Raw genomic sequence first — 49,361 nt, 5'->3', positions numbered from 1 at the left:
GCCCGGCCGCAGGGCCGCTCGGACGGCTGTGCCAGGATCGGGCAGCAGGCCGCGCCGGCAGGGTCGCCGGCGGCCGGATCGGAGAGGGACCGTGGGAACCGTCGTCGCCCCCAAGCCGCTGCTGCTCCAGGACGGACGGCCGGCCGCCGCCGGCTGGTCGCTGGACCCGTCGCTGCGGCATCTCAACCACGGCTCGTTCGGGGCGGTTCCGCTGGCCGCGCAGCGCGCCCAGCAGGACCTGCGGGAGGAGATGGAGCGCGCCCCGGTGGTGTGGTTCCCCGCGCTCCCCCGCCGGGTCGCCCGGGCGCGCGCCGCGATCGCCGAATTCCTGCGCGTCCCGGCCGAGTTCACCGCGCTGGTGCCGAACGCCAGTGCGGGCGCGAGCGCCGTCTACAACAGCCTGCCGCACCGGACCGGCGGGGAGGTGCTGGTCACCGACCACGGGTACGGGGCGGTCACCATGGGCGCGGCCCGGCTGGCCCGGCGCTGGGGCGGTTCGGTCCGCACCGTGCACGTGCCGCTGGCGGCGGGCCCCGAGGAGGCCGCGGCGGCCGTGCTGGCGGGGCTCGGCGACCGGACGGCGCTGATCGTGCTGGACCAGATCACCTCCGCCACCGCGCGCCGCCTCCCGATCGACCTGATCGGCCCGGCGGCCCGCGAGCGCGGCGTCCCGCTGCTGGTGGACGCCGCGCACGTCCCCGGCCTGACCGAGGACCCGCGGGCGGGCGTGGACTGCGACGCCTGGGTCGGCAACCTGCACAAGTTCGGCTGCGCGCCGCGCGGCACCGCGGCGCTCGTCGCCCGCGGCGAACTCCGGCACGCCCTCTACCCGTTGATCGACTCCTGGGGCGCGGAGGAGCCGTTCCCGGAGCGCTTCGACACCCAGGGCACGGTGGACGCGACCGGCTACCTGGCCGCGCCGACCGCGCTCGACTTCGTCGAGCGGCAGTGGGGTTGGCCGCAGGCTCGCCAGTACATGAGGGAACTCGCCGACTATGCTCAGGAGTTGATCGGCGAGGCGTTCACCGCGGCCACCGGCGAACCGGCCGCGGCCGAGGTCGGCATGCCGGTCGACGCGCTGCGCCTGGTCAAGCTGCCGGCCGGCCTGGGGCGCACCCGCCTGGAGGCGGACGCCCTGCGGGACCGGATGGCAACGGAGTTCGGCGTCGAGACGGCGTTCACCAGCTTCGGCGGAACGGGCTACTTCCGACTGTCCACGCATGTGTACAACACTGCCGCGGACTACGAGTACTTCGCCGAGAACTGCGTTCCGATGCTGTGCGACTGGGCCGCGATGGCCCGTCAGGAGGCGTAGCCCGATGGGGAGTTACCGCAGAGTGGCACCGGGTGAGCGGCGGGTGCAGCTGGACCTGCCGGTGGACCTGGCCGAGTGGCTGCAGAACTTCGCGGAACTCTCCCACCGGACGGCGACGGACGTGGTGCGCACCCTGGTGGAGGCGGAGCGCCGGCGGGTGGAGGCGAACTGGGAGCGCCCGCAGTGATCCCGCCTCCACCGGCCTTGACTAGGCAGGGAGTTCGTAGTCGACGTGGATGTGGTGGGTGCCGTCCTCGTCGATGGTGATGCTGCCGGCGCCAGTGATGCCGGCCAGCGCCGCGGTGCCGCTGCTGGGGACGATCACGAAGTAGTCGCCCTCGCGGCCGACGCCCCGCGTGGTGGCGGAGTGCGCGAAGTTGAACGTCCCCTCGGCGTCGTGCAGTCGGCCTTCGAAGGACTCCATGGCGAGGTACGTCCCGACGCCCGCCGCGTGGTCGAACGCGGCGGTGAACAGGGTGGTGGACCGCCCTGCGATCTCGCCCTGGAACTCCTTGCGCATGGTGGCGAAACCGACGCCCACGGCCGTCTTGATGTCGCCCTCCGGGACGGGCACGGGGGTGTACTCGGGGACGGTGAAGGTACCTGATGCTCGCATGGGCGCGATGCTAGCGGCCGCCACCGACAACTGCCAGGCTCTCAGGGCCCGGTGGCCGCCCACTGCGGGTACGCAGCCGGCGCGGTGCGGCGCCGGCGGGCGGCGATCACGCCGAGGATCGCGGAGACCACCACGAGCAGCAGCCCCAGCACCCCCGCCGCGCCGACGGCCACCAGCGCCCGGACGGTGCTGGGCACGTCGCGCGCCTTGACCGTGTCGAGCGGGACGGCGCCCCACGCCCGGGAGTCGAGCGAGTTCGCCCGGTGGTCCCCCATCACGAACATCTGCCCGTCCGGGACGGTGGTGTCGAAGCAGCGGAAGCCGTTGACCTCCCCGCCCTCCAGGTACGGCTCGGCGAGCGGGGCGCCGTTCAACTGGACCGGCTGGTCGCCGCACTGGGAGACCCGGTCGCCGCCGAGGGCGATCACCCGCTTCAGGTGGCTGCTGACCGGCTCGCCCGGTGCGGGGGACGAGCGGAACACCACGACATCGCCGCGCCGGACCTTCCCCGGCTCGACGGCGGTCAGCACGAGGGTCTGGCCGGGCCGGTAGGTGGGCTCCATGTCGCCGCTCCGGATCGCGACCGACTGCGGGCCGAGCACCATCGCGTACCCGAACGCGCCGACCACCAGCAGCACGCCGAGGACCCCCAGGATCAGTGCCGCCTTGCCGAGCCTGCCCCATCGCCGCACGTCCGTACCCGCCCCCGCCTCGAACGCCCGCACGGTGCGCGCGGGCGTTCGGGAGTGTAGCGGGCGGGCCGGACCGACGGTCCGTCCGTCCGTGGCCGAATCCGCCTCCGCCCGGCAGGGCATCGCCACCCCGTTGACCGGCCGGGAAATGGCGGCGCGGTGCGCACGGGGGGTCGATTGGTCTCCGCGTCATGGCACACCATCATTCGTACAGCGAGCATCCGACGAAGCCGCGCCCCGCCCGCGAGCCGGCCACGGCGGCGGACGTCGAGCAGGCCGTGCGGCTCGCGGTCGCGACGCTGACGCAGGCGCTGGACGCGGACTGGCGCGCCCCGGCCGGGGGGCTGGCGTGGGACTGCGGGGAGACCCTGGAGCACACGGCGGACGGACTGCTCGCCTACGCGACCCAACTCGCGCCCGCCCGCCGACCTGTGCGACCGGGCCCTGGCCCGACTGTTCCCCGAGGCCCCCACGGACACCGCCCGCTGACCCACCCTCCTCTGGTCCACCGGCCGCACCGAACTCCCCGCCCACAGCCGCCGCACCTTCGAACGCCGGCACAGCGAACCGCTGCCGTGACAGCCCCTACTCCCGCGACCGGTTATCCGGCGGCGGTCTCCGCCTCCAGCCAGGCCAGGTAGCCGGGCGCCCCGGCGACGATCGGTACGGCGATCGCCTCCGGGGTGTCGTAGGTGTGCAACTCGCCGATGCGGTCGATGAGTTGCGGAGCGAGCGGGGCGGTGGTCTTGAGGTCGATCCGCCATTCGGCGGCGTCCTGGACCTCGCCGTCCCACCAGTACACGGAGTGGACGGGACGGACCTGGGCGCAGGCGGCGAGGCGTTCGCGGACCAGGGTGACGGCGAGGGCGCGGGCGGCGTCCTCGCCGTCGTGGGTGGTGGTGACCACCAGGTGCTGGGGCTCGGTCATGGACCGAGCCTACGGGGGTCGGGAGGGAGGCACTGGGTTGCTTCGGGCTGCTGCCGCCGGTGTCCGGCGGTGGTGCGCCATGGCGGCTCGGGCACCCCGCGCACGGGCCGCCATGGCGCTCGACGGTGACGGCCGCACCCCCGGTTTTCCCCTCCCGGGGAGTGGGGCCGTCCCGCCGCTTCAGGTGGCTGTCGTCGCTGACCGCTCTCGTGGGGGTGGAGCGGTCAGCGACGGGACCAGAGGGCCGGGACGTTCGGGGGCTCCCAGCCGGCGAAGGCGGTGTGCGCCTGGATGCACACGTACGTGACGCCGTTGTAGGTGACCTGGTCGCCGACCTTGTAGCTGGTGCCGGCCTTCCAGGTGGTGGTGCCGCCGGGCGAGGAACTCGCGCTCGGGCTCGGCGAGTTGCCGGACGGGCTGCTGCTCGGGCTGGTGCTCGGCCTGGGCGTCCCGTTGACGTTGAGCACGAAGTCGAAGCTGGCCTGGCTGCCGTTGCCGACCTGGCGGACCGTCATCACCAGCGCCGGGTCGAAGATGGTGTCGGTGGCGTTGCGCGGCTCGTTCGGGAAGTACAGCTGCGTGGTCAGGATCGACTGCCCGGGGGCCTGCACCTTGACGTGGATGTGCCGGGTGCGGCCGGGGTAGAGGCCGGGGATGATCGTGCCCAGCGTGTACGCGCCGTTGGCGTCGCTGAACTGGTGGCCGCGGAAGGTGTACCCGGAGTTGTCGTAGTTGCCGTTGACGTCGGCCTGCCAGAAGTCCAGCAGCGCACCGGCGATGGGGACGCAGTTGCGGCCGAACACGTAGCCGCTGACGGTCAGCGGGGTGCCTTGGGTGCCCGGGGTGACCAGGTTGGTGCGCAGCGGGGAGCCCGGCTTGAAGTAGGGGCCCTCGATCTGCGCGCCGGTGGGCGCGTCGCCGTCGTGGCAATCGGGGGTGAGCGGGGCCGTGTTGCCGCCGGCGGCGGCGGTGTCACGGGCCAGGGCGGTGCCACCGCCGATCAGCACCGGCACGGCGCCGGCCAGTGCAGCGGCCTTCAGCAGACTCTTGCGGCTGATCTGCCGGTCGCCCAGGGGGTTGTGGGGGGTGGACATGGCTCTCCGTTCGGCTGCTTCTTCGGACGACGCCGCCCGCCCGGATTCCCATGGCTGGGACATGACACCTGGAGAGGTCGGGTGTCCCCGTGCGGCGGCGCTGTGGGGTGCCTCAGACGCTAGGCCCTGCCGGGCGGGCCGTCGATGGACGGGTGCCGCCGGACGTGGTGCATTCCTCAGCCGAGCTTTTACCCGCCGTTGACGCTGCCATGGGCCGCCGTCCGCTCCGTCCGTCAGCCGGCGTGCTCGCGGAACTCCCCCGGCGTGCGGCCGACTTCGCGCCGGAAGAACCGGCAGAAGTAGGCCGGGTCGGAGAAGCCCGCCGCCGCCGAGACCTGGCGGATCGTCATGTCCGTGGTGGCGAGCAGGCGTTTGGCCTCCAGGGTCTGCTGCTCGCGGATCAGCCGGGCCGGGGTGCGGCCGGTGGCGTCCTTCACCACCTCGTGCAAGTACCCGGCGGAGACGCCGAGTTCGCGGGCCAGCGCGAGCACCGAGCGGTCGGTGCGGTCGGCCTCGGTGATCAGCCGGGCGAACCGGTCCGCCAGCGGGTGCACGGGCGCCCGCGGCGCGACCGCCCCGTCCGCACCCTCCCGCTGCCGGGCCACCCGCAGCGCCCGTACCAGCAGCACGTGCAGCAGCGCCTGCAGCACGCCCAGCCGGCCGTCCAGACCGGCCCGGTACTCGGCGGTCAACTCCGCGAGCAGCCGGGAGAGTTCACCGTGACCCTGACGCGTCGGCCGGGGCGCGGTGGCGCCGCCCAGCGCGCGCAGCAGGGCCAGGTCCTCCGGGTGGCGGTGCAGGAAGTCCTCGTTGAACAGCAGTACCCAGCCGTCGAGTTGGCGTGCCTCCACCCAGTGGTGCACCTGTCCGGGCAGCACCACGTACAGCACCGGCGGCTCGATCCGGTACTCCGCGAGATCGACGACGTGGGTCCCGCTCCCCTTGGTCACGTACACCAGTTCGTAGAACGAGTGCCGGTGCGGGAAGTCGGCCCGGGAGAGCGGCCCGATGGAGTCGAAGCTGCCGGCGGCGAACGGCACCAACCCGGGATCCGGGACGTCCAGGTCGTGCAGTTCCAGGCCGGCGGGCGGTCGGAGCGTCATCGCGCCAGTGTGCGCGGATTCCCCTCGAACCGTCCAGTGGTCCAGACCAGGGATGGGTGGTGGTGGCACCCCGACCCCGGTAGGGAAAAGTCGACCATCAGGTCTCGACCTGGCCCCGCTGACGTCGGCCGGTCCGCCGACTGGAATGGACGGGTGTTCATCTCGCTCCGTCAACTCGCCGGCCGTCAGCGCTGGTTGTGGCCCGCCGGCTGGCTGCTCTGCGCAGTCTGGGCAGGCGTCTTCCCGCTGGTGTCCCCGCTCGGCCCGCACCGCGACTGGGGCGTCGTCGCCGCGGCCGGCTACCTGCTGGCCGCCGTCGCCGCCGCACCCTGGTGGCGCCGCGACACCCGCATGCGCTCCGCCGTCCTGGCCCTGGTCACCGCCGGCCTGCTCCCGCTGGCCCTGGCCCTGCGGACGGGCGCGGGCCAGAGCGAGGTCACGGTGATCGGCCGCGCCGGCACGGAACTGCTCACCCACGGCTCCCCCTACCTCGACTCCCCCACCTCGGTCCTCGACCTGACGCCCTACCTCCCGGCCATGGCCGCCTTCGGCCTCCCCCACGCCCTGCTCGGCCCGAACACCCCTCTCGGCGACCCACGCCTGTGGTGCGCGGCGGCCTTCCTGGCAACGACGGGCTCCACCTGGCACCTGCTGCGCCGGGGCGGGGCCTGCCAGAGCCCCTCCGCGCTGCACGCCCGACTTCCGCTCGCCCGCCCGTCGCTGCCGCAGGCCGCAGGGGCGGCCCTCGGACCCGCCCGCCTGCGCCTCGCTCGACGCGCACTCGTCCCCGGCACGGCAACACCGCCGGCCTCGCCCGACGACCGTCGCCCCACTCACCGCACGCACCGCATTCACCGCACTCACCGCACCCGCCGACCGCGCCCGCGGCGCCCGCACGCCTCCCTCCGCGCTCGACTCCCCTCCACGCGAACGCAAACGCGAACGCCGTTGTCCCCCGCGGCCGTCGCACTGGTGGCCTCGCCGGTGGTGGCGCTTCCGCTCTCGGTGAGCGGGGTCGATCTGCCGATGACGGGGCTGCTCTGCCTGGCGCTCGCCCTCGCGGCGCGGCGGCGGGCGGGTGGGGCCGGGCTGGCGCTGGCGGCGGCGTGCGCGTTGAAGTGGACGGCCTGGCCGGCCGTTCCGGTGGCGGTGGCGCTGCTGGCCGCGGTGGCGGGGCGGCGGGCGGCGTGGCGTTGCGCCGGGGTCGCGGTGACAGGGGCGACCGCGCTGATGGCTCCGTGGCTGGTGCTCGCACCCGGGCCGATGGTGCGTCAGGTGTTCGCGTTCCCGCTCGGTCTCGGCGAGTGGCGGACGCCCGCCGCGAGCCCGCTGCCGGGTCGACTGCTCGCCCAACTCGGAACCGGCGGCTGGTGGTCGGCGCTCGCCCTGCTGCTGCTCGGCGGGGGCGCGGTGGCGGTGTCCCTGGCCCGCCGCCCGCCGACGGACGCGGTCGCGGCGGCCGACCGCCTGGCGATCGGGCTGGCCCTGGCGTTCCTGCTCGCACCGGCCGGACGCTACGGCTACCTGGCGCTGCCGCTCTTCCTCGCCGTCTTCACCCGTCTCACCTCGCACCGGACGCCGAGTCCCCGCCGCCCGGCGGCCGCCCCGCCGCCCGCAACCCGTCGACCCCGCGCACCCGCCGCGGCGCCGGCCGACCCTCCGGTCCTCGTCTCCGCGCCGTGAGCCGCGGCCAGGACCTCTGCGCCATCGGCCCCCCGCCGTCCCCGATCCCCTGCGAGGCACCCGTGTCCACCACCCTGATCGTCACCAACGACTTCCCGCCCCGGCAGGGCGGCATCGAGACCTTCGTCCACGAGATGGCCGTCCGGGTCCCCGGGAACGACGTGGTCGTCTACACCTCCGCCGAGCCCGGCGCGGAGGCGTACGACGCGACGCTCCCGTTCCCGGTGGTCCGTGACCGGTCGCGGATGCTGCTGCCGACGGGGCGGGTGACTCGGCGGGCGGTCGAGCTGGCCCGGGCGCACGGGTGCGACCGGGTGTGGTTCGGGGCGGCGGCGCCGCTCGCGGCGATGGCCCCGGCGTTGCGGCGCGGCGGCGTGCGGCGGCTGGTGGCCACCACGCACGGGCACGAGATCTGGTGGGCCCGGACGCCGGGGGCCCGCAGCCTGCTGCGTCGGATCGGCGCCCACTGCGACGTCGTCACGTACCTCGGCGAGTACACCCGGCGGCGGATCGCCCCCGCACTGGGCCCGGACGCGAGCCTGTCGCGGCTGGTGCCGGGGGTCGACCCGTCGCTCTTCCGCCCCTCGCCCGCCGCTCGTCGCGCGGTCCGCGCGCAGTTCGGCCTCGGGGACGCGCCCGTGGTGCTGTGCGTGGCCCGGCTGGTGCCGCGCAAGGGGCAGGACGCGCTGATCCGCGCGCTGCCCGCGATCCGCCGGCGGGTTCCGGGCACCGCCCTGCTGCTGGTCGGCCAGGGCCCGGACGAGGCCCGGCTGCGACGTCTGGCGGAGAGTCACGCGCCTGGCGCCGTCGTCTTCGCCGGCGGCCACCGGCACGCCGACACCGCCCCGTTCTACGCGGCGGCGGACGTCTTCGCGATGCCGTGCCGGACCCGCCGCGCGGGCCTGGAGGCGGAGGGCCTCGGCATCGTCTTCCTGGAGGCCTCGGCCGCCGAACTCCCGGTCGTCGCAGGCGACTCCGGCGGCGCCCCGGACGCCGTCCGGCCCGGCCGCACCGGCGCCGTGGTGAACGGCCGCGACCTCCCCGCCCTCGCCGACGCCGTCGCACGCTTCCTCGAAGACCCGTCCCGCGCGGGCGAGTTCGGCCGCGCATGGGTCCAGCAGCAGTGGTCGTGGGACGCCACCGCAGACCGGCTGAACGCCCTCCTCGCCGGGGAGGCACAGCCGGCGAGGGCCTGACCTCCGCCGATCGAAATCGTCGGGACGAATTGGCCGAAAGCGTCGACCGGACTGGACAACCGCCCCGGGGAAGCACGCACGGCCGTGCCGGTCGGAACCGGCACGGCCGTTCTTGACGATGCGTCAGTTCGCCGTGTCAGCGGGCGAAGTAGCTGTTCATGGTGCCGAAGTCGAGCGAGTCGCCCAGCTCCTCGTAGGTGCCCTTGGTCAGCGCCTCGACGGCCGCGCGCCGGGCGACCGTGTACGCCGACTGCGCGACGGCGGTGCCGAGGCTGACCCGGCGCACGCCCGCCGCCTCGAACTCGGCGACGGACGGGGCGCCCGGCCAGGCCATCACGTTGACCGGCAGGGCGGTCGCCTTCACCAGGACGGCCAGGGCGTCCAGGTCGACCAGGCCGGGCACGAAGAGGCTGTCCGCACCGGCCTCCGCGTAGGCGGCGGCACGGGCGATCACCTCGTCCAGGCGGCCCTCGGGCTCGCCGATGCCGAACAGGAACACATCGGTGCGCACGTTGATCACCAGCTCGGGCAGCCCGGCCGCCTCGGCCGCGGCGCGGGCCGCGCGCAGGCGCGCCGCCTGCTCCTGCACGTCGAACAGCGGCCCGCCGGGCGCGACCGAGTCCTCAAGGTTCACGCCCACCGCGCCGGCCTCGATCGCGGCCTCGACGGTCTTGGCGACGTCCTCCGGGGTCGGGCCGTAGCCGCCCTCGACGTCGGCCGTCACCGGGACGTCCACCGCGGCGGCGATCCGCCGGACCTGCTCGATCATCTCCTCCCGGGTCAGACCGTGTCCGTCGGTCCGGCCCCGCGACCAGGCCACGCCGCCGCTCGTCGTGGCAATGGCCTTCGCCCCGGCCGCCGCGATCACGGCCGCACTGCCCGCGTCCCATGCGTTGGGCAGGACCAGGACCCCTTCCGAGTGCAGCGCCCGCAACGACTCCGCCTTGGCCTGCTGCGCCTTCTCCACCACGCGAATCTCTCCTCAGTGCAACTGCTCTGACGCGGCGTCACATGATCGACCGCGTAGGAGAGTCATAGCAGCGCGGCCCGTCGCGGGCCCGGTCTTCCGGCCAGATTCGGTCATGACCTCGTCGACTGCGGGCCGGCGCCGCTCGGCGCTTCCGCGGTGCTGTTGCGATAGGCGAGGACCGCCAGGACCCGGCGGTTGCCCTCGGTGGGGTCGAGGTCGAGCTTCATGAAAATGTTGCCCGCGTGCTTGACCACCGACGCCTCGGTGACGGTGAGGCGGTGGGCGATGGTCTGGTTGTTGAAGCCCTCCGCCATCAGGGCGAGCACTTCGTGCTCCCGGGGCGTGAGGCGGCGCAGCGGGTCGTCGGCGGTGCGGTGGGCGAGCAGGATGCGGACCACCTCGGGGTCGATGACGGTCTGGCCGGAGGCGACGCGTTCGAGGGCGTCGGTGAAGTCGGCGACGTCCATCACCCGGTCCTTGAGCAGGTAGCCGAGGCCGCCCCGGTCGGCGGTGGCCGCTCCGAGCAGACGCGTCGCGTAGGCGGTGGCGACGTACTGGGAGAGCACCAGGACGGGCAGGCCGGGGTGCTGTTCGCGCAGGTACAGCGCGGCGCGCAGGCCCTCGTCGCGGTGCTCGGGGGGCATCCGGACGTCGGTGACGACCACGTCGGGGCGGTCCTCGTCGACGGCCCGGATCAGTTGTTCGGCGTCGCCGACGGAGGCGGTGACGCGGTGGCCGAGCCGGGTGAGCAGTTCGGCGAGGCCGGCCCGGAGCAGCACGGCGTCCTCGGCGATCACGATCCGGAGCACGGCACCTCCAGGTGCAGGCGGGTCGGCCCACCGGCGGGGCTGGTCACGGTCAGACGTCCTTTCAGGATCGCCACCCGGTCGGCCAGGCCCTGCAGGCCGGCGCCGGTGGCGGGGTCGGCGCCGCCGCGCCCGTTGTCGGTGACGGACAGCACCAGCGTGTCGCCGTCCAGCGCGCCGCGGACGGCGATCTCGTCGGCGCCGCTGTGCTTGGCGGCGTTGGTGAGGGCCTCGGTGACGGTGAAGTACGCGGCGCTCTCCACCGGCCCGGGCAGCCGTCGCGGCAGCTCCAGGTCGACCCGTACCGGCACCGGGTGACGGAGCGCCAACTCGGCGACCGCGGCGGGCAGTCCGTGGTCCGTGAGGACCTGCGGGTGGATGCCGCGCACCAGGGCGCGGAGCTGGTCGAGGGCGAGCCGTGCCTCGCCGCGGGCCCGGGTGACGAGTGCGGCGGCCGGGCCGTCCTGGCCGCGCAGTTCGAGTTCGGCCAGGCCCAGCGTCATGCCGAGGGCGACCAGCTGCTGCTGCGCGCCGTCGTGCAGGTCGCGTTCGATGCGGCGCCGTTCGGCCTCGAAGGCGTCCGCCAACCGGGCCCGGGAGCGGGTGAGTTCGACCACCTGCGCGCCGAGGTCCTGCTCCCGGACGGTCAACAGCAGCCGGGCGAGCCTGACTTGCGCGCCGGCCAGCAGCGCGCCGCTGTACGCCGCGACCACCAGCCCGAGCAGGCCGACGGCGCTCGCGGCGAGCCCGTCCGCCGGCCCCGAGACCGCCCGGCCGGGCACCAGCATCACGGTGTCCGGGCTCACCGCCCAGATGAACACCGGCGCGGCCACCAGCATCAGGCAGAAGGCGATGCCCGCCGCGAACACCAGGCCGACCGCGCTGAACAGGGTCGACAGCACGGCGGCGTACCCGAGTTCGCGCCAGGTCGCCCGCTCGCGCAGCCGGGTGCGGAGCCAGCGCCGGGCCGGCGTCCGGTGCGGATCGGCGAGTCGGACCGGCTCGACCAGGCGCAGGCGGCGGCGTTCCAGCGCCCCGACCGGCACCCCGAGCACGGCCGTCCCGGCCAGCACCGCCAGCCCGACCCCGACCGCCGACAGCGCGACGCCCACCAGCACCCCGACAACCAGCACCACCAGCGTCAGTGCCCCCTGCACCGCCCCGCCCACCAGCAGGGCCCAGACCCGCCACGGCCACCCGGACACCAGGAACCGCAGAGGCCGCCGCCGCACCGCCGCCCACACCGCGACGTCCATCCGCGCGCCTCCCCGTTGCCGTTCGCGCCCGACTCTACCCAGCCGGGCCCGGCGGGCCCTCAGACGACGAGCAGTGCGCCGCAGGTCTCGGTGAGAGTGGCGCGGGCGTCCGCCGGGATGTCGTGGTCGGTGATGAAGCAGTCGAGGTCGGTGAGGGCGGCGAAGCTGCTGAGGCCGACGATGCCCCACTTGGTGTGGTCGGCGACGGCGACGGTGCGGTGGGCGGAGGCGATCAGGGCGCGGTTGGTCTGGGCCTCGGCGAGGTTGGGGGTGGTGAGGCCGGCGTGTTCGCTGACGCCGTGGGCGCCGATGATCAGCAGGTCGACGTGCAGGGAGCGGATCGCCTGGTCGGCGAGCGGGCCGACCAGCGCGGCGGAGCGGGTGGGGGCGCCGCCGGTGAGCAGCAGGTCGGGGCCGTCCTCGCCGGGGTGGGTGCGCAGCAGTTCGGCGACGGGGAGGGAGTTGGTGACGACGGTCAGGCCGGGGACGTCGAGCAGGCGGGCGGCGACGGCGTAGGTGGTGGTGCCGGCCGAGATCGCGACCACGCTGCCGGGCTGGACCTGCGCGGCGGCGGCCTCGGCGAGCGCGGCCTTGGTGTCGGTCTCCAGGCCGGACTTGGCCTCGAAGGCGGGCTCCTCGGCGGCGGCGGTGCGGGCGACGGCCCCGCCGTGGACCTTGCGGACGGCGCCGGTGCGGGCGAGGGCGTCCAGGTCGCGGCGGACGGTCATGTCGGAGACCCCGAGCCGGTCGACCAGTTCGGCGACCTTGACGGCTCCGTGGCGGCGCACCTGGTCGAGGATCAGCGCCCGCCGCTGGGCGGCGAGCAGTACGCCGTCGGTCACTCGGTCCTCCACCGGGGTGTCTGGGGAGCCGTCAGCATAGTCGACCGACCGAACGCTGTTCGGCTCTGGTGCTGTGTGTTTGAATGTGTTGAGTATCCGTGAAGGATCTTCCCATGTCGTGATCGCCCGCTGGAGTAGCCCGATGACCACCGACGCCGCCGACGCCTTCGCCGCCGCCTACGGTGACGCCCCCGACGGCGTGTGGGCCGCGCCCGGCCGGATCAACGTGATCGGCGAACACACCGACTACAACGAAGGCTTCGTGCTGCCGGCGGCGCTCCCGCACACCACCCGGGTCGCGGCCCGCCGCCGCGCCGACGGCCGGATCCGGCTGATCAGCGCACAGGGCGACGGGAAGGTCACCGAGCTGGCCCTCGACGGGCTCGCGCCGGGCGCGGTCCCGGGCTGGGCCGCCTACCCGGCGGGCGTGTTCTGGGCGCTGGCGCAGGCCGGCCACCCGGTGGGCGGCGCGGACCTGGCGTTCACCTCGGACGTGCCGACCGGCGCGGGCCTGTCCTCCTCGGCGGCGCTGGAGTGCGCCACCGCGATCGCCCTGGACGAGCTGTACGGGCTCGGCCTGGACGCCCCGACCCGGGCGCTGCTCGCCCAGCGCGCCGAGAACGACTTCGTCGGCGTGCCGTGCGGCGCGCTCGACCAGATGGCGTCCAGCTGCTGCGTCGCCGGCCACGCCTTCTTCCTGGACACCCGGACGCTGACCGGCCGCCAGGTGCCGCTCGACCTGCCCGCCGTGGGCCTGTCGCTGCTGGTGATCGACACCCGGGTCAAGCACGACCTGGGCGACGGCGCGTACGCCGCGCTGCGGGCGGGCTGCGAGCGGGCCGCCGAACTGCTCGGGGTGCGGGCGCTGCGCGACATCGGCGTCGCGGAGCTGGCGGCGGCCGAGGAGAAGCTGCCGGCCGAACTGCGGCCGCTGCTGCGGCACGTGGTGACGGAGGACCAGCGGGTGCTGGACACCGTCCGGCTGCTGGACGCGGGCGAGCCGCGGGCGCTCGGCCCGGTGCTGACCGCCGGGCACGCCTCGCTGCGCGACGACTACCGGGTGTCCTGCCCGGAGACCGACCTGGCGGTGTCGGCGGCGAACGCGGCCGGCGCGCTGGGCGCCCGGATGATGGGCGGCGGCTTCGGCGGCTCGGTGCTGGCGCTGGTCGACACCGGCCGGCTGGCGGCCGTCGAGCAGGCCGTGCGCGCCGCGTTCGCGGCGGCCGGCTTCGGCGCGCCGCTGGTCTTCCCGGCCGTCCCCTCGCCGGGTGCGCACCGCATCGCGTAGGCACGGACAGCACGCGGGCACGGACAGCACGCCGGCACGAACGAAGCCCCGCCCGGGAACTTCCCTTCCCCGGGCGGGGCTTCGCGCTGCCGCGGCCGAGCCGCCGGAGCTCTACAGCTCGCGCAGCGTGCGGGCGGCGGTCTCGGGGCGGATGTCGTTCATGAACGCGCCCATGCCGGACTCGGTGCCGGCCAGGTACTTGAGCTTGCCGGCCGTCCGCCGGATGGTGAACAGCTCCAGGTGCAGGGCGAGTTCGGCCTCGGCGGGGCGCGGCGCCTGGTGCCAGGCGGCGATGTAGGGGGCCGGCTCGGGGAACAGCCGGTCGAAGCGGCGCAGCAGGTCGAGGTAGATCCGCGGGAACTCGGCGCGGGCCGGCTCGTCGAGCTCGGTGAGGTCGGCGACCCGCCGGTTGGGGTACAGGTGCACCTCGTACGGCCAGCGGGCGGCGAACGGGACGAACGCCGTCCAGTGCTCGCCGGCCAGCACCACCCGGGAGTCCGGGTCGCCGAGGGTCGCGCGTTCGGCGGCGAGGACGTCGTCGTACAGGTTGCGGCCGGTGGCCCGCCGGTGCTCGGCGACCTTGACGAGGGCCTGCGCGGTGCGCGGGGTGGTGAACGGCAGGGCGTAGATCTGGCCGTGCGGGTGGCCGAGGGTGACGCCGATGTCCGCGCCGCGGTTCTCGAAGCAGTACACCTGCCGGACGTCGGGGCGGGCGTGCAGTTCGGCGGTGCGGTCGGTCCAGGCGTCCAGCACCAGGCGGGCCTGCTGCTCCGTCAGGTCGCCGAAGGAGGCGCCGTGGTCCGGGGTGAAGCACACCACCTCGCACCGGCCGGTGCCGGGGGCGAGCGTGTACGGGCCGTCCGACCAGGGCGCGACGTGGTCGGCGGAGGAGCCGGCCAGCGACGGGAAGCGGTTCTCGAACACCGCCACCTGGTAGTCCGCGGCGGGCACTTCGCTGAGCCGGCCGTCCCGCGACGGGCACAGCGGGCACTCGTCGGCCGGCGGGTGGTAGGTGCGGCCCTGCCGGTGCGCGGCGATGGTGACCGCGTCGCCGGTGAACGGGTCGACCCGGACCTCGGAGACGCCGGCCACCGGGCTCAGCGGGCGGGCGTCGACCGCGTCGCGCACGACGGGCTCGGCGTCGTAGTAGATCAGTTCCCGGCCGTCGGCCAGCTTGGTCACCGTCTTGTGCACGGCGGCGCTCCCTCGATGTTCGACCATCACATCAAACATTTTCGAACATGAAGCACCGCAATGCAACAACCGGGAGCGCAGAAACGCCCGGGGACGTGAACCGGCTCACGTCCCCGGGCGTTCTGTACTGCGTCTTCTTCGGTGCTACTTCTTCTTCGGCGCCGGCTTGTCCTTGATCCGCTGGGCTTCCTTGCGGACCTCGGCCTGGATGGTGCGCTCGCGCTGCAGCCAGTCCGGGTTCTCGTCGCGGAGGGCGTTGATCTGCTCGGTGGTGAGGGCCTCGCTGACGCCGGCCCGGTTCAGGCCGGTGACGGAGATGCCGAGGCGGGAGGCGACCACCTGGCGCGGGTGCGGGCCGTTGCGGCGCAGGTCGGCGAGCCACTGCGGCGGGGTGGCCTGCATGGCGTTGAGCTCGTCGCGGGTGACGACGCCCGCCTGGAACTCGGCGGGGGTCGCCGCCAGGTAGATCCCCAGCTTCTTTGCCGCGGTCGCGGGCTTCATGGTCTGGGAGCTCTTGGGCTTGGGCGTAGTCATGCGACAAGGGTATAGGGAGTGCGCACCTGCCCAGGTCACGGTGGGTAGCCTGGGGGGTGTGACCGAGATCGAGCAGCCCTCCGCCCCCTTCCGCCTGGTGTACGTGCCCGGGGTGACCCCGACCAAGTGGCTGCGGGTGTGGGGTGAGCGGCTGCCCGACGTCCCGCTGGAACTGGTGCAGTCCACCCCCGTGGACGGGCACGCCCTGCTGCTGTCGGGCGGCGCGGACGCCGGCCTGGTGCGGCTGCCGGTGGACCGGACGGTGCTGAGCGCGATCCCGCTGTACACCGAGACCACCGTGGTGGTGTTCCCGAAGGACCACTGGCTGGCCGCCGCCGAGGAGGTCGGTGTCGCGGACCTCGCCGAGGAGATCGTCTTCCACCCGCAGGACGACGTGCTGGAGTGGCCGGACGGCCTCCCGGGCCGCCCCGCGTTCGAGCGGCCGGCCACCACCGGCGACGCGATCGAGCTGGTCGCCGCCAACGTCGGCGTACTGGCCGTCCCGCAGTCGCTGGCCCGGCTGCACCACCGGCGCGACCTGACCTACCGCACCCTCTCCGACGTCCCGCAGTCGCAGATCGCGCTGGCCTGGCCGGAGGAGGCGACCACCGACCTGGTCGAGGAGTTCATCGGCATCGTCCGCGGCCGCACCGCGAACAGCTCCCGCGGCCGGGCCGCCACCGAGCCGGCGAAGAAGCAGCCCGCCGCGAAGAAGGCCTCCGCCAAGGCCGCCAAGTCCCAGTCCCAGCCGGGCGCCCGGCAGCAGAAGCCGCGCCCGGGCCAGCGCGCCGCCGCCACCCGCCAGGGCCAGGCCAAGAAGGGTCGCAAGCGCTGACGCCTGTCCTGGCCCCTGCCGGCCGACGCACCGTCAGCCCGGTTTCCGTTCGTGTTCCCGCAGGTGGCGCGGTATGGCCCCGATGATGGTCGGCGGGCATCCTTGCCGTACCGACCGAGGAGAGAAGCCACCATGGTGCACGCACGGGCCGGGCAGCCGGCGCAGCCGCAGGACCTGATCGACGTCGCCCGCCTGGTGACGGCCTACTACACGCTGCATCCGGACCCGGCGGTGGTCGGTGAGCGGGTGGCGTTCGGGACGTCCGGCCACCGGGGCTCCTCGGTGCGGACGGCGTTCAACGAGGACCACATCGCGGCGACGGCGCAGGCGATCTGCGACTACCGGGCCGAGCAGGGCACCACGGGGCCGCTGTTCCTCGGCATCGACACCCACGCGCTGTCCGAGCCGGCCCGGGCGACCACGCTGGAGGTGCTGGCGGCGAACGGCGTCACGGTGCTGCTCGACACCGCGGACGGCTACACCCCGACGCCCGCCGTCTCGCACGCCGTCCTCGCCCACAACCGCACCCTTCCGGCGGCGCTCGCGGACGGCATCGTGGTGACCCCCTCGCACAACCCGCCCGCCGACGGCGGGTTCAAGTACAACCCGCCGCACGGCGGCCCCGCGGACTCGGCGGCCACCGGCTGGATCGAGCGCCGCGCCAACGAGTTGCTGGCCGGCGGGTCGAAGGAGGTCCGCCGGATCCCGTACGCGCGGGCGCTGGCGGCCGACACCACCGGCCGGTACGACTTCCTGGGCGCGTACGTGGACGACCTGCCGGCCGTCGTCGATCTCGCCGCGGTGCGCGAGGCGGGGGTGCGGATCGGCGCGGACCCGCTGGGCGGGGCGTCCGTCGCGTACTGGGGCCGGATCGCCGAGACGCACCGGCTGGACCTGACGGTGGTCAACCCGCTGACCGATCCGACCTGGCGGTTCATGACGCTGGACTGGGACGGGAAGATCCGGATGGACTGCTCCTCCCCGTACGCGATGGCCTCGCTGATCGACCGGCGGAACGACTTCACGCTGGCCACCGGGAACGACGCGGACGCCGACCGGCACGGCATCGTGACGCCCGACGGCGGGCTGATGAACCCCAACCACTACCTGTCGGTGGCCATCGACCACCTGTTCCGGCACCGCGAGGGCTGGCCGGCGGCGGCCGCGGTCGGCAAGACCCTGGTGTCCTCCTCGATGATCGACCGGGTGGCGGGCGCGCTCGGCCGGGAGCTGCTCGAAGTCCCGGTCGGCTTCAAGTGGTTCGTGGACGGGCTGCTGAACGGGACGGTGGCGTTCGGCGGCGAGGAGTCCGCCGGGGCGTCGTTCCTGCGCCGCGACGGCTCGCCGTGGAGCACCGACAAGGACGGCATCCTGCTGGCCCTGCTGGCCTCCGAGATCACCGCCGTCACCGGCCGCACCCCCTCCGAGCACTACCGCGACCTGACGGCCCGGCACGGCGACCCGGTCTACGCCCGGGTGGACGCCCCCGCCGACCGCGACCAGAAGGCCGCGCTGGCCGCGCTCGACGCCTCCCGGGTCACCGCCGACACGCTGGCCGGCGAGCCGATCACCGCCGTCCTGACCCACGCCCCGGGCAACGGCGCGGCGATCGGCGGCCTGAAGGTCTGCACCGAGAACGCCTGGTTCGCGGCCCGCCCGTCCGGCACCGAGGACGTGTACAAGATCTACGCGGAGAGCTTCCACGGCGCCGAGCACCTGGCGCAGGTCCAGGACGAGGCCCGCGCCCTGGTGGGCGAGGTGCTGGCGAAGGCCTGACGGACGGACGGCCCGCCGGGAGTGTCCCCGGCGGGCCGTCGGTGTGCCGGTGCGGCGTCAGTGCTGGCGGCGCAGGTGGGTGTGCAGGTCGTCGAGGACCTCGGCGGCCTGCGGTTCGCCGATCTCGCGGCACCAGGCGATGGCGGCCTCCAGCCGGGTCAGCGCGTCCTGGGTGCGGTCGAGGCGGTTGCCCTCGACCAGGGCGGCGTAGCGGATGGACTCGGCGCGGGCCAGGTGGCCCTCGGGGCCGAGGGCGCCGAACGCGGCGATCGCCAGTTCCATCTCGGCGAGCGCCTCCTCGGGGCGCCCGAGGCCGACCAGGGTGCGGCCGCGGGTGTCGTGCAGGGTGCCGTCGGGGCTGCCGCTGCCGAGTTCCAGGCCCTCGCGCCGGGCGTGCTCCACCACCTCGGCGGCCTCGTCGAGCCGGGCGAGGGCCGCGTCCCGGGCGTCGGGGCCGAGCGTGTCGGCGGTGACCCGGGCGAGGCGCAGCAGCATGTCGAAGGCGGCGTCGGCGTGCGGGGCGGCACGGTGGCTGTCCAGGGCGCGCTGCCGGGCCAGGTCCGCGGCGGGCCACTGGCCGGCGCGGGCCAGCGCGACGGCTGCCTCGCAGGCGACCGCGGTGTGCACCTGGCCGTCCTCCCAGCCCGCGGCAAGGTCCGCGACGTGCAGGAACTCCTCGGCGGCGGCCCGGTGTTCGTCGAGCTCGCGCAGGGTGCGGGCGAGGTCGAGCCGGATCTGCGCCTGCTCGCGGACGTCGAGCGCGGCGAAGCCCGGCTCCAGTCGGACGGCCTCCAGGACGGCGGCGGCGTCGGCGAACCGGCCGGTCTCGGCCAGTGTCTGGCCGAGGCGGCCGCGGGCGGAGGCGGCCTCGTCGGCCTCCCCGGCGTGGTCGAAGCGGGCGGCGGCCTCGGTGAACGCGCGGGCGGCGGAGTCGTGTTCGCCGCGGGCGAGGTGGACCCGGGCCAGCAGCATCTGCACCCGGGCGGGGACGGCGCTGCGGTCGCCGTACTGGGCGGCGACCTTCAGCCCGCGCTGGGCGAGCTCCTCGGCGCGGCCGAACTCCTCCTGCTGCAGAGCGAATTCGCCCTGCCAGCCGTGGACGGCGACCAGCTTCCAGGGGATCTCGGCGGCCTCGATCCGGCGCTCGGCCTGCTCGATCAGCTCGACGGCGGCCTCCTTGCGGCCGGTCAGGAAGTAGGCGCGGGCGAGGAGTTGGTGCGCGTTGACCTCGGTCGGCGCGTCGTCCTGCCGGACGGCTTCCGCGCACAGGCGGGCGATGGCGGCCTCGGTGCGGGTGAGGTCGCGCCCGTCGAGGTCGTCGCCCAAGCGCCGCCGGCTCTCCGGCACGTCCTGGCGGATGGCGAGCACGGCCTTGGCGTGCAGCACGGTGAGCAGGGCGTCGCCGGCCCGGGGGGCCTCGGCCTCGACCAGCTCGCGGACCTGCTGCTCGTACGCGTCGAGTTCCGCCGTCTGATCGGTGACGGCATCGGCGGCGACGTCGGCCTCGCCGCCGGTGTCGGCGTCGGTGTCGGTGTCCTGCTCGGGCAGGACCAGGGCCAGCGCGCGGCAGCCGATCGCCTGGGCGGCCCGGCCGACCTGCTGGTAGAGCTCGGCGGCCTCGGTCAGGTGGGCGGCCAGTTCGCGGTCGGGCAGGCCGTCGCGGCGGGCGCGCTGTTCGGCGAGTTCGGCGCGCAGCAGGTCGAGCGGCCCGAGCTCGGGGTCGTCGGGGTGCCGGTAGCCGTCGGCGGTGGCGAGGGCCTCGATGCGCCGCCACAGGGCGACCGCCTCGGGGTGCCGCAGGTCGTGCAACTCGCGGGCGCGGAGCACCAGTTCGGCGACGCTCTCGGATCCGGCCGGAGCGGCGGGCTGCGCTGCCGCCGCCGGGGCGGGCGCGGGGGTGGCGGCGCGCAGGCCGAGGGCGAGCGGTTCGGCGAACAGCGGGGTGCGGGCCAGGCGTTCGCGCCGGGCGTCGCCGACGGCGGTGGTGCCGTTGCGGTCGTCGAAGCGGGCGGCGAGCGCGTCGCCCTCGGTGCGCAGTTCGGCGAGCAGGGCGTCGGCGGTCCAGCTGGTGCCGGGCGGGCCGGCCACCGGGAGGTCGCCGTGGCCGGTGGCGGCGAGGCGGGCGAGCAGCTGCTGGGTGCCGGTGAGGAAGTGCAGGCGGGCGAGCGGGTCGCCGTGCTGCCCGAACAGGTCGCGGTTGTCGGCGAGGATCTCCAGGCCGCGCGGTTCGTTGCCGGTGAGCGCGCAGAACTCGAGGTGCAGGCCGATCTCCTCGGCGGCCCGGGAGCGGCCGCGGGCCCACCGGTAGCCGGTGAGGTGGAACGAGCGGGCGTCGTCGACCCGGTCGGACCGCAGCAGCGGCAGCAGCGCGTGGGCGCGGCTGACGTGCGGCTCCTCGGCGCACGAGTGCCTGCCGTCGAACACCGACTGCCAGACGCCGAGCGCCCGCCGGTCGTCGCCGAGGCGGACGAAGTGCCGGGCCTGCGCGCGCAGTTCGCACGCCTGGCAGTCGCTGAACGAGGAGCGGCGCCGGCCGGCCCACAGGTCGAAGGCCTGCTCGACGTCCTGGCCGGTGAGCGCGGCGAGGTGGTACTGCTCGCCGTAGTAGGGCTGGAGGTCGTGGCCGGCCGTGCGGTAGTGCTCGCGCAGTTCGCCGTGCCAGCGGCGGACCGCCTCCAGCGGGACGTCGGGGACGCTGCGCAGGGCGTGCGCGACCCACTTGTAGCGCCAGTCGGTGGCGCGCTGCGCCCAGCCGTCGAAGGCGTCGGGGTGCTTCTTGCGCAGGGTGACGATCCGGGCGAACACCACCGGGAGCTTGCGCCGTTCGGCGTCGTTCTCGTACGCCTCCATCAGGTCGAGGAGGGCGTAGGCGAGCAGCTCGGGTTCGTCGAACTGCTCGGCTGCGTCGACGAGTTCCTCGGCGGTGACGGTGCGCTGCCGGCCGTGCGGCTGTTCGTCGTTGGCGCGCAGGGCGGCGCGGACGGCGTCGATGGTGTCGAGCATCACGGCTCCCGGTGCGGCGTGGTGGGCTCGTGGCCGAGCATGGCGTGGTCGAGCAGGGCGAGGAACGAGCGGTTGAGCAGCGCGGATTCGCTGGCCTTGAGCGGGCGCCGGGTGAGCAGCAGGGCCTGGCCGTACAGCGCTTCCACGGTGGTGGTGGCGAGTTCGGGGTGCCGGATCGCGGCCGCGCGCCGGACGAGCGGGTTGAGGTGGTTCAGGACGAGCTGGGCGCGCGGCGCGGAGCTGCCCAGCGAGCCGAGGATGTCGGCCCACAACCCGTCGGCCTGGTCGGCGAGTTGGGTGCGGGTGCGCTCGTGCCGGGCTTCCCGGTCGTCGAGCAGCAGGGCGGGGGCGCTGCTGGGGTGGAAGGTGCGCAGCGCGACGTCGCAGTCGAACCGGCCGAGGACTTCGCGGGCGGCGGCGAGGAACGCGGCGGCGGCGAGTTCGGTGGCCGGGTCGACGTTGTCGAGGTGCGCGGTGACGGTGGCCGGGTCGAGGTCGGCGACGGTGGTGCCGGTGCGGATCTCGGGCAACCGGTGCACCAGGTCGCGGTCGTAGGTGTAGCCGCCGTTGACCACGCCGAGGCCGGCCGCGCCGGCGATCGGGGCGACCTGGCGGAACTCCTCGACGGTGCGGGTGACCAGGATGACGGGGTGGGCGCGGGCGAACTCGTCGAGGGTGACGTTGCCGTCGGTGGTCTCGAACGGCAGCCAGGGCAGCAGCATCTTCAGCAGCTGGTCGTCATGCCGGGCCAGCGACTTGACGGCCAGGTGGTGGACGGCGAGGAAGCGGTGCAGCAGCCCCGGGTCGCTGGCGGACAGGCCGGTCAGCCAGTCGCGGATCCGCAGCCCGAGCGCCTCGCGGACGGCGGCGAGGGTCTCGTCGGCGTACAGCGCCTCGCGGGAGGCGGTGGGGCGCAGCCGTTCCGCGTCGACCACGCAGCGCACGAAGAACGCCCATTCGGGGAGCAGTTCGTCGGCCTGGTCGGAGAGCAGCATGCCCTTGAGGTGGACCCGGTGCCCGGCGCGGCGGGACGGCGGGACGGCTTCGGGCAGCACGTAGGCGACGCCGCTGAGGCCGACCAGCGGCAGGTCGAGGTCGATGGTGTCGAGCGGGGTGAAGTCGAAGGTGTCGCGGCAGTGCGCGGTGAGCGCCTCGCGGCGGGCGGCCGGGTTGTCGTACCGACGGGCCCAGGGCGCGGGGGTCTGGTTGATCTGCGTGCTGCGGCCGGCCGCGTCGACCACCGTCACCCGGTGGCGCAGCAGGCTGCCGTAGTGCCGGGCGAGTTCGGTGACCCGCCCGGTGGAGGTCCACTCCTCGGCGTCGGCGCGCGGGGTGAGGGTGACGGTGGTGCCGGGCTCGCGGCGGGCGGAGGCGGGCAGCGTGGTGATGGTGTACCGGCCGTCGGAGCGGCCGCGCCACTCGATCACCGGGGCGTCGGGGGTGCGGGCGGAGCGGGTGCGGACGGTGATCTCGTCGGCGACCACGAAGCAGGCCAGCAGGCCGATGCCGAACTGGCCGATGAACTCGGCGCGGGCGTCCGCCAGTTGGCCGGCGTCCAGGGCGCCGTCCGGGGTGCGCTTGGAGCTGCGGCCGATGGTGGCGAGGAAGGTGTGCACGTCGGCCTCGGTGAGGCCGACGCCGGTGTCGGCGACCGAGAACTCGTCGCCGGCGGTGACGGTGATCGCGGCCGGCGCGGCCGGATCCAGCTGCTGCCGGGCGGTGATCGCGTCGACCGCGTTCTGCAGCAGTTCGCGCAGGTAGACCCGCGGGCTGGAGTACAGGTGGTGGGAGAGCAGGTCGACCAGTCCGCGCAGGTCCACCTGGAAGGTGTGCGCGCTGGAGTCGTTCGGGGTCACCGGGCGGGTCCTTCGCTTCGGGGTTCGGTGCGGGTCACTTGGCGGCGGCGGCGCTGCGGGTGAAGGCGGCGACCGGGTCGCCGAGGTACGCCCACGGGGACTTGGTGACGCGGCCGTCGAGCTCGGTGAACACCCGGCTCGCGGCCCGGTTCTCGCCGCACAGCGCGAACGCCATGGCGAAGGCGTTGTGCGCGCCGATCCAGGTCCGGTCGCGGACGAAGTCCGGGTGCCAGATGGAGCGTTCGGCGGCCTCGTGCAGCGAGTGGGCGACGCCGGCGCTGCGCATGTAGCGGCCGTCCTCGCCGTTGTCGAGGTCCAGCCAGTGTTCGAGGTGCGCGTACGCGACGAGTTCGCCGATCCGGCTGCCTTCGGGGGCGGCGAGCATCGAGGTGCGGGCGAAGGAGTGCATCTGCTCGTGCGAGCCGCCCCATTTGGCGCACTTCTGCTGCAGCCGCTGCCGGTAGGACGACGGGTGGTGCGGGAGGCGGCGGACGGCGGCCTCGAAGCGGCGGGTCGCGATCTCCTCGGGGACGGAGACGCCGCGCCCGGTGATCTGCAGGAAGTACCAGGGGCCGAGCCAGTCCGGCTCCCGTTCGGCGACCTCGAACAGCTGCTCCTCGGCGCGTTCCAGCCGCGCTCCGAACACCTGCCACTGGTCGGCGCCGACGTCCTTGGCGCGGGCTCCGCTGCGCGCCTCCCAGCCCCAGACCAGCTGCCGGGCGCCGGAGACCAGCAGCGCGAGGGTGTCCTCGGGGTCCTGCTCGACGGCGCGGCCGATCCACTCCTCGCTGCCGGGCAGGTCGGTGACGACGTCGATCATGGTGACCAGGTCGGCCTGGTCGCGGGCCTGCGCCAGGACGGCCCGGACACCCGGCCAGTCGCCGGCCGCGCCGCGCTCCCGCAGCCGCGTCAGCTCCGGGTCGCCGTAGGCCGGGTCGAGCACCGGCCCGACCTTGGCCCGCCGCCGTGTCAGCCTGTCGAACAGCCCCATCCCCATGGTCCCCTTGTGCCGAGCCGATCTGCGGGGGCCGCCGCACGGCCGCCCCGGACGGAGATTCCTATCACGTCCGTGCGACAGGTGTGCGAATCATTTCGCGGGCCGGTCACCGGGGCGGCCGGGGGCGGTTCAGCCCCGGCCGCTGATCCGGTCGGCGAGGCCGGCCAGCGGGGAGGTGGCGGCGTGCTCGTGCCGGTCGGCGTGCCGGTAGGCGGCGTACAGCCCGTGCACGCCGAGCCAGCGCAACGGTTCGGGCTCCCAGCGGCGGACCCGGTGGCCGACCCAGGGCAGCTCGGTGAGTTCGGTCCGCTCCCCCTTGCCGAGGTGGCGCAGCGTCAGGTCGCGCAGGGTGCGGCCGGCCAGGTTGGAGGTGGCGACGCCGCTGCCGACGTAGCCGCCCGCGAAGCCGAGCCCGGTGGCGGGGTCGAGGTCGACGGCGGCGCACCAGTCGCGGGGGACGCCGAGCACGCCGGACCAGGCGTGGTCGATCCTGGCGTCGGCCGCCGCGGGGAACATCTTCCGCAGGATCTCCCGGAGTTGGGCCACCGTGCCGTCGGGGGTGGCGCCGTCCTGGTCGATCCGCGAGCCGTACCGGTACGGGTAGCCGCGGCCGCCGAGCGCGATCCGGTCGTCGGCGGTGCGCTGCGCGTACATGTAGGCGTGCGCCTCGTCGCCGAGCACCTCGCGGCCCTCCCAGCCGATCGCGTCCCACACCTCGGCGGGCAGCGGCTCGGTGGCGATCATCGAGGAGTTCATCGGCAGCCAACTGCGCTTCTGGCCGGCCAGGTTGGCGGTGAAGCCCTCGGTGCAGCGGAGCACCGCCCGCGCCTTGACGCTGCCGTGTGCGGTACCGACCCGGCCGGGCGCGATCGTGGTGACGGGCGTCGACTCGTGGATCCGCACCCCCGACCGCTCGGCTGCCGCGGCCAGCCCGACCACCAGCTTGGCGGGGTGCACCCGCGCCCCGTTCGGCGTCCAGGTCGCCCCCAACACGCCCGGCACGTAGAGCCGTTCGGCGGCCTGCTCGGCGCTCAGCAGGTGCACCTCGTCCGCGCCGAACGCCTGCTCGTGCGTGAACCTGTCCTTCAGCCGCGACAGTTGGGCGGGCGTCCGGGCGAGCTCCAGCACTCCGCCGCGGTGCGCGTCGCAGTCGATGCCCTCGGCCTCGGCCGCCCGCAGGGCCTCCGACACCGTTTCGTTCATGGCGAGTTGGAGCCGCCGCGCGGCGTCCTCCCCGTGCAGCCGGGCGTAGCGTCCCCGCCCGGCGATGCCGTTGTACAGCCACCCGCCGTTGCGCCCCGAGGCCCCGTACCCGCAGAACTCGCTCTCCAGCACCACGACTTCGAGCTCGGGCGCGGCCTGCTTCAGGTAGTACGCGGTCCACAGTCCGGTGTATCCGCCGCCCACCACGCAGACGTCGGCCTCGATGTCGCCCGCCAGTGCCGGCCGCCGCTCGGGCAGCCCGGTGGCCGCGTACCAGAAGGAGATGCCGCCGTTGACGGTGGTCATGTGCTGTCCTGCTTCCGCCGGTGTGGAGAGCTCGATGCGTGCTGGGACGGTAGTCGGGCCACCGCGGGCCCGGCAACGGACACCGTGTCAGATCGCCTGCCCGCGGGCTGACACGGTGTCCGGGTCGGGCCGCCTGCCCACGGGCCGACCCGGTGTCCGGCCGCCTCACTCGGCGGTGAAGACCTCCTGCCCGCCGACGTAGGTGCGCAGCACCCGGGTGTCGGCGATCTCCTCGACGGGGGCGGCGAACGGGTCGCGGTCGAGCACGACCAGGTCGGCGAGGTAACCGGGGCGCAGGATGCCGGTGTCGTCGAGGCGGTTGAGGTGGGCGGTGCCGGCGGTGTAGGCGGCGAGCGCGGTGGCCAGGTCGAGGCGCTGCTCGGGGAGGAAGACCGGGGTGGCCGGGTCGGCGCCGGGTTCGCGGCGGTTGACGGCGACGTGCAGGCCCTCGATCGGGACGGGGCTGGAGACCGGCCAGTCGCTGCCCGCGGCGAGGGTGGCGCCGGCCCGCAGCAGGTCGCCGAACGGGTACTGCCAGGCGGCGCGTTCGGGGCCGAGGAACGGGATGGTGAGCTCGTCCATCTGCGGCTCGTGGGCGGCCCACAGCGGCTGGATGTTGGCGATCGCGCCGAGCGCGGCGAACCGCGGCACGTCCTCGGGGTGGACGAGTTGCAGGTGGGCGAGGTGGTGGCGGTTGCCGCGGCGGCCGTTGGCGGCGAGTGCGGCCTCGACGGCGTCCAGCGCCTCGCGGACGGCGCGGTCGCCGAGGGCGTGGAAGTGCACCTGGAAGTCGAGCGCGTCCAGTGCGGTGACGTGCTCGCGCAGCGCGAGCGGGTCGACGAAGCTGAGGCCGCTGTTGCCGGTGGCGCAGCCGCAGCCGTCCAGGTAGGGGCTGGTGAGGGCGGCGGTGAAGTTCTCCGCGATGCCGTCCTGCATGATCTTGACCGCGCCCGCCCGGAACCGTCCGTGGCTCAACTTCTCGCGGCGGGCGACGAGTTCGGGGATCTGCTCGGCGCCGCGCTCGCGGTCCCACCAGAGCGCGCCGACCACCCGGGCGGTCAGCGTGCCGTCCTGCGCGGCGGTCAGGTAGGCGTCGGACGGGTCGGGGTTGCCGCCGAACTGGCCGAGCAGTGCGTCCTGCCAGGCGGTGATGCCCAGCGAGTGCAGCATCCGCTGGGCGCCGAGCAGGCCGGCCAGCCGGTCGGCGGCGGTGCTGGCGGGGGCGTGCTTGCCGACCAGGCCGACGGCGCCCTCCTGGAGCATGCCGCTGGGGGTGCCGTCGGGCTCGCGCTCGATCCGGCCGTCGGCGGGGTCGGGGGTGTCGCGGGTGAGCCCGGCGGCCTCCAGGGCGCGGGTGTTGGCCCAGGCGCCGTGGTGGTCGCGGTTGGCGAGCAGCACCGGCCGGTCGGGCACCACCCGGTCGAGCAGCTGCCGGGTGGGCAGGCCGCCGTCGAAGCTCTCCAACGACCAGCCCCCGCCGGTGATCCACTCCTTCTCGGGGTGCGCGGCCGCGTACTCGCCGACCAGCCGCAGGTAGTCGTCCACGCCGACGGTGCCGGTGAGGTCGCAGGAGGCCATCTCCATGCCGCCGTAGACGGCGTGCACGTGCGCGTCCTGGAAGCCGGCGATCAGCAACTTGCCGTGCAGGTCGACGACTTCGGTGCCGGGGCCGATCAGCTCCCGGACCTCGTCGTGGCCGACGGCGGTGATCCGCCCGCCGGTGACGGCCAGCGCGGTGGCCCGGGTTCGGGCGGCGTCCCCGGTGTGGATCGGGCCTCCGGTGAAGACCAGGTCGGCACGGGTCATGGTGGAACCTCGAACTTTCTTTGCGATCAGACGGATTGGGCGCCGTCGAAGTACGGCGAGCGGCGGCCCCAGCGCGACCAGGCGCCGGCCAGCAGTCCGGAGCCGATCATCAGGACCGGCACCGAGAGCTCGAACCAGCCGTTGTCGGCGGCGAGTTCGAAGTGGTCGGTGGAGGAGTAGAAGGTCCAGGCGAGGTAGCCGCCGACCAGCAGCAGCGCCACGCCGCCGAGCAGCGGCGCGACCACCGCCGTCAGCCCCTCCCTGAGGTTCTCGCGCAGCAGGTGCCGGAAGCGCACGGCGGAGGCGATCGCCACCAGCGCGTAGTACAGCGCCACCACGATGCCGATGGCGTTGACGGTCGCCGAGATCAGCTCGGTGACGGTCGGGATGACCAGCGAGACCGCGGCCAGCGCCAGCGCGATGCCGGTGATCAGCCAGGTGCCGGTGGCCGGGGTGCGGTAGCGCGGGTGCAGCCGGGTCCACACCGGGCCGAGGGTGCCGTCGCGGCCCATCGCGTAGGTGCCGCGCGCGGTCGGGATCACCGCGGCCTGCAGCGAGGCCGCCGCGGAGAACATCAGCGCCACCAACGGCAGTGCGGCCAGCGGCTGGTGGGCGAGCCGCTCGGCGAAGTACGCCAGGCCGGTCGCTCCGTTGTCGGCCAACTCGTCGATCGGCAGCACCCGTTGGAACGCGGTGCCGGCGAACAGGAACAGGCCGAGCATCAGCAGCAGCGACAGGAAACCGCCGCGGGAGGCGTCCTTCGGGTCGTGCACCTCCTCGCCGACGCTGAACACCGACTCGAAGCCCCAGTAGCAGAACACCGCCAGCACCATGCCCTGGGCGAGCGCGCTGAGCGACGGGATCTCGAACGGGTTGTACCAGGACAGGCTGAACGGCTGGTCGCCGGCGAACAGCCCGTACCCGCAGAACGCGATCAGCACCGCGTACTCGAAGATCAGCAGCCACTTCTGCAGCGCCGCCGCCAGGTCCAGTCCGCGCACCGCGACCACGGTGGCGGTCAGCAGCACCAGCATGCCGATCAGTGTGCACTGGACGCTGGAGTCGGGGTCCAGCGCCACGCCCGGCAGCTCGTGCAGCCCGGCCTTCCCGACCAGCTGGATGATCGCCGAGCCGGTGACGGTGGTGGTGTAGGCCATGAAGACGATCGTGCTGAGGATGTTCACCCAGCCGGTCAGGAAGCCCAGCCACGGGCTGAGCGTCCGGCCCACCCAGCGGTACGAGCTGCCGGCGTCAGGCTCGACCCGGTTGAGCCGGCCGTAGCCGCAGGCGATGCCCAGCACCGGCAGGAACGCCAGCAGCATGATCGCCGGCAGGTGCAGTCCGACCACGCCCGCCATCAGGCCCAGGCCGATGCCGATCGAGGTGGTGGCCGCGGTACTGGACGCGGCGATCACCACCACTGCGCCGACGCCGAGCGACTTGCGCATCGCCTCGGGAGCAGCGCCGTCGGGGACGGGGCCGCTGTCCTTGATCGTCGTCGCCAAGGGATCACCGCCGATTCTCTCGTGGGGGAACGCCCGCTCGGCGGGCGCGAGTTGGGGGTGCGCCGGCAGCGACAGCAGCGGGCGCGGGCAGTGCGGGGACGGGCCGCAGACGGGCGGCGCGCCGGGGTGGGGGCACCGGCGGAAGGGCCGGTGGCACGCCATGAAACCCGTGAGCCGCTTCACACGTCAATGCTGTTGTCATAAGCTCGGGCCATGACCGAACGAGCCGCGGACCGAGCCGCCGACCTCGCCGCCGACCGGGTCGTCCCGGAGGCCGCGCGCCGCCGCCGGCGCCCCACCAAGCAGGGCACCGTGCTCTCCCAGCAGGTCATCGTCGACACCGCGCTGCGCCTGGTCGGCCAGCACGGCGCGCAGGCGTTCAGCGTCCGCCGCCTCGGCGCGGCGCTCGGCGCCGACCCGAGCGCGATCTACCGCTACTTCCACAGCACGGACGACCTGCTGCTCGCCGTCGCCGACGAACTCATCGGCCTCGGCCTGCACGGCTGGCAGCCCACCGGCGACTGGCGCGCCGACCTGCGCGAGGTCGGCCTGCGCATCCACGCCCACTCGCTGGCCCACCCGCAGGCCGCCGTCCTCGCCGTGTACCGCACCACCGGCCGCGCCAACGAGATCCGCGCCATCGAGACCATGCTCGGCATCCTGCGGGACGCGGGCTTCCCCGACCCGGACGCCGTCAGCCTCTACCACGCCTTCATCGACCAGGCCCTCGGCTTCGCCGTCCTCGACTCCGCGGCCCTCGCCCTCCCCGCCCCCGCCCAGCACGCCGACCTCGCCGTCTGGGACACCGCCTACCGCACCCTCTCCCCCGACACCCACCCGCACATCGCCGCCACCACCCACCTGCTCGCCGCCGACATGCGCCGCAGCGCCTACCCGCTCGCCCTCGACCTCCTCCTCACCGCCGTCGCCGCCCGTCTCCCCGCCCCGGAGTGATCACCACCGTGCCTGGAATCCCCTCCCCCGACCCTGACTTCGCGGTCACCGCGATATACGTCCTCCCCGATGACGCCTGGCACCTGGAGCTCGACCACCTCCCCAGTGGCGGCATCACCGTGCTGGCAGGCATCGTTCCCGACGAGGACCCGGAGCGGGAGCCGTCGGTGTGGGCCGGAGGCATCGACCCGTGCATCCACATCCCGGTGCCGGTGCTGCGCTGGTTCCTGGAGCTCGTCGACGCGCAGATCGCCGCCTCCCGGGCCTGGATGCAGCTGCGCCCCGAACTCGTGGTCACGATCAAGGAGTTGATCGACGAGTACCGCGGCGCCATCGACGACGACGAGTACGCCGTCCTGCTGGCGCGCCTGCGGGCCGAGCTGCCCCCGGCCGATGTCGCCGAGGTGGTCCGGAGCGCGTTCCGCCGGGAGTACGACCTCACCTGACCGCCCGGCGCGCCGCCGTCGGCCGGGGCGGTGACGGGCCGTAAGGTCGGTGCGGGTTTCCGAGGCTCGGAGGGCGGCGCGATGCGGATCTGGATCACCTCGGTGTTCGTCGAGGACCAGGAGAAAGCGCTGCGCTTCTACACCGAGGTGCTCGGCTTCGTGAAGAAGCACGACGTCCCGCTCGGCGGCGGGGCCCGGTGGCTGACGGTGGTGTCGGCGGAGCAGCCGACGGGCACCGAGCTGCTGCTCGAACCGTCCGGGCACCCGGCCGTCCCGCCGTACCAGGCGGCGCTGGTCGCGGACGGCATCCCGGCGGTGTCGTTCTCGGTGGACGACGTGCAGGCCGAGTACGAGCGGCTGCACGCGCTCGGGGTGGAGTTCACCCAGGAACCGACCCGGATGGGGCCGGTGACGATGGCGGTGTTCGACGACACTTGCGGCAATCTGGTGCAGATCGTCCGCCCCGCGCTCTGATCGGGGCGGGCCGCGCCACGCCCCACCCCTTCGATGACGAACATTTGGTTGTCGACCGCTCTCCGGTCATGGAGAATGGCGGGCTGCAGTTGGTCTATACCTCTCGCCCGTTTGCCCCCTTTCACAGGAGAGCCAAGTTGGCCCGTAGACCGCGCCCGCTCGACCCCGCCGACGGGCCGCTGCAGGCCTTCGCCCACGGCCTGCGCGAACTCCGGGAGTCCGCCGGCAACCCCACCTACCGGTCCCTGGCCCGCATCGCCGGCTTCAGCGCCACCACCCTGAGCGACGCCGCCGCCGGCCTGCGCCGCCCCAGCCTGGAAGTCACGCTCGCCTTCGTCGGCGCCTGCCGGGGTGACGAGGACGACTGGCGTCGCCGCTGGCACCGGCTGGAGGCCGAGCTCACGGACGCCCGGCGCAGCACCGACGACGGCGAACTCGCCACCCCCGCACGGGAGTCCGCCGAGCCACCGACCGAGGCCCCGGCCGACCCGGCCGACTCCTTACCGTCCGAGACGCTCACCGCGGTCGTTCCCGACCTCGCGCAGCCGGCCCCGCCACGGCCGTGGCGGGGAAGGTTCGCACTGGCCGCCGGAGTGGTGACGGCGCTGGTGGGAAGCCTGCTCGCGCTCCACCTCTCCACCGAGGACCTGAACCAGCTGGCCCAGATCCCGCCGGGATGTCCGAAACTCCCCGACGCCAAGGGCGGCTTCACCGGCCGGACGTACACCGACACCACCCGGGTCCGGGACGCGCCCTCGCTGGGCGGGCAGGTGCTCCAGGAGCTGCCGGCCGGCTGCCGGTTGCGGTTCTCCGGCTACTGCCTGGGCGACGTGGTGATCGACGCCACCGGCAACTCACCGGACGTGCGCTGGTTCGAGCTGGGCAACGGCTACATCTCCTCCGCGGTCGTCCACGGCAACCCGCCGCCCGGACTGCCGCCCACCGACTGCCCCGGCGGGCACCCCGGTCCGTCCGACCTGGCGCTCACCGCCCGCCCCTCCGCGACCGACCCGTCCGGTGTCGAACTCTCGACCACCGGACGCCAGTTGGGTGTCGTCGGGTTCGCCGCCTACTACCAGGAGCGCGGCGCCGACCGGCCACGCTGGCACCAGCTCGCGATGACCACCGCCAAGCAGGAGTTCCGCACCACCTGGCAACCCGGCACCGCCGACGGCGAGCAGGCGGAGATCCCGGTGCTGGCCGCCGCCTGCCTCGGCGGACAGGCCCCGACCGACACCTCGGACGCCCTGCTGCTCGATCCCGGAAAGATCGGCCGACCGGACGCCCTCACCGGCGACGCCCTCCGGGCCGCCCGCGCCGAGGCCTGCCGCTACCCGATCAATGGCTGACCCTGCCGCCGGGGACCGCCGCCCGCGGGCCCCGGCGTCCACGGCGTCCACGGCGTCCACGGCGTCCACGGCCCGAACGTCCGTCAGCCGCCCAGCACTTCGGCGGCGCTGCGGACCTGGGTCTCCAGGCCGGCCTTGACCTGCGCCATCCCGGCCGGATCCGCGTCCAGCACTTCCTGCTGGTAGGCGAAGTCGACGCTGTACCAGATCCCGACCACGTTGGTCCGGTGCCGGCAGTCGGCGTCCGCGCCCGCCACCTTCAGCTCGCGCTCGCCGGGCTCCGGGGTGCGGTTCCACTCGGGGTCGGACATCGCGGCGATCGGGTCGGCGTACCCGGTGACGCCGCGCTCCTTCATGCACGCCGCCCACTGCGCGAACGCGGCCTGGGTGCGCGGGTGCTCCCGCGCGGCGTCCAGGGTGCGGAACTTCGTGTCGCCCATGCTCTGCGGGTCGCCGATCAGCCCGTCCGGGGTGCCGGTCAGCCGGCGGTTGGCCTGGCCCACGCAGCCGTGCTCGGGCACCTTGTGCCCGTTGATGATCTGCCCGCCCGGCCCGAAGTGGACCTTCAGCTGGTCGGACCCGGTCGCGGCCACCCTGACCTCGGGGGACTGCTCCGGCATCTTCGCGTTGGCACGGTCGGCGGGCACGCCGCCCTCCGGATGGTAGCCCCAGCGGGCCGACAGCTGCGCGTCCTGCCGCCCGTACCGGCCGTCGATCCGGCTGGTCGGGGCGTCCGGGTCGCGCAGGTCCTTGGGCGCCGGGGGGTAGCGGAAGTCCAGGCCGAGCCCGGCCATGCAGCCGTCGATCAGCTTCGCCTGCGCCTGCTGCACGGAGGCGAGCTGCGCCGGATTGAGCAGGTAGCCGTCCAGCGGCAGCGGCAGTGCGTTGGCCGAGTCGGTCACGGGGGCGACGCCCACCGTGGGCATCGGCAGCGGCGACTGGCTCGCCTTCTCGACGGGCTCCGGGGCGGCGGTTGCGCCCGCGCAGCCGGCAGTCAGCAGCAGCGGCAGGACGAGCAGGCCGGAGATGCGGCGCGGACGGCGGGGACGGCTCGGGCGGCGGGGCACGGGCGGGTACTCCTCGAAGTCGGGGCGGCACGGCGGCCGCGGGCCGGGCCGACCGGCCGACGCGGAGCCGCGGCTCCCGGACCGCGCGAACGGTCGGAAGCCGCAGCTCTACTGATGGGAACTCAGCCGACGGTGAGCGTCGACCTAGTTGAAGGAACCCGAGGCGTTGTTGTTCTTCAGCGAGCCGTTCAGGTCCGTCACGGGGGCGTAGCCCGAGATGGTCTGGCAGGCGTAGGAGCAGTTGTAGCCGCTGTTGTAGTACACGACGAAGTTGCCGCCGTACCAGCTGTCGATGGCCGCGGCGCCGTTCTTCACCGCGGCACCCGCGCCGGCGCTGCCGTTCAGGCCGGACGAGAAGGTGTAGCCCGAGTAGTCGGAGATGTTGCCGGTCTGCTTGAAGTAGGCGCCGTAGCCGTACGAAGAGGAGTTGTAGTACAGGCAGACGGCGTGCGAGTTGCCCTGGCAGTCGGCGCTGAAGGCCGAGGCGTCGCCGGCGGACGCCAGGCCGAAGCCGGCGACCGTGGTGGCGATGCCCGCGGCGGCGATGAGCTTGCGAAGACGCATCTCGTGGTCCTTCCTCAACAGCGGTGCCGGAACATCCGACACCGGAGTGGTGGCGGGTCCCCCGAGTGCTCGGCGGCCCCGCGAATCCCATCCTTCGTCAGGCCCGTGGCACGTCCGTTGCTCCCGTGTGGCGTCCGGGAACCGGCTCCCACCTGCGGGTCCTGCTGTCCGGTTGACCGGAATTGATTGACCGGCGGCATCGGTGCGCCTCGCTCCGCCGGACCATGGGTAGGCAGGGGCGATCGACAGCTCCCCGTCCCGGGCCGCCGCTCCCGGGTCCACCCACGCACGAGGAGAACAGATGCACTTCGGGATACTCGGCCCGCTGGTGATATCCGATCACTCGGGGTCGCGTCCGCTCCCGGCCGCCCGCCAACGGGTCCTGCTGGCCGCCCTGTTGCTGCGGCCGGGCTTCGTCCCGAGCGACTCACTGGCCGAACTCGTCTGGGACGGCCGACCGCCGGCCGGCGCCGCCACCACCCTGCGCAGCTACGTGATGCGCCTGCGCCGCGCCCTCGGGCCGCTCGGCCCGCGCCTGGAGACCGGCCCCGGCGGCTACCGGCTGCTGATCACCGACGCCGAGCTCGACGCCCACCGCTTCGTCCGCCTCTACGAGCACGGCGCGGGCGAGGTCCGCGAAGGCAGCCCGACGGCCGGCCTGGCCGCCCTCGACCAGGCGCTGGCACTGTGGCGGGGCCCGGCCCTCGCCGACATCGCCTGCGCCGTCCTGCACCACGAGGAGGCCATCCGGCTCTGCGAACTCCGGCTCGACGTCCGCGAATTGCGCGTCGAGGCACTGCTCCTCCTGGGGCGCACCGGCACCGCGGTCGCCGAGCTCCGAAAGCTGACGGCCCGCCACCCCGAACGGGAGCGCTTCTGGGCGCTGCTGATGACCGCCCTCTCCCGGTCCGGCCGCCCCTCCGAGGCCCTCGCCGTCTACCATCGCGTCTGGCGCCACCTGGCCGAGGCCATCGGCGTCGAGCCCGGCCCCGAACTGCGCGAGCTGCACCGCCGGATCCTGCACGGCGACACGGCCGCGCTCAGCTGGGTCGCATGCTGACGCCAACCCGGCCGGGGCACCACCCGGAGGTGCTCCTTCGTCGTCCACCAGATTCGGACGGCCCAACTGGGCGACGCTGTCTGCTGGGTGATAGCTCGTCAGCTCGTGAGCTGAGCCAGGATCCGCTCGGTGACCAGATCGGGGGCGTCCATCGGCAGTGAGTGCCCGGCGCCGGGGACGACCTCCACCCGGGCGGTGGGCAGGAGGCCGGAGATCCGGGCGGCGACCGCGGCGGAGTCGTGCAGGGCGCTGCGGGCGCCGAGCAGGAACCGGGCGGGCAGGTCGATCCGGCGCAGTTCCTCGTCGGTGAGCACCGGCGGGACGGGCAGGGCCCGCCGGAAGCCCATCGCGGCGCGGGTCAGTTTCATCAACTCGTCCTCCAGCACGGCACTGTTGCCGACCGCCCGGGCCAGCCGGGGGCGCAGCGCGCGGGGTGCGGACGCGGCGAGGCCGCCGGCGATCAGCCAGGCGTAGAAGCGGAAGCCGAAGCCGTTGAACCCGGCCGGGTCGAGCAGCGTCATGACGCCGACCCGGCCGGGGTGGTGCAGCCGGTGCTGGAGTGCGACCCAGCCGCCGTACGAGCAGCCGACCAGGTGCACGTCGGCGAGGTCGAGCGCGGCGAGGACGTCCTCCAGCCAGGCGGCGGCGTCCGCACCGTCGGCGATCGGCGCGGTCTGCACGCTGGCACCGGGCTCACCGATCGGGTCCAGGGCGAACACCTCGTGGTGCTGGGCGAGTTGGCCCAGTTGGTGGTGCCACATCAGGGCGTTGCCGCCGGACGCCGGGAGCAGCACGATCGGCCGACCCTGCGGGGTACCGGTGCGCTGGACGCGGGTGGTGCCGAAAGCGCTGGGCACGTCCTGCGCGGTGCGCGGGCCGGGCCAGAGGGTGGCCAGGGCGTGGTCGTAGGCGGCACGGAAACGGTCGGCGGCCTGGGCGTTCCTGAACTCGCTCATTCGCATGATACATGTGTATCACGGCATGATACGGGTGTACCAGGGAGGCCGGATCATGAACACGAAGGTCGAGCACGAGGAGCGCCGACGGCAGATCGCCGAGGCGCTGCTGCGGATCGCCGACACCCAGGGGCTGCAGTCCGCCAGCATGCGGGCGGTCGCCGCCGAGGCCGGCGTCTCACTGCGCCTGGTCCAGTACTACTTCGAGACCAAGGAGGGCCTGCTGCTGGACGCACTGGCCCGCCTCGGCGCCCAGCTGCAGGACCGGATGGCCCGCTGGATCACCGCCGCCGGCAGCCCGCCCACTCCACGCGCCCTGGTCACCGCCGTGCTGGCCTGCATCCTGCCCACCGATGCGGAGAGCCGACGCATCGCCCGCACCTACACCGCGTACTACGCCCTGGTGCTGAACGATCCCGCGGCCCTGGAGAAGCACGGCACCGGCCAGGCCGAGGTCCTGGAGTCCTTCCTCGCCAAGCAGCTGCGCACCGCCCAGCAGGACGGCACCCTCTCCCCCGCCCGCAACCCGGAGATCACCGCCGCCGGCCTCGCCGCCATGGTCAACGGCCTCGGCCAGAGCGTCCTCGGCGGCCAACGCGACGGCGAGACGGCCCTGGCGATCCTCACCCACCACCTCGACGAGCTGTTCACGTTCGGCGATTGACGCTCCGCCACTTGGTCGTCGGTCGACCAACCGCGTGACCGCGCCGTCGTCCGCACACTGCGAGGACCAGCTGAGGCGCGCCAACTGCCGCCTCTCCTGCGCAAGCACGGGCGGCGGCAGTCCCGAGCGCAAACGCAGGCAACACCTCGACGAGCTGTTCACACTCACCGGTCGACGACACCTTCAGTCGACTAGCCACGTCACCGCTCCGTCGCCCGCGACCCGCCAGAACCGGCGTTGCCTCGCCAACCGCCACCCCTCCGGCACCGCGCGGGCGGCCGCGGACCGGGCCACGAGCGCAACCGGCACCCCGACCCGGCAGGGGTCCAACGCACCGCCAGGGCCGAACCGCCACCTCAACAAGCAGTTCACCCGCATCGGTTGACAACCCATCGCCTCAACGTCTGGCGTCCGCGACCCGCCAGGACCGGCGGTACGTCGCTGCCCGCCACCCCTCCGGCACCATGCAGGCGGCCGCGAACCGGGCCACGAGCGCAGCCAGAGCCCCGCCCCGGCGCGACTCCTACACCCGAGGGCCGACTCGCCACCTCAACAAGCAGTTCACCCACACCGGTTGACGACCCACCGCCTCACCGCCCGTCGTCCAGCCACATCACCAATCCGTCACCCGCGACCCGCCAGGACCGACGGTGCCTCGCCGACCGCCACCCCTCCGGTGCCGTGCGGGCGGCGGCGATCCAAGCCGCCAGTGCGGGCAGTGCCTCAGTGCGCAGGGCCTGTCTGGCGGCGGCCCGCCGGGCCGACGGTAGGGGCGCGACCCGGATCCGGCATGTCTCCCACCAGGTCGGATGGATGCCGCCTCCGTAGTTTCCGCGGATCTGCGGCACCCACTCGACCGTCAGCAGCACCCCGTCCTCGCGGGCCGTTCGCCCGAAGTCGAGGGGGACGGACGTCCCGTTCTCCTCCGCCAGCGCGGAGCGGATGCCGGTCGGGGTGAGCGGCCAGGAGAGGCCGCGCGGCAGCAGGCGATTGCGGGCGGGCATCCGGCGATCCTGACACGACGCCGGTCGGCCCCGCCCGGGACTTCCGCCGCCCCTGGTCCGGGCCGTTCCGGTCCGCGGGTCGAAGGGCTCGGGTAGGTTGCCCGGCATGAGTGATCATGGATCCATCGCCTGGCCGCCCGCTCCGATCACGACCGCGCGGCTGGTGCTGCGCCCGTCCGAGGCCCGCGACCGGGACGCGTTCGTCGACCTGTTCGCCTCGCCGGAGGTCGGCGCCCACATCGGGGGCGCCCGGCCGCGGGAGGACCTGGAGCGCGCGGTGCCGGAGGTGCCCGGGCAGCGGCCCGGCGTGTTCGTGGCCGAGCTCGACGGGACGATGATCGGCCTGGTCACCCTCGATCCGCGTGCCGATGACCGCCCCGGCCATGTCCGCCCGGAGGGCGGCGAACGCGAACTGGGCTACCTGTTCCTCCCCCACGCCTGGGGCCGGGGGTACGCCACCGAGGCCTGCACGGCCGCCCTCGGCTGGTTCGACACCGCACTCCCCGGCGAGCCCGTGGTGCTGTGCACCCAACTCGCCAACGGCGCCGCCCTGCGCCTCGCCGCCAAACTGGGCTTCACCGAAGTCGAGCGCTTCGAGGAGTTCGGGGCCGAGCAGTGGTTCGGCGCCCGCCTCCCGGCCTGAACCCGCCCGGTCGGCCAGGCCTGCGCTCTCCTGACGGGCCGTGAGGCCCGTCCGCCGTGCGGTAGGTTCCAAGGCATGACCGATCTCGGAACCGTCGCCTGGCCGCCCGCCCCGATCCGCACCGAGCGGCTCGTCCTCCGCGAGCCCGAGGCGCGCGATCGGTCGGCGGTCATCGAGCTGTTCACCTCGCCCGAGGTCTGCGCCTACCTCGGTGGGCCGCGTTCGCGCGAGGAGTTCGAGCAGGTGGTGCCCGAGACGCCGAGTCGGCGGCCGGGCTTCTTCGTGGTCGACCTGGACGGCGCGATGATCGGCAGCGTCACCCTCGACCGACGCGACCCGAACCGTCCCGGTCACGTCCGCCCGAAGGGTCTGGAGCCCGAGCTCAGCTACCTGCTGCTGCCGCACGCCTGGGGCCGGGGGTACGCCACCGAGGCCTGCACGGCCGCCCTCGACTGGTCGGCCGCCGCGCTGCCGGGCGAGCCGGTGGTGCTCTGCACCCAGTCCGCCAACACCGCTTCGCACCGCCTCGCGACGCGACTGGGCTTCACCGAGGTCGAGCGCTTCGAGGAGTTCGGGGCCGAGCAGTGGTTCGGCGTCCGCCTCCCGGCCTGAACCCGACCTCCCCGCACGGCCGTTCCGTATCCTTGCCCGCCATGACCCTGCACCGACGGCACACCTCCCGCGTACTCCTGCTCGACGACCGCGACCGCCTGCTGCTGCTCTGCGGCCGCGACCCGCGCCGCGACGGCGCCCGCTGGTGGTTCACCGTCGGCGGCGGCATCGAGGACGGCGAGGACGCACTGGCCGCCGCCGTCCGGGAGTTGCGCGAGGAGACCACGCTGACGTTGACCGCCGACCGGCTCGGTCCGCTCGCCTGGACCCGGCGGACCCGGTTCGGCGTCGACGGCCTGCGCTTCGACCAGTCCGAGGAGTACCGCCTCTGCCGTCTCACGGCCGCCGAGGCCGCCGCCGTCCGGATCGACACCGAAGAAGCCCGCTACGGCCACCACTGGTGGAGCATCGAGGAGTTGGCCACCACCGGGCAGACCGTCCGACCTCGCCGGCTGGCCCAGCACCTGGCCGCACTGCTCCGCTCCGGCCCGGGCCGAGTCTCGCTCCACCTGGGCGACTTCGACGAGGACACCGACCTGGCCGCCGGCTGACCGGGCGGGGCTCGCAGCGCCGGGCGGACCTTGGCGAGCATCAAGGTCGAGGAACCGGTCGGGGTGCCGGAAGATCGCGAAGTGGCGTGTGTCAGGCACGAGTTCGAAGGACTTCCCCGGTGCGGGAACGTCGCCGAAAAGCGCCTGGCGGGGTGAGCACGTCGCCGTCGCCCTGGAACACGAAGAACGGGATCCGAAACCCGGTGACCGCTCCGCCACACCGCCCGAGGGCCCGTCAGGCAGCAGACGTGCTGCGCGAGGTCGCCGTCCACCGGTCGACGAAGGCACACACCAGCGCCGCGACCGCCAGGAAGGCGACCATCGCGCGGAGCAGGCCGCTCTCCGGGTAGGTGTCGGCGACCGCGTGCAGCGCGAGGTACGCGGCGCCCAGACCAGCCGTCGCACCGAGCGCCAGCGGCAGCAGCGCCCGCCGGACCTGCTCCCGCCACAGGGCGGCGCCGACGATGAACAGCCCGCCCGCAACGGCGACCTGCAGATGGGCGAACCCCGTCCCGTACCGCACCGCCAGGGCCGGCACCAGGAACAGCACCAGGCCTCGGCGCAGCACCGCGGCGAGCGCCGCCGTGGCCGGGCCGACCGCCGCCCACCCGGCCGGGCCCCAGCGCCCGGTGGCCGCCAGGACCGTCAGCCACAGCACCAGCTCGGGCCAACGCGTGCGCAGATGAGCCGAGTTGTAGAGCAGCGCGGTGTCGTACAGCACCATCACCAGTCCGCCAAGCGCCCCCAGCGAGACGGTGAAGTGCAGCAACCCGCCCAGGCCGGGCCGGAGTTCCGGCCCGCGGTCGCGGCGCGCGAGGGCGAGCACCAGCGGGACGGTGACGGCCGCGGAGGCCGCGCGGATCAGCAGGTCCTGGACGGTCCACGGGTTGCGCAGCGCCCACTCCACCACGCCGAACACCATCGTGTACGAGAGCGCGGCCGCCCCCACCAGCGGCCCGGACCCGAGCGCCGCCCGGTACAGCGCGGGGCTGAGCCGCCGCAGCGCCGTCCCGTACGCGAACAGCACGAACGGCAGCTCCAGGAACGCCTGCACCCGCAGCACGCTCGGCCCGAACACCCATGGCGCGGGCATCCACCCCGCCACCGTCCGCACCACCGGATCCCCCACCGGCTGCGCGAACCACCCGGGCGGCAGATACCGCGTCACGAACGACGCGTCCCCGCCGTGCACCCTCACCACATAGGCCGCGCACACCAGTTGGTTGACGTACACGGCCCCCACCACCACCGCCACCCCCACCTCGGGCCGCACCGCCCACCCGCCTCGCCCCACCGTCGCCCCGCCCAGCACCCGCCGCCCGAACCCCAGGCCGGCGGCCACCGAGAGGACCACGGCGAGATCGATCAGCAGCACGGTGACGGTCATCCGCGAGATCCTACTGACGCCGTTCGCCTGCCCTGCCGGACACCTCGGTCGCCCCGGTTCATCCGCCGGGCGGCGCCGGAGATCCTCGCGGCGACAGCGCCGATCGACGCGGCCCGGACGGTTCAGCCGAGGTGAGGGTGGGTGCCGGCCAGGCCGTCGCCGATCTACCGGCGCATGCTCGGGTGGCTGCCGTGACGGTCACGCCTCCGGGTGCCGACCACCGGGGAAAGCACCGGGCGGCTCGGCACTCCACGGCCTCAGGGGCCGCAGGCGTCCCCGCCGCTGTCGTCCACGAACAGCAGCTTCACCGCGGTGGACGCCTCCACGAGGAGCAAGGGCGCCAGCACGGAGGCGAGGACGACCGCGGCCACCGTGAGCCCCGGCTGCCGCTCGGCCTTCACCGCGAGCCGCACCGCCCCCACCGCGGCCGCGACGCTCGCCACCGGCGCACCGAACGCCGCCGCCCAGACCCTGGCGGGCCGGGTGCCGAGCCGCCGGCAGAGCTGCCACGCCAGTTCGTCGTGCGTCCGAACGGCGTAGACCGTGAGCACCGGCGCCAGCACGGCAAGCAGCGCGGCCGCTGCCAGGACTCGCCAACCGGCGCTTCCCCTGCTCGACATCACCGTCACGTGCCCCCTTCCGGCCCCACGGGCTGTCGGCAGCCCGTCCCCCCATGGACGCGACCGCACGAGGCTCCGGTTGCGGTGGCCGCCCGGCCGCCCAACCGCCGCTCACCTCATCCGGTCAGGAGGAAGAAACGGCCACTTCCCGATTCCGGAAGCAGACCCGCCTTTCATGCCCTCGCCCCCACGAACGTGCGAGGTGTTCGTACTTCGTCCGGCCCGGCAAACGGACGACCGGGCACGCTCCACCGCCAATCCGGACAACATCGCATGCGACGCCCTGCCGCCCATGGCACGGCGTCGCCCGCATCGCCGAACCGGGCGGCTCGATCCGCCCCGCCGACGGCCTGCACCCGCGCCGCCCTCTCCAGCGGAAGGACGAGCCGTCGAACCTTCGTACGGTCACGCTCCGTTGTCGTTCGGCGGTCAACCCCGGCACGGCAACCGTCGCACGCACGGGACGAATTGGCCGCGGCCGAAGCGACGGCAGGCAATCGCTTTCCATTCTCGGACAGATCCGTCCGCCCCTCCGGGGGCCGGTGTTCGTTCGGAGGCAAAGCGGGCTTGTTCGGTAACGAGAACCACCGATGCGGACGCATTCTTGGTCAGTTCGCCGCACCGCCGCCCGACCCTCGACACTCCCCCGAACCGTGGACTGGACCAGCCCTCGGGGGTGTCCGACAGGGAGCTGCAGGGCGGTCGACCCCAGCTGGGGGGCGTGATCACGGAACGTGATCAAGGTTCGGGCGCGGGGAGTTCACAGTTCACTCACATGCCGCTTGGGAAATCGCCTCAACAACCATTGTGGGGTCGGATGCCGAGAGGTAGAGTCCCGGTTCGCCGAAGCACGGACGGGCACCTCTGGGCATTTATCTTGGAGCGGGCATGTCAAAGAACGGTGGCATCGACAGATCGGGTTCCGATCTGTTGGATGCGTTCGCGGACGCCGTTCTCCGGTGGCCCGAGCGCGCCGCGATCGAGTCTCCCGAGCACACTCTCAGCTACCAGCAACTCGCGTTCTCCGCACAGCGGTTGGCCGCCCGACTGGGCGACCGGCCGGGTCCGGTCGCAGTCGCGGCCGGGCACCACCCGGACACCGTGGTGGCGCTGTTGGGCATCCTCGCGGCGGGCGGCGTGTACGTCCCGATCGACCCGGCCTTCCCGGTGGAGCGGCAGCGCCAGATGACCGAGACGGCCGGCTGCCGACTGCTGGTCGGTCCCGGGACATCCGAACACGCCGACCAACTCGGCTTATCGCCCTTGGAGTTGCACGACTCGACCGATCAGGCACCCGCCTGGAGGACGACCGTCGTCGCGCCCGGCGACCCCGCCTATCTGCTGTTCACCTCGGGGTCCACGGGCCGGCCGAAGCCGGTGTTGACGCCGCGCGAGGCGATCACGGCCACGGTCGGCTCGCTGCGGGAACTGTTCGAAGTCGGGCCGGACGACCGGGTGTTGCAGTTCGCCTCGCTGAACTGGGACACCTGCTTCGAGGAGATCCTGCCCACGCTGACGGCCGGCGGCCGGCTGGTGTTCGATCCGGAGGCGCATTCGGCCTCGTTCCCCCGGCTGCTGCGGATGGTCGAGCGGCGCGGCATCACCGTGCTCGACCTGCCCACGGCGTTCTGGCACGAGCTGGTCCTGCACCTCACCGAGGACGGCGGACGGGCCGAACTGCCGGAGTGCGTAAGGCTGGTGGTGATCGGCGGCGAGGCCGCAAATCCGGCCCGGCTGGCCGACTGGAGCCGGCTGGCGGGCAGTTCGCGGATCCGGCTGCTGAACACCTACGGCTGCACCGAGACCACCCTGATCACGCACGCCGTGGACCTGCTCGGCCCGCGCACCCCGGAGCCGGGCCGCCACTGGGAGCCCACCGGACGCGCACCGATCGGACGCGCCCTCCCCCACGTCGACGAACTCCTCACCGCTGATGGCGAGTTGCTGATCGGCGGACCTGCCATCGCGACCGGCTACCCGGGGCTGCCGGAGGCCACCGCCGAACGCTTCGTGCTCCGCGACGGGCACCGCTGGTTCCGGACGGGCGACCGGGCGGCCCGGGACGAGGACGGGGTGCTGACCCCGCTGGGACGGCTGGACCACGAGGTGAAGATCCGCGGCATCCGGGTCGACCCGGCGGAGGTGGAGGCCGGAATCGGCGCCCACCCGGGCGTGGGCGCGACGGCCGTCACCGCCACCACGCTGGCCGGTCGGGCCGCCCTGGTCGCCTACGTCGTCCCGCGCACCGGCGGGCCCGACCCCGCGCTCGCCGCCGAACTCCTACTCTACCTGCGGGAACGCCTGCCCGGCCACCTCGTCCCGAGCCGGATCACCGTGGTGCCGGACCTGGTCCGCACCGCCAGCGGCAAGGTCGACCGCGCCGCCTCGCACCGCCTGCACAGCACCGCCCCGCGCTGAGTCCCGCCCGCCACCGCCGTGGCACCCGACCGGGCATCGAACCGGCCCTCATATCTGACGCACCATCAGTTCACGTACCGCCGAGGGCGCAGAACCCCGCGCGCCCAGGCGCCGCACCACAAAGCACCGCCGCACCGAGTACTGCCTACCTGGCATCCGCCAGACCACGCGCACCCCGCACCGGTCGAAGGAGACCCCGATGAGCCTCGACATGCCCGTCACCGCACCCGCCGCAGCCGGTCCCGGGCGCACGCCCGACCCGGTGGAGGCGCTCGCGGCGGTGTTCCGCCGGATCCTGGAGCTGGACCACGTCCCGGCCGACGGCAACTTCTTCCTGCTGGGCGGCGATTCGCTGATCGCCACCCGGGTGCTCAGCGCCGTCGCCCGCGACCACGGCGTGGAGCTGACCTTCGAGGACTTCCTCGCCGACCCCACCCCGGCCGGCCTGGCCACCCGCATCGCCACCGGGAGCGTCACGGCGGACGCGCACAGAATCGTGGCCGGCCGATGACCGCCGCGACTCCCCCTGGCACCGCCTCGGTGCCGCGGTCGGTGATCGTGGTCGGCGCGGGCCTGGCCGGGCTGACCGCGGCCGTCGAACTCGCCGACCGCGGCGTGTGTGTGACGGTGTTGGAGGCCCGGGACCGGGTCGGCGGGCGCACGCTCGGCATCGAGGTGGCGCCGGGACGGTGGATCGACGCGGGCGCGGCCTACCTCGGTGACCTGCACACCGAACTCCACGCCCTGCTCGCCGCCTGCGACTTGAAGACCGCGCCCACCACCATGGCGGGCGCCAGCCGGTTCGCCCTCACCGAGGACCGCTCGGACGGCGCGGCGACCCGCGACGGCCGGTTCCCGCCACTGAGCGCCGTCGCGCTGGGCGACCTGTTCGAGCAGTTGGAGGAGTTGACGTCCGCGGTCCGCCCGGACGCGCCGTGGCTCTCACCGGATGCGGAGCGGCTGGACGCCCTGACGGTGGCCGACTGGGCGGAGCAGCAACTCACCCACCCGGACGCCAAGTTGTTCTTCCCACTGTTCCTGGGCGAGATGATGGCGGCCGATCCGGCCAGGATCTCGGTCCTGCACATGGCGTTCTACCTGCGGTCCGGCGGCGGCCTGCGCTATCTCAACGCCTTCGAGGGCGGCGCCCAGCAGGACCGGGTGGCGGGCGGTTCGCACCGGCTGTGCGAGCGGCTGACCCGACGGCTGTTGGATCGGGGCGGGGTGCTGCACACGGACGAGCCGGTGCTGTCGGTGGAGCAGACCGAACGGGAGGCCGTCGTCCGTACGCCCGAGGGGAGTTACCGGGCGGACGCGGTGGTCGTGGCGGTGCCGCCGCTGCTCGCGGACGCGATCGAGTACCGTCCGCCGCTGCCCACCCCGCGGGCGGCGTCGCGGACCGAGCGCGGCTGCGCAGTGAAGCTGAACCTGGTCTTCCCGGAGCCGGTGTGGCGGGCGCACGGCCTGTCGGGATGGTCGGTGAACGCGACCGGTCCTCTGCTGTCCACGGTGGACGACACTCCGCCGGAGGGCTCCCCGGGTGTGCTGACCGGCTTCGTCACCGGCGCGGAGGCCCATCGTTTCGCCGCGCTGCCACCCGAGGAACAGCGCGCGGCGGCGGTCGCACAGGCGGCCCGGCTGTTCCCGATGCTGCCCGAGCCGATCGCCTTCCATGTCACCGACTGGGTCAACGAGCCCTGGAGCAAGGGCTGTTACGCGGCGCTCTTCGGACCCGGCGACTGGTCGGCGCTCGGCCCGACGCTGACCGAGCCGCACGGCCGGGTGCACTTCGCGGGCACCGAGACCAGCACCGAGTTCTTCGGCCTGCTGGAGGGCGCGATCCGTTCGGGTCGCCGCGTCACCGCCGACCTCCTGGACGAGTAACAGCACCTGGCATCACGTCAGTTGCCAGTTCGAACCCCTTTCCCCCGACCCGGTGGCGCGCTTCGCACGCGGGCGCCCGGGCATCGAGTCCTGCTTCGGAAGACCGGAGAGACCGGAGACCGCCATGAGCGATCAGACATCCATCGCGCCGCTTGCCGTCAGAGAGCGGTTCATGTCCGACCCGACCCTGGGTGCGGGCAACTTCCTCGACCGGGCGGTCGAGGCGAATCCGCACCGTGCGGTGCCGTTCGCGTTCAGCCACCGGCTGGACCACCGCGGGCAGGTGGTGCTGCGCGGGCACAGCCTGCTGGACCTGGTGGCGCTGCGCGACCGGTACGCGGCCTGGTACCACGCGAACGGCGTGCGGCCGGGCGAGCCGGTGGGCGTGGTGATCGCCGAGGGCCTGGAGCCGCTGCTGCACTTCTTCGCGCTGACCGCGCTGGGTGCGGTTCCGGCGCTGGTGAACGACGCGATGCGGCACGACGTGATGGTGCGCTACCTGAGCCACGTCGGCGTGGTGGGGGTGGTCGCGGACGACACCACCCGGCTGGCGTCGGCGTACCGGAAGGACCCGCAACTGCGGCCCCGCTTCCTGTCGTTGACGGCCGAGGTGCAGGCCTTCGACGCGGCGTCGGCGGCGCTGCCGGAGGGGTACCCGTACCAGCACGCGGCCGAGGACGTGGTGGCGCTGATCCACTCCTCGGGGACGACCGGCACGCCGAAGTCGACGATGCTGGCGCACCGGCAGTTCTGGGAGGGCAAGCAGCCGCGGATGGTGCGCTTCCCGGCGGAGTCGTACGACCGGCTGATGTCGCTGATGCCCCACACCCATGCGGGCGGCCTGAGCTACTTCATGACGACGACGCTGCTGGGCCTGCCGACGGTGGTGATGTCGGACTGGCGGCGGGTCGCGGTGGAGCCGGTGATGGAGGCGTTCCGGCCGACCATGGTGGCGTCGTTCCCGCGCACCTTCGTGGAGTTGGCGACCGGTGAACTCCCGACCGCGGGCGCGGCCATGGTGCACTCGTGGTTCAACACGGGCGACAGCGCGCACTACGGGCACATCCGCCGGCTGGTCCAACTGGGCGAGCGCCCGGCGGGGTTGATCCGTCCGTGGCTGCTGCCGCAGGAGCGGGCCGAGCAGGCCGCGCTGCCGGGTTCGCAGTTCGTCGACGGGCTGGGGTCGTCCGAGATGGGCATGGCGCTGTTCGGGCAGGTGACCTCGCCGGAGACGGAGCGGGACGACCGCTGCGTGGGCACGCCCTCGGAGGTGGTGGAGCGGGCGGCGGTGCTGGACGAGGACGGCGTCGAGGTCCCGGACGGCACGGTCGGTCTGCTGGCGGTGGCCGCGCCGTCGATCACGCCCGGGTACTGGAACAACGAGCGGCTGACGCAGTCGTTCCGGCAGGCCGGGTACTGGCTGACCGGCGATGTGGCGTACCGGGACGCCGAGGGGCGGTTCTACCACCTGGACCGCACGGTCGACGTGATCGACACCTTGGACGGGCCGGTGTACAGCCTGCCGCTGGAGGAGGTGCTGCTCGCCGACTGCGCCGCGCAGGTGCAGGACTGCTCGGTGGTGGGCGTGCCGCACCCGGACGGCGGGCAGCGGCCTATCGCGGTGGTCCGGCTGCAGGACGGGGCCAGCGCGGACGGGCTGCTGGAGGCGGCCAACGCCGAGCTGGCGAAGGCCGGTCTCGCGGAGCTGGCGGCGCTCCGAGTCGCGGACCGCGCCGAGGAGTTCCCGCTGGGCCCGACCGGCAAGGTGCTGAAGCGGGAGCTGCGCACCCGGCACGCCGGCCTGCTCTCCGCCGCCGCTCCGGCGCGTCCCTGATGAATCGTCAGGTGCCTCAGCCGTACTCCTACGCGCGGCGGGAGTTGACGGAGCCGGACTGGCGGCGGCTGCCGGGCTGGCGGGAGGTGTCGGCCGCGCAGTGGCGGGACGCGCAGTGGCAGCGGGCGCACTGCGTGCAGAACGAGCGGCAGTTGCGGGAGCTGTTCGGCCCGCTGCTGACGGACCACTTCTACCGTGAACTGGCCGCCGATCAGGCCGAGTTCGCGACCATGTCGATCCTGCTTCCGCCGCACATGCTGAACACCATGGCGGCGGACGCCCCGCTGGAGCCGGCGGCGTTCACCGCGGCGTTCCTGGCGGATCCGGTGCGCCGGTACATGCTGCCGGTGCGTTCCGACCGGCATCCGCAGTGGCCCAGCCATCCGCTGGCGACGCGGGACTCGCTGCACGAGAGCGAGATGTGGGCGGTGGAGGGGCTGACGCACCGCTACCCGACCAAGGTGCTGGCCGAGTTGCTGTCCACCTGCCCCCAGTACTGCGGGCACTGCACCCGGATGGACCTGGTCGGCCGCTCCACGCCGCAGGTGACCAAGGCCCGGCTGGTGCTGCGCCCGGCCGACCGCGAGGAGCAGATGCTCGACTACCTGAAGCGCACCCCGTCGGTGCGGGACGTGGTGGTGTCGGGCGGCGACCTGGCGAACGTTCCGTGGCCGCGTCTGGAGTCCTTCCTGCTGCGGCTGTTGGAGCTCGGCTCGGTGCGCGACATCCGGCTGGCCAGCAAGTCGGTGGTCGGCCTGCCGCAGCACTGGCTGCAGCCGAAGGTGCTGGCCGGCGTCGAGCGGGTGGCCCGGCTGGCCGCCCGCCGCTCGGTCAACCTGGCGGTGCACACCCACGCCAACCACGCCGCCTCGGTGACGCCCCTGGTCGCCGAGGCGGCCCGGGGCCTGCTGGACGCGGGCGTGCGGGACGTGCGCAACCAGGGCGTGCTGATGCGCGGGGTGAACGCCACCCCGGCGGCGCTGCTCGACCTGTGCTTCGCCCTCCAGGGCGAGGCGAACATCCTGCCGTACTACTTCTACCTGTGCGACGTGATCCCGAACGCCGAGCACTGGCGGCTGCCGCTCTCCGAGGCGCAGCGCCTGCAGGAGGCGATCCTCGGCTACCTGCCGGGCTACGCGACGCCGCGGCTGGTCGCGGACGTGCCGCACGTCGGCAAGCGCTGGGTGCACCAGGCGGTCGACTACGACCGGGAACGCGGCATCTCGTACTGGACCAAGAACTACCGCACCACCGTTGAGCTCCCGTCGGCCGAAGAGCCGTGCGAGGACGCGCCGTTGAACCGCCGGTACCCGTACGTGGATCCGGTGGACACGCTGCCGGAAGCGGGCCGCGCCTGGTGGGCGGAGCAGCTGGAACGCGGTGGTGTCGCAGAACTTCCCGAACTATTGGGCCTGTTGGAGGGCAAGTGAGCGAGGCTTCGGCGCCGCTGCGCCGAATGTGCTGGATCTTCCCGGACCGGGAGTCGACCCGGTCGGGGGCGATGTGGAAGCACTACTTCTGGGACATGTTCGCCGAGGTGGCCGCCGGGATGGGGATGGAGTGGTCCCGGCACGCCCCGGAGGCGGTGACGGTGGACGGCACCGATCCGGCCCGGCCGCGGGTGTACGTGGACGACGAGCCGGTCACGCCCGAGGACACCTTGTTCATCACGGCGCTGTACTCGCTGCCGTACCAGTCGATGGACGTGTTCAACCAGCTGGCGCTGTGCACGGTGCTGGAGCAGGCCGGATTCTACCTGCCGTTCCCGGCGCAGGTGTCGCTGCTGGGCAACGACAAGTTGGCGACCATGCTGTTCCTGGCGGACTCGCCGGTGCCGCCGATCCCGTCGGTGCGGATCGGCTCGGGCCGGGACGTCTCCAAGCACCAGTACGAGGTGGCGCTGGGCGAGTTGACGTTCCCGGCGATCGTGAAGCCGGCCGGCTGGTGCGGCGGCGGCGGGATCTGCCTGGCCCGCTCCCCCGAGGACGTGCGCGGGCTGGCCAGCCTCGCCCAGGGCGGTGACACCACGCTGGTGGCGCAGCCGTACCTGGGCGACGGTACGGCCGACTA

The 49,361-nt window shown here is 73.9% G+C and carries 45 protein-coding genes; 22 read left to right on the top strand and 23 right to left on the bottom strand.

Annotation, left to right across the window (positions count from 1 at the left end; genetic code table 11):
• Positions 1-91 precede the first annotated feature (91 nt).
• Together IEZ12_RS23855 and IEZ12_RS23850 are read left to right on the top strand one after the other, a co-directional pair.
• The gene (locus tag IEZ12_RS23855) at positions 92-1,315 is read left to right on the top strand and encodes an aminotransferase class V-fold PLP-dependent enzyme (RefSeq protein WP_189274519.1); all 1,224 of its coding nucleotides are present in this window, start codon (positions 92-94) and stop codon (positions 1,313-1,315) included.
• 22 nt (positions 1,316-1,337) lie between these two features.
• Positions 1,338-1,502 (top strand): hypothetical protein, encoded by a 165-nt coding sequence (locus IEZ12_RS23850; RefSeq protein WP_189274517.1) that lies wholly within the window; start codon positions 1,338-1,340, stop codon positions 1,500-1,502.
• A gap of 21 nt (positions 1,503-1,523) precedes the next feature.
• On the opposite strand, the gene IEZ12_RS23845 is transcribed toward IEZ12_RS23850, so the two are convergent.
• The 5 genes from IEZ12_RS23845 to IEZ12_RS23825 form a co-directional block, all read right to left on the bottom strand.
• Complete coding sequence (locus tag IEZ12_RS23845; protein ID WP_189274515.1) at positions 1,524-1,931, bottom strand: DUF3224 domain-containing protein; 408 nt, start codon at positions 1,929-1,931, stop codon at positions 1,524-1,526.
• A 41-nt stretch (positions 1,932-1,972) separates the two neighbouring features.
• Positions 1,973-2,623, bottom strand: coding sequence for a signal peptidase I (lepB, locus tag IEZ12_RS23840; protein ID WP_189274514.1), 651 nt, complete (start codon positions 2,621-2,623; stop codon positions 1,973-1,975).
• Positions 2,624-3,224: 601 nt separating this feature from the next.
• Complete coding sequence (gene cutA, locus IEZ12_RS23835; RefSeq protein ID WP_189274512.1) at positions 3,225-3,551, bottom strand: divalent-cation tolerance protein CutA; 327 nt, start codon at positions 3,549-3,551, stop codon at positions 3,225-3,227.
• 224 nt (positions 3,552-3,775) lie between these two features.
• Positions 3,776-4,645: a carbohydrate-binding protein gene (locus IEZ12_RS23830; RefSeq protein WP_189274510.1), complete on the bottom strand. Its 870-nt coding sequence runs from the start codon at positions 4,643-4,645 to the stop codon at positions 3,776-3,778.
• A gap of 233 nt (positions 4,646-4,878) precedes the next feature.
• Positions 4,879-5,748, bottom strand: a complete 870-nt coding sequence (locus IEZ12_RS23825; RefSeq protein ID WP_189274508.1) for a helix-turn-helix domain-containing protein — start codon at positions 5,746-5,748, stop codon at positions 4,879-4,881.
• A 153-nt stretch (positions 5,749-5,901) separates the two neighbouring features.
• On the opposite strand from IEZ12_RS23825, the gene IEZ12_RS23820 reads away from it, so the two are divergent.
• Both IEZ12_RS23820 and IEZ12_RS23815 read left to right on the top strand, forming a co-directional pair.
• Entirely contained in the window at positions 5,902-7,431 is a 1,530-nt protein-coding gene (locus tag IEZ12_RS23820) for a glycosyltransferase 87 family protein (protein ID WP_229847877.1), read from the top strand.
• 62 nt (positions 7,432-7,493) lie between these two features.
• Positions 7,494-8,627 carry a glycosyltransferase family 4 protein gene (locus tag IEZ12_RS23815; RefSeq protein ID WP_189274506.1) on the top strand — a complete coding sequence of 378 codons (1,134 nt, stop codon included), beginning with the start codon at positions 7,494-7,496 and terminating at the stop codon, positions 8,625-8,627.
• Between the two features lie 136 nt (positions 8,628-8,763).
• Here the strand turns inward: IEZ12_RS23815 and IEZ12_RS23810 are convergent, their stop codons facing one another.
• From IEZ12_RS23810 to IEZ12_RS23795, 4 genes are all read right to left on the bottom strand, one after another.
• Positions 8,764-9,594, bottom strand: a complete 831-nt coding sequence (locus IEZ12_RS23810) for an isocitrate lyase/PEP mutase family protein (protein ID WP_189274562.1) — start codon at positions 9,592-9,594, stop codon at positions 8,764-8,766.
• A gap of 113 nt (positions 9,595-9,707) precedes the next feature.
• Positions 9,708-10,406: a response regulator transcription factor gene (locus tag IEZ12_RS23805; RefSeq protein ID WP_189274504.1), complete on the bottom strand. Its 699-nt coding sequence runs from the start codon at positions 10,404-10,406 to the stop codon at positions 9,708-9,710.
• The gene (locus IEZ12_RS23800) at positions 10,391-11,659 is read right to left on the bottom strand and encodes a sensor histidine kinase (protein ID WP_189274502.1); all 1,269 of its coding nucleotides are present in this window, start codon (positions 11,657-11,659) and stop codon (positions 10,391-10,393) included. Before IEZ12_RS23800 ends, IEZ12_RS23805 begins: the two co-directional genes overlap by 16 nt.
• 59 nt (positions 11,660-11,718) lie before the next feature.
• Positions 11,719-12,501, bottom strand: a complete 783-nt coding sequence (locus tag IEZ12_RS23795; RefSeq protein ID WP_043910838.1) for a DeoR/GlpR family DNA-binding transcription regulator — start codon at positions 12,499-12,501, stop codon at positions 11,719-11,721.
• Between the two features lie 142 nt (positions 12,502-12,643).
• Between IEZ12_RS23795 and galK the strand changes: the two genes are divergently transcribed.
• Positions 12,644-13,789: a galactokinase gene (gene galK, locus IEZ12_RS23790; RefSeq protein ID WP_189274500.1), complete on the top strand. Its 1,146-nt coding sequence runs from the start codon at positions 12,644-12,646 to the stop codon at positions 13,787-13,789.
• Positions 13,790-13,900: 111 nt separating this feature from the next.
• On the opposite strand, the gene galT is transcribed toward galK, so the two are convergent.
• Positions 13,901-14,983, bottom strand: a complete 1,083-nt coding sequence (galT, locus tag IEZ12_RS23785; RefSeq protein ID WP_189274499.1) for a galactose-1-phosphate uridylyltransferase — start codon at positions 14,981-14,983, stop codon at positions 13,901-13,903.
• A gap of 144 nt (positions 14,984-15,127) precedes the next feature.
• Positions 15,128-15,517, bottom strand: a complete 390-nt coding sequence (locus IEZ12_RS23780) for a DUF5997 family protein (RefSeq protein WP_043910834.1) — start codon at positions 15,515-15,517, stop codon at positions 15,128-15,130.
• 58 nt (positions 15,518-15,575) lie between these two features.
• Here IEZ12_RS23780 and IEZ12_RS23775 point away from each other — a divergent pair, with 58 nt between their 5' ends.
• Both IEZ12_RS23775 and pgm read left to right on the top strand, forming a co-directional pair.
• A complete protein-coding gene (locus IEZ12_RS23775) occupies positions 15,576-16,352 on the top strand; it encodes a LysR family substrate-binding domain-containing protein (protein ID WP_189274497.1) in 777 nt (258 codons plus the stop codon).
• Between the two features lie 132 nt (positions 16,353-16,484).
• The gene (pgm, locus tag IEZ12_RS23770; protein ID WP_189274495.1) at positions 16,485-18,128 is read left to right on the top strand and encodes a phosphoglucomutase (alpha-D-glucose-1,6-bisphosphate-dependent); all 1,644 of its coding nucleotides are present in this window, start codon (positions 16,485-16,487) and stop codon (positions 18,126-18,128) included.
• Positions 18,129-18,185: 57 nt separating this feature from the next.
• On the opposite strand, the gene IEZ12_RS23765 is transcribed toward pgm, so the two are convergent.
• The 6 genes from IEZ12_RS23765 to IEZ12_RS23740 all read right to left on the bottom strand — a co-directional run bounded on the left by IEZ12_RS23765 (position 18,186) and on the right by IEZ12_RS23740 (position 28,747).
• On the bottom strand, positions 18,186-21,131 hold the full coding sequence (locus tag IEZ12_RS23765) for a tetratricopeptide repeat protein (RefSeq protein ID WP_189274493.1): 2,946 nt from the start codon (positions 21,129-21,131) through the stop codon (positions 18,186-18,188).
• A complete protein-coding gene (locus tag IEZ12_RS23760; RefSeq protein ID WP_189274491.1) occupies positions 21,131-22,987 on the bottom strand; it encodes an HSP90 family protein in 1,857 nt (618 codons plus the stop codon). The genes IEZ12_RS23765 and IEZ12_RS23760 overlap by 1 nt, the downstream gene beginning before the upstream one ends.
• A gap of 34 nt (positions 22,988-23,021) precedes the next feature.
• Positions 23,022-23,978: a hypothetical protein gene (locus IEZ12_RS23755; RefSeq protein WP_189274489.1), complete on the bottom strand. Its 957-nt coding sequence runs from the start codon at positions 23,976-23,978 to the stop codon at positions 23,022-23,024.
• A 135-nt stretch (positions 23,979-24,113) separates the two neighbouring features.
• Positions 24,114-25,493 (bottom strand): NAD(P)/FAD-dependent oxidoreductase, encoded by a 1,380-nt coding sequence (locus IEZ12_RS23750; RefSeq protein WP_189274487.1) that lies wholly within the window; start codon positions 25,491-25,493, stop codon positions 24,114-24,116.
• A 165-nt stretch (positions 25,494-25,658) separates the two neighbouring features.
• A complete protein-coding gene (locus IEZ12_RS23745) occupies positions 25,659-27,299 on the bottom strand; it encodes an amidohydrolase (protein WP_189274485.1) in 1,641 nt (546 codons plus the stop codon).
• A 26-nt stretch (positions 27,300-27,325) separates the two neighbouring features.
• Entirely contained in the window at positions 27,326-28,747 is a 1,422-nt protein-coding gene (locus IEZ12_RS23740; protein ID WP_189274560.1) for an APC family permease, read from the bottom strand.
• A gap of 270 nt (positions 28,748-29,017) precedes the next feature.
• On the opposite strand from IEZ12_RS23740, the gene IEZ12_RS23735 reads away from it, so the two are divergent.
• The 4 genes from IEZ12_RS23735 (at position 29,018) to IEZ12_RS23720 (ending at position 32,027) form a co-directional block, all read left to right on the top strand.
• Positions 29,018-29,758 carry a TetR/AcrR family transcriptional regulator gene (locus tag IEZ12_RS23735; RefSeq protein WP_189274482.1) on the top strand — a complete coding sequence of 247 codons (741 nt, stop codon included), beginning with the start codon at positions 29,018-29,020 and terminating at the stop codon, positions 29,756-29,758.
• 8 nt (positions 29,759-29,766) lie between these two features.
• Positions 29,767-30,204, top strand: a complete 438-nt coding sequence (locus IEZ12_RS23730; protein ID WP_229847875.1) for a hypothetical protein — start codon at positions 29,767-29,769, stop codon at positions 30,202-30,204.
• Positions 30,205-30,285: 81 nt separating this feature from the next.
• On the top strand, positions 30,286-30,678 hold the full coding sequence (locus IEZ12_RS23725; RefSeq protein ID WP_043910817.1) for a VOC family protein: 393 nt from the start codon (positions 30,286-30,288) through the stop codon (positions 30,676-30,678).
• Between the two features lie 137 nt (positions 30,679-30,815).
• Positions 30,816-32,027 carry a helix-turn-helix domain-containing protein gene (locus IEZ12_RS23720; RefSeq protein ID WP_189274480.1) on the top strand — a complete coding sequence of 404 codons (1,212 nt, stop codon included), beginning with the start codon at positions 30,816-30,818 and terminating at the stop codon, positions 32,025-32,027.
• A gap of 83 nt (positions 32,028-32,110) precedes the next feature.
• Here IEZ12_RS23720 and IEZ12_RS23715 read toward each other — a convergent pair whose 3' ends face one another.
• Positions 32,111-33,094 (bottom strand): hypothetical protein, encoded by a 984-nt coding sequence (locus IEZ12_RS23715; RefSeq protein WP_189274478.1) that lies wholly within the window; start codon positions 33,092-33,094, stop codon positions 32,111-32,113.
• Positions 33,095-33,238: 144 nt separating this feature from the next.
• A complete protein-coding gene (locus IEZ12_RS23710) occupies positions 33,239-33,658 on the bottom strand; it encodes a hypothetical protein (protein ID WP_189274476.1) in 420 nt (139 codons plus the stop codon).
• A 301-nt stretch (positions 33,659-33,959) separates the two neighbouring features.
• Between IEZ12_RS23710 and IEZ12_RS23705 the strand changes: the two genes are divergently transcribed.
• Positions 33,960-34,718 (top strand): AfsR/SARP family transcriptional regulator, encoded by a 759-nt coding sequence (locus IEZ12_RS23705; protein ID WP_189274474.1) that lies wholly within the window; start codon positions 33,960-33,962, stop codon positions 34,716-34,718.
• A gap of 98 nt (positions 34,719-34,816) precedes the next feature.
• On the opposite strand, the gene IEZ12_RS23700 is transcribed toward IEZ12_RS23705, so the two are convergent.
• Positions 34,817-35,674 (bottom strand): alpha/beta fold hydrolase, encoded by an 858-nt coding sequence (locus IEZ12_RS23700; RefSeq protein WP_229847873.1) that lies wholly within the window; start codon positions 35,672-35,674, stop codon positions 34,817-34,819.
• Positions 35,675-35,729: 55 nt separating this feature from the next.
• On the opposite strand from IEZ12_RS23700, the gene IEZ12_RS23695 reads away from it, so the two are divergent.
• On the top strand, positions 35,730-36,338 hold the full coding sequence (locus IEZ12_RS23695; protein WP_189274470.1) for a TetR/AcrR family transcriptional regulator: 609 nt from the start codon (positions 35,730-35,732) through the stop codon (positions 36,336-36,338).
• 590 nt (positions 36,339-36,928) lie between these two features.
• On the opposite strand, the gene IEZ12_RS23690 is transcribed toward IEZ12_RS23695, so the two are convergent.
• Positions 36,929-37,342: a hypothetical protein gene (locus IEZ12_RS23690; protein WP_189274468.1), complete on the bottom strand. Its 414-nt coding sequence runs from the start codon at positions 37,340-37,342 to the stop codon at positions 36,929-36,931.
• A gap of 106 nt (positions 37,343-37,448) precedes the next feature.
• Between IEZ12_RS23690 and IEZ12_RS23685 the strand changes: the two genes are divergently transcribed.
• The 3 genes from IEZ12_RS23685 to IEZ12_RS23675 all read left to right on the top strand — a co-directional run bounded on the left by IEZ12_RS23685 (position 37,449) and on the right by IEZ12_RS23675 (position 39,148).
• The gene (locus IEZ12_RS23685; protein ID WP_189274466.1) at positions 37,449-37,985 is read left to right on the top strand and encodes a GNAT family N-acetyltransferase; all 537 of its coding nucleotides are present in this window, start codon (positions 37,449-37,451) and stop codon (positions 37,983-37,985) included.
• A 75-nt stretch (positions 37,986-38,060) separates the two neighbouring features.
• Complete coding sequence (locus IEZ12_RS23680; RefSeq protein ID WP_189274465.1) at positions 38,061-38,597, top strand: GNAT family N-acetyltransferase; 537 nt, start codon at positions 38,061-38,063, stop codon at positions 38,595-38,597.
• A gap of 41 nt (positions 38,598-38,638) precedes the next feature.
• A complete protein-coding gene (locus IEZ12_RS23675) occupies positions 38,639-39,148 on the top strand; it encodes an NUDIX hydrolase (protein ID WP_189274463.1) in 510 nt (169 codons plus the stop codon).
• A 235-nt stretch (positions 39,149-39,383) separates the two neighbouring features.
• Here IEZ12_RS23675 and IEZ12_RS23670 read toward each other — a convergent pair whose 3' ends face one another.
• On the bottom strand, positions 39,384-40,535 hold the full coding sequence (locus tag IEZ12_RS23670) for a hypothetical protein (protein WP_189274461.1): 1,152 nt from the start codon (positions 40,533-40,535) through the stop codon (positions 39,384-39,386).
• A gap of 257 nt (positions 40,536-40,792) precedes the next feature.
• Positions 40,793-41,155: a hypothetical protein gene (locus IEZ12_RS23665; protein ID WP_189274459.1), complete on the bottom strand. Its 363-nt coding sequence runs from the start codon at positions 41,153-41,155 to the stop codon at positions 40,793-40,795.
• A gap of 888 nt (positions 41,156-42,043) precedes the next feature.
• Here IEZ12_RS23665 and IEZ12_RS23660 point away from each other — a divergent pair.
• The 6 genes from IEZ12_RS23660 to IEZ12_RS23635 form a co-directional block, all read left to right on the top strand.
• Entirely contained in the window at positions 42,044-43,573 is a 1,530-nt protein-coding gene (locus IEZ12_RS23660) for an AMP-binding protein (RefSeq protein WP_189274457.1), read from the top strand.
• Between the two features lie 199 nt (positions 43,574-43,772).
• The gene (locus IEZ12_RS23655) at positions 43,773-44,084 is read left to right on the top strand and encodes a phosphopantetheine-binding protein (RefSeq protein WP_198520563.1); all 312 of its coding nucleotides are present in this window, start codon (positions 43,773-43,775) and stop codon (positions 44,082-44,084) included.
• Positions 44,081-45,457, top strand: a complete 1,377-nt coding sequence (locus IEZ12_RS23650; RefSeq protein WP_189274456.1) for a flavin monoamine oxidase family protein — start codon at positions 44,081-44,083, stop codon at positions 45,455-45,457. Before IEZ12_RS23655 ends, IEZ12_RS23650 begins: the two co-directional genes overlap by 4 nt.
• Positions 45,458-45,581: 124 nt before the next feature.
• Positions 45,582-47,291, top strand: a complete 1,710-nt coding sequence (locus tag IEZ12_RS23645) for a class I adenylate-forming enzyme family protein (protein WP_189274454.1) — start codon at positions 45,582-45,584, stop codon at positions 47,289-47,291.
• A gap of 11 nt (positions 47,292-47,302) precedes the next feature.
• On the top strand, positions 47,303-48,721 hold the full coding sequence (locus tag IEZ12_RS23640; protein ID WP_444542897.1) for a KamA family radical SAM protein: 1,419 nt from the start codon (positions 47,303-47,305) through the stop codon (positions 48,719-48,721).
• The coding region (locus tag IEZ12_RS23635; protein WP_229847871.1) for an ATP-grasp domain-containing protein at positions 48,718-49,361 on the top strand (644 nt) is incomplete at its 3' end. The genes IEZ12_RS23640 and IEZ12_RS23635, both read left to right, overlap by 4 nt.

Source organism: Kitasatospora griseola (assembly GCF_014648555.1).
Lineage (GTDB): Bacteria > Actinomycetota > Actinomycetes > Streptomycetales > Streptomycetaceae > Kitasatospora > Kitasatospora griseola.
Note: the sequence above shows the minus strand (reverse complement) of the source record. Positions and strands in the feature narration are given on the sequence as shown.

What these genes read in the sequence shown, in the direction of transcription:
- IEZ12_RS23845 (WP_189274515.1), bottom strand. Translation starts at nt 1,931, where the DNA reads ATGCGAGCATCAGGTACCTTCACCGTCCCCGAGTACACCCCCGTGCCC.
- cutA (WP_189274512.1), bottom strand. Translation starts at nt 3,551, where the DNA reads ATGACCGAGCCCCAGCACCTGGTGGTCACCACCACCCACGACGGCGAG.
- IEZ12_RS23830 (WP_189274510.1), bottom strand. Translation starts at nt 4,645, where the DNA reads ATGTCCACCCCCCACAACCCCCTGGGCGACCGGCAGATCAGCCGCAAG.
- IEZ12_RS23825 (WP_189274508.1), bottom strand. Translation starts at nt 5,748, where the DNA reads ATGACGCTCCGACCGCCCGCCGGCCTGGAACTGCACGACCTGGACGTC.
- IEZ12_RS23800 (WP_189274502.1), bottom strand. Translation starts at nt 11,659, where the DNA reads ATGGACGTCGCGGTGTGGGCGGCGGTGCGGCGGCGGCCTCTGCGGTTC.
- galK (WP_189274500.1), top strand. Translation starts at nt 12,644, where the DNA reads ATGACCACCGACGCCGCCGACGCCTTCGCCGCCGCCTACGGTGACGCC.
- IEZ12_RS23780 (WP_043910834.1), bottom strand. Translation starts at nt 15,517, where the DNA reads ATGACTACGCCCAAGCCCAAGAGCTCCCAGACCATGAAGCCCGCGACC.
- pgm (WP_189274495.1), top strand. Translation starts at nt 16,485, where the DNA reads ATGGTGCACGCACGGGCCGGGCAGCCGGCGCAGCCGCAGGACCTGATC.
- IEZ12_RS23765 (WP_189274493.1), bottom strand. Translation starts at nt 21,131, where the DNA reads ATGCTCGACACCATCGACGCCGTCCGCGCCGCCCTGCGCGCCAACGAC.
- IEZ12_RS23755 (WP_189274489.1), bottom strand. Translation starts at nt 23,978, where the DNA reads ATGGGGCTGTTCGACAGGCTGACACGGCGGCGGGCCAAGGTCGGGCCG.
- IEZ12_RS23750 (WP_189274487.1), bottom strand. Translation starts at nt 25,493, where the DNA reads ATGACCACCGTCAACGGCGGCATCTCCTTCTGGTACGCGGCCACCGGG.
- IEZ12_RS23745 (WP_189274485.1), bottom strand. Translation starts at nt 27,299, where the DNA reads ATGACCCGTGCCGACCTGGTCTTCACCGGAGGCCCGATCCACACCGGG.
- IEZ12_RS23740 (WP_189274560.1), bottom strand. Translation starts at nt 28,747, where the DNA reads ATGCGCAAGTCGCTCGGCGTCGGCGCAGTGGTGGTGATCGCCGCGTCC.
- IEZ12_RS23735 (WP_189274482.1), top strand. Translation starts at nt 29,018, where the DNA reads ATGACCGAACGAGCCGCGGACCGAGCCGCCGACCTCGCCGCCGACCGG.
- IEZ12_RS23725 (WP_043910817.1), top strand. Translation starts at nt 30,286, where the DNA reads ATGCGGATCTGGATCACCTCGGTGTTCGTCGAGGACCAGGAGAAAGCG.
- IEZ12_RS23710 (WP_189274476.1), bottom strand. Translation starts at nt 33,658, where the DNA reads ATGCGTCTTCGCAAGCTCATCGCCGCCGCGGGCATCGCCACCACGGTC.
- IEZ12_RS23705 (WP_189274474.1), top strand. Translation starts at nt 33,960, where the DNA reads ATGCACTTCGGGATACTCGGCCCGCTGGTGATATCCGATCACTCGGGG.
- IEZ12_RS23700 (WP_229847873.1), bottom strand. Translation starts at nt 35,674, where the DNA reads ATGAGCGAGTTCAGGAACGCCCAGGCCGCCGACCGTTTCCGTGCCGCC.
- IEZ12_RS23695 (WP_189274470.1), top strand. Translation starts at nt 35,730, where the DNA reads ATGAACACGAAGGTCGAGCACGAGGAGCGCCGACGGCAGATCGCCGAG.
- IEZ12_RS23690 (WP_189274468.1), bottom strand. Translation starts at nt 37,342, where the DNA reads ATGCCCGCCCGCAATCGCCTGCTGCCGCGCGGCCTCTCCTGGCCGCTC.
- IEZ12_RS23685 (WP_189274466.1), top strand. Translation starts at nt 37,449, where the DNA reads ATGAGTGATCATGGATCCATCGCCTGGCCGCCCGCTCCGATCACGACC.
- IEZ12_RS23680 (WP_189274465.1), top strand. Translation starts at nt 38,061, where the DNA reads ATGACCGATCTCGGAACCGTCGCCTGGCCGCCCGCCCCGATCCGCACC.
- IEZ12_RS23675 (WP_189274463.1), top strand. Translation starts at nt 38,639, where the DNA reads ATGACCCTGCACCGACGGCACACCTCCCGCGTACTCCTGCTCGACGAC.
- IEZ12_RS23670 (WP_189274461.1), bottom strand. Translation starts at nt 40,535, where the DNA reads ATGACCGTCACCGTGCTGCTGATCGATCTCGCCGTGGTCCTCTCGGTG.
- IEZ12_RS23665 (WP_189274459.1), bottom strand. Translation starts at nt 41,155, where the DNA reads ATGTCGAGCAGGGGAAGCGCCGGTTGGCGAGTCCTGGCAGCGGCCGCG.
- IEZ12_RS23660 (WP_189274457.1), top strand. Translation starts at nt 42,044, where the DNA reads ATGTCAAAGAACGGTGGCATCGACAGATCGGGTTCCGATCTGTTGGAT.
- IEZ12_RS23655 (WP_198520563.1), top strand. Translation starts at nt 43,773, where the DNA reads ATGAGCCTCGACATGCCCGTCACCGCACCCGCCGCAGCCGGTCCCGGG.
- IEZ12_RS23650 (WP_189274456.1), top strand. Translation starts at nt 44,081, where the DNA reads ATGACCGCCGCGACTCCCCCTGGCACCGCCTCGGTGCCGCGGTCGGTG.
- IEZ12_RS23645 (WP_189274454.1), top strand. Translation starts at nt 45,582, where the DNA reads ATGAGCGATCAGACATCCATCGCGCCGCTTGCCGTCAGAGAGCGGTTC.